At 56.1% G+C, this 56,194-nt stretch carries 57 protein-coding genes, 2 tRNA genes and 1 pseudogene (2 of these 60 running past the window's edge); 48 read left to right on the forward strand and 12 right to left on the reverse strand.

Annotation, left to right across the window (positions count from 1 at the left end):
- Positions 1–197 carry the beginning of an AraC family transcriptional regulator gene (locus EPZ47_RS22000; protein WP_024087623.1) on the reverse strand. The gene continues 808 nt to the left of window position 1, outside the view, so 197 of the gene's 1,005 nt are visible here — the first part of the coding sequence; the start codon lies at positions 195–197; its stop codon lies beyond the left edge, outside the window.
- A 1,204-nt stretch (positions 198–1,401) separates the two neighbouring features.
- Here EPZ47_RS22000 and EPZ47_RS22005 point away from each other — a divergent pair.
- The 12 genes from EPZ47_RS22005 to EPZ47_RS22065 all read left to right on the forward strand — a co-directional run bounded on the left by EPZ47_RS22005 (position 1,402) and on the right by EPZ47_RS22065 (position 13,029).
- Entirely contained in the window at positions 1,402–2,118 is a 717-nt protein-coding gene (locus EPZ47_RS22005) for a TetR/AcrR family transcriptional regulator (protein WP_052760629.1), read from the forward strand.
- A gap of 284 nt (positions 2,119–2,402) precedes the next feature.
- Positions 2,403–2,801, forward strand: a complete 399-nt coding sequence (locus tag EPZ47_RS22010; RefSeq protein WP_024087625.1) for a nuclear transport factor 2 family protein — start codon at positions 2,403–2,405, stop codon at positions 2,799–2,801.
- Between the two features lie 580 nt (positions 2,802–3,381).
- Entirely contained in the window at positions 3,382–4,128 is a 747-nt protein-coding gene (locus EPZ47_RS30505) for a hypothetical protein (RefSeq protein ID WP_046816045.1), read from the forward strand.
- Positions 4,129–4,243: 115 nt separating this feature from the next.
- Positions 4,244–4,474 carry an AlpA family phage regulatory protein gene (locus EPZ47_RS22020; RefSeq protein WP_046816044.1) on the forward strand — a complete coding sequence of 77 codons (231 nt, stop codon included), beginning with the start codon at positions 4,244–4,246 and terminating at the stop codon, positions 4,472–4,474.
- 4 nt (positions 4,475–4,478) lie between these two features.
- Positions 4,479–5,321, forward strand: a complete 843-nt coding sequence (locus EPZ47_RS22025) for a ParA family protein (RefSeq protein ID WP_135846683.1) — start codon at positions 4,479–4,481, stop codon at positions 5,319–5,321.
- Between the two features lie 292 nt (positions 5,322–5,613).
- The gene (locus EPZ47_RS22035) at positions 5,614–7,197 is read left to right on the forward strand and encodes a ParB family protein (protein WP_099313159.1); all 1,584 of its coding nucleotides are present in this window, start codon (positions 5,614–5,616) and stop codon (positions 7,195–7,197) included.
- Positions 7,194–7,742, forward strand: coding sequence for a DUF2857 domain-containing protein (locus EPZ47_RS22040; RefSeq protein ID WP_095963974.1), 549 nt, complete (start codon positions 7,194–7,196; stop codon positions 7,740–7,742). Before EPZ47_RS22035 ends, EPZ47_RS22040 begins: the two co-directional genes overlap by 4 nt.
- Complete coding sequence (locus EPZ47_RS22045; protein WP_095963973.1) at positions 7,739–8,929, forward strand: STY4528 family pathogenicity island replication protein; 1,191 nt, start codon at positions 7,739–7,741, stop codon at positions 8,927–8,929. The genes EPZ47_RS22040 and EPZ47_RS22045 overlap by 4 nt, the downstream gene beginning before the upstream one ends.
- A 178-nt stretch (positions 8,930–9,107) precedes the next feature.
- Complete coding sequence (locus EPZ47_RS22050; RefSeq protein WP_099313157.1) at positions 9,108–9,863, forward strand: PFL_4669 family integrating conjugative element protein; 756 nt, start codon at positions 9,108–9,110, stop codon at positions 9,861–9,863.
- Positions 9,860–10,378: a DUF3158 family protein gene (locus tag EPZ47_RS22055; RefSeq protein ID WP_095963971.1), complete on the forward strand. Its 519-nt coding sequence runs from the start codon at positions 9,860–9,862 to the stop codon at positions 10,376–10,378. The genes EPZ47_RS22050 and EPZ47_RS22055 overlap by 4 nt, the downstream gene beginning before the upstream one ends.
- Complete coding sequence (locus tag EPZ47_RS22060) at positions 10,375–10,830, forward strand: single-stranded DNA-binding protein (RefSeq protein WP_095963970.1); 456 nt, start codon at positions 10,375–10,377, stop codon at positions 10,828–10,830. The genes EPZ47_RS22055 and EPZ47_RS22060 overlap by 4 nt, the downstream gene beginning before the upstream one ends.
- A gap of 231 nt (positions 10,831–11,061) precedes the next feature.
- Positions 11,062–13,029, forward strand: a complete 1,968-nt coding sequence (locus EPZ47_RS22065) for a DNA topoisomerase III (protein ID WP_135846684.1) — start codon at positions 11,062–11,064, stop codon at positions 13,027–13,029.
- A gap of 35 nt (positions 13,030–13,064) precedes the next feature.
- Here the strand turns inward: EPZ47_RS22065 and EPZ47_RS22070 are convergent, their stop codons facing one another.
- Complete coding sequence (locus EPZ47_RS22070) at positions 13,065–13,322, reverse strand: hypothetical protein (RefSeq protein ID WP_095964060.1); 258 nt, start codon at positions 13,320–13,322, stop codon at positions 13,065–13,067.
- A 191-nt stretch (positions 13,323–13,513) separates the two neighbouring features.
- Here EPZ47_RS22070 and EPZ47_RS22075 point away from each other — a divergent pair, with 191 nt between their 5' ends.
- The 22 genes from EPZ47_RS22075 to EPZ47_RS22180 all read left to right on the forward strand — a co-directional run bounded on the left by EPZ47_RS22075 (position 13,514) and on the right by EPZ47_RS22180 (position 31,619).
- A complete protein-coding gene (locus tag EPZ47_RS22075; RefSeq protein WP_095963968.1) occupies positions 13,514–13,855 on the forward strand; it encodes a helix-turn-helix domain-containing protein in 342 nt (113 codons plus the stop codon).
- Between the two features lie 868 nt (positions 13,856–14,723).
- The gene (locus tag EPZ47_RS22080) at positions 14,724–15,281 is read left to right on the forward strand and encodes an STY4534 family ICE replication protein (protein ID WP_099313156.1); all 558 of its coding nucleotides are present in this window, start codon (positions 14,724–14,726) and stop codon (positions 15,279–15,281) included.
- A gap of 70 nt (positions 15,282–15,351) precedes the next feature.
- Positions 15,352–15,609, forward strand: coding sequence for a hypothetical protein (locus EPZ47_RS22085; protein ID WP_095963966.1), 258 nt, complete (start codon positions 15,352–15,354; stop codon positions 15,607–15,609).
- Positions 15,610–15,698: 89 nt separating this feature from the next.
- On the forward strand, positions 15,699–16,193 hold the full coding sequence (gene radC, locus EPZ47_RS22090; RefSeq protein WP_099313155.1) for a RadC family protein: 495 nt from the start codon (positions 15,699–15,701) through the stop codon (positions 16,191–16,193).
- 53 nt (positions 16,194–16,246) lie between these two features.
- A complete protein-coding gene (locus EPZ47_RS22095; RefSeq protein ID WP_095963963.1) occupies positions 16,247–16,996 on the forward strand; it encodes a DUF5983 family protein in 750 nt (249 codons plus the stop codon).
- Positions 16,997–17,098: 102 nt separating this feature from the next.
- On the forward strand, positions 17,099–17,641 hold the full coding sequence (gene pilL2 / locus EPZ47_RS22100) for a PFGI-1 class ICE element type IV pilus protein PilL2 (protein ID WP_095963962.1): 543 nt from the start codon (positions 17,099–17,101) through the stop codon (positions 17,639–17,641).
- A complete protein-coding gene (locus EPZ47_RS22105) occupies positions 17,638–18,306 on the forward strand; it encodes a chemotaxis protein (protein ID WP_099313153.1) in 669 nt (222 codons plus the stop codon). Before pilL2 ends, EPZ47_RS22105 begins: the two co-directional genes overlap by 4 nt.
- Before the next feature lie 9 nt (positions 18,307–18,315).
- Positions 18,316–19,035, forward strand: coding sequence for a TIGR03759 family integrating conjugative element protein (locus tag EPZ47_RS22110; RefSeq protein WP_099313152.1), 720 nt, complete (start codon positions 18,316–18,318; stop codon positions 19,033–19,035).
- A complete protein-coding gene (locus EPZ47_RS22115) occupies positions 19,017–19,565 on the forward strand; it encodes a lysozyme family protein (RefSeq protein ID WP_099313151.1) in 549 nt (182 codons plus the stop codon). Before EPZ47_RS22110 ends, EPZ47_RS22115 begins: the two co-directional genes overlap by 19 nt.
- Entirely contained in the window at positions 19,562–20,077 is a 516-nt protein-coding gene (locus EPZ47_RS22120; protein ID WP_135846685.1) for an integrating conjugative element protein, read from the forward strand. The genes EPZ47_RS22115 and EPZ47_RS22120 overlap by 4 nt, the downstream gene beginning before the upstream one ends.
- A 9-nt stretch (positions 20,078–20,086) precedes the next feature.
- Positions 20,087–22,192 (forward strand): type IV conjugative transfer system coupling protein TraD, encoded by a 2,106-nt coding sequence (gene traD / locus EPZ47_RS22125; protein WP_135846686.1) that lies wholly within the window; start codon positions 20,087–20,089, stop codon positions 22,190–22,192.
- A gap of 90 nt (positions 22,193–22,282) precedes the next feature.
- Entirely contained in the window at positions 22,283–23,014 is a 732-nt protein-coding gene (locus tag EPZ47_RS22130; protein WP_095963956.1) for a TIGR03747 family integrating conjugative element membrane protein, read from the forward strand.
- A gap of 495 nt (positions 23,015–23,509) precedes the next feature.
- The gene (locus tag EPZ47_RS22135) at positions 23,510–23,911 is read left to right on the forward strand and encodes a helix-turn-helix domain-containing protein (protein WP_099313149.1); all 402 of its coding nucleotides are present in this window, start codon (positions 23,510–23,512) and stop codon (positions 23,909–23,911) included.
- Between the two features lie 240 nt (positions 23,912–24,151).
- Positions 24,152–24,487 (forward strand): integrative conjugative element protein, RAQPRD family, encoded by a 336-nt coding sequence (locus EPZ47_RS22140; protein ID WP_099313148.1) that lies wholly within the window; start codon positions 24,152–24,154, stop codon positions 24,485–24,487.
- Complete coding sequence (locus EPZ47_RS22145; RefSeq protein ID WP_095963953.1) at positions 24,484–24,723, forward strand: TIGR03758 family integrating conjugative element protein; 240 nt, start codon at positions 24,484–24,486, stop codon at positions 24,721–24,723. The genes EPZ47_RS22140 and EPZ47_RS22145 overlap by 4 nt, the downstream gene beginning before the upstream one ends.
- A 17-nt stretch (positions 24,724–24,740) precedes the next feature.
- Positions 24,741–25,112, forward strand: coding sequence for a TIGR03745 family integrating conjugative element membrane protein (locus EPZ47_RS22150; protein WP_095963952.1), 372 nt, complete (start codon positions 24,741–24,743; stop codon positions 25,110–25,112).
- A gap of 7 nt (positions 25,113–25,119) precedes the next feature.
- Positions 25,120–25,533, forward strand: a complete 414-nt coding sequence (locus EPZ47_RS22155; protein ID WP_099313147.1) for a TIGR03750 family conjugal transfer protein — start codon at positions 25,120–25,122, stop codon at positions 25,531–25,533.
- The gene (locus EPZ47_RS22160) at positions 25,530–26,171 is read left to right on the forward strand and encodes a PFL_4703 family integrating conjugative element protein (protein WP_135846687.1); all 642 of its coding nucleotides are present in this window, start codon (positions 25,530–25,532) and stop codon (positions 26,169–26,171) included. The genes EPZ47_RS22155 and EPZ47_RS22160 overlap by 4 nt, the downstream gene beginning before the upstream one ends.
- Positions 26,168–26,980, forward strand: coding sequence for a TIGR03749 family integrating conjugative element protein (locus EPZ47_RS22165; RefSeq protein WP_135846688.1), 813 nt, complete (start codon positions 26,168–26,170; stop codon positions 26,978–26,980). Before EPZ47_RS22160 ends, EPZ47_RS22165 begins: the two co-directional genes overlap by 4 nt.
- Complete coding sequence (locus tag EPZ47_RS22170; RefSeq protein WP_135846689.1) at positions 26,970–28,487, forward strand: TIGR03752 family integrating conjugative element protein; 1,518 nt, start codon at positions 26,970–26,972, stop codon at positions 28,485–28,487. Before EPZ47_RS22165 ends, EPZ47_RS22170 begins: the two co-directional genes overlap by 11 nt.
- Positions 28,450–28,866, forward strand: coding sequence for a TIGR03751 family conjugal transfer lipoprotein (locus EPZ47_RS22175; protein ID WP_135846690.1), 417 nt, complete (start codon positions 28,450–28,452; stop codon positions 28,864–28,866). Before EPZ47_RS22170 ends, EPZ47_RS22175 begins: the two co-directional genes overlap by 38 nt.
- Positions 28,866–31,619, forward strand: a complete 2,754-nt coding sequence (locus tag EPZ47_RS22180) for a conjugative transfer ATPase (RefSeq protein ID WP_135846691.1) — start codon at positions 28,866–28,868, stop codon at positions 31,617–31,619. Before EPZ47_RS22175 ends, EPZ47_RS22180 begins: the two co-directional genes overlap by 1 nt.
- Before the next feature lie 39 nt (positions 31,620–31,658).
- Here EPZ47_RS22180 and EPZ47_RS22185 read toward each other — a convergent pair whose 3' ends face one another.
- Positions 31,659–31,916 carry a LasR-specific antiactivator QslA gene (locus EPZ47_RS22185; protein WP_135846692.1) on the reverse strand — a complete coding sequence of 86 codons (258 nt, stop codon included), beginning with the start codon at positions 31,914–31,916 and terminating at the stop codon, positions 31,659–31,661.
- 149 nt (positions 31,917–32,065) lie between these two features.
- Here EPZ47_RS22185 and EPZ47_RS22190 point away from each other — a divergent pair, with 149 nt between their 5' ends.
- The 5 genes from EPZ47_RS22190 (at position 32,066) to EPZ47_RS22210 (ending at position 36,628) form a co-directional block, all read left to right on the forward strand.
- Positions 32,066–32,320, forward strand: coding sequence for a helix-turn-helix domain-containing protein (locus tag EPZ47_RS22190; RefSeq protein ID WP_135846693.1), 255 nt, complete (start codon positions 32,066–32,068; stop codon positions 32,318–32,320).
- 105 nt (positions 32,321–32,425) lie between these two features.
- Positions 32,426–33,382, forward strand: a complete 957-nt coding sequence (locus EPZ47_RS22195) for a TIGR03756 family integrating conjugative element protein (protein WP_135846694.1) — start codon at positions 32,426–32,428, stop codon at positions 33,380–33,382.
- Positions 33,379–34,761: an integrating conjugative element protein gene (locus EPZ47_RS22200; protein WP_135846695.1), complete on the forward strand. Its 1,383-nt coding sequence runs from the start codon at positions 33,379–33,381 to the stop codon at positions 34,759–34,761. The genes EPZ47_RS22195 and EPZ47_RS22200 overlap by 4 nt, the downstream gene beginning before the upstream one ends.
- A 3-nt stretch (positions 34,762–34,764) precedes the next feature.
- The gene (locus EPZ47_RS22205) at positions 34,765–35,073 is read left to right on the forward strand and encodes a hypothetical protein (protein ID WP_135846696.1); all 309 of its coding nucleotides are present in this window, start codon (positions 34,765–34,767) and stop codon (positions 35,071–35,073) included.
- A 10-nt stretch (positions 35,074–35,083) separates the two neighbouring features.
- A complete protein-coding gene (locus tag EPZ47_RS22210) occupies positions 35,084–36,628 on the forward strand; it encodes a conjugal transfer protein TraG N-terminal domain-containing protein (RefSeq protein WP_135846697.1) in 1,545 nt (514 codons plus the stop codon).
- A 9-nt stretch (positions 36,629–36,637) separates the two neighbouring features.
- Here the strand turns inward: EPZ47_RS22210 and EPZ47_RS22215 are convergent, their stop codons facing one another.
- A complete protein-coding gene (locus tag EPZ47_RS22215) occupies positions 36,638–37,021 on the reverse strand; it encodes a DUF3742 family protein (RefSeq protein WP_135846698.1) in 384 nt (127 codons plus the stop codon).
- A gap of 456 nt (positions 37,022–37,477) precedes the next feature.
- Here EPZ47_RS22215 and EPZ47_RS22220 point away from each other — a divergent pair, with 456 nt between their 5' ends.
- Together EPZ47_RS22220 and EPZ47_RS22225 are read left to right on the forward strand one after the other, a co-directional pair.
- Entirely contained in the window at positions 37,478–37,807 is a 330-nt protein-coding gene (locus EPZ47_RS22220; RefSeq protein WP_135846699.1) for a hypothetical protein, read from the forward strand.
- Between the two features lie 137 nt (positions 37,808–37,944).
- On the forward strand, positions 37,945–38,904 hold the full coding sequence (locus EPZ47_RS22225; RefSeq protein ID WP_135846700.1) for an ArdC family protein: 960 nt from the start codon (positions 37,945–37,947) through the stop codon (positions 38,902–38,904).
- 360 nt (positions 38,905–39,264) lie between these two features.
- On the opposite strand, the gene EPZ47_RS22230 is transcribed toward EPZ47_RS22225, so the two are convergent.
- Positions 39,265–39,459 carry a DUF7740 domain-containing protein gene (locus EPZ47_RS22230; protein ID WP_135846701.1) on the reverse strand — a complete coding sequence of 65 codons (195 nt, stop codon included), beginning with the start codon at positions 39,457–39,459 and terminating at the stop codon, positions 39,265–39,267.
- 223 nt (positions 39,460–39,682) lie between these two features.
- Between EPZ47_RS22230 and mobH the strand changes: the two genes are divergently transcribed.
- A complete protein-coding gene (mobH, locus tag EPZ47_RS22235) occupies positions 39,683–41,410 on the forward strand; it encodes a MobH family relaxase (protein WP_135846702.1) in 1,728 nt (575 codons plus the stop codon).
- Between the two features lie 501 nt (positions 41,411–41,911).
- On the opposite strand, the gene EPZ47_RS22240 is transcribed toward mobH, so the two are convergent.
- Both EPZ47_RS22240 and EPZ47_RS22245 read right to left on the reverse strand, forming a co-directional pair.
- Positions 41,912–43,675 carry a UvrD-helicase domain-containing protein gene (locus EPZ47_RS22240; protein WP_135846703.1) on the reverse strand — a complete coding sequence of 588 codons (1,764 nt, stop codon included), beginning with the start codon at positions 43,673–43,675 and terminating at the stop codon, positions 41,912–41,914.
- Entirely contained in the window at positions 43,672–45,486 is a 1,815-nt protein-coding gene (locus EPZ47_RS22245) for an ATP-dependent nuclease (RefSeq protein ID WP_135846704.1), read from the reverse strand. Before EPZ47_RS22245 ends, EPZ47_RS22240 begins: the two co-directional genes overlap by 4 nt.
- 314 nt (positions 45,487–45,800) lie before the next feature.
- On the opposite strand from EPZ47_RS22245, the gene EPZ47_RS22250 reads away from it, so the two are divergent.
- The 4 genes from EPZ47_RS22250 to EPZ47_RS22265 all read left to right on the forward strand — a co-directional run bounded on the left by EPZ47_RS22250 (position 45,801) and on the right by EPZ47_RS22265 (position 50,218).
- Complete coding sequence (locus EPZ47_RS22250) at positions 45,801–46,712, forward strand: toll/interleukin-1 receptor domain-containing protein (RefSeq protein ID WP_158296376.1); 912 nt, start codon at positions 45,801–45,803, stop codon at positions 46,710–46,712.
- Between the two features lie 315 nt (positions 46,713–47,027).
- Entirely contained in the window at positions 47,028–47,705 is a 678-nt protein-coding gene (locus tag EPZ47_RS22255; protein ID WP_135846706.1) for a DUF5710 domain-containing protein, read from the forward strand.
- Between the two features lie 232 nt (positions 47,706–47,937).
- On the forward strand, positions 47,938–49,098 hold the full coding sequence (locus EPZ47_RS22260) for a nucleoid-associated protein (RefSeq protein WP_135846707.1): 1,161 nt from the start codon (positions 47,938–47,940) through the stop codon (positions 49,096–49,098).
- Positions 49,091–50,218: a hypothetical protein gene (locus EPZ47_RS22265; protein ID WP_135846708.1), complete on the forward strand. Its 1,128-nt coding sequence runs from the start codon at positions 49,091–49,093 to the stop codon at positions 50,216–50,218. Before EPZ47_RS22260 ends, EPZ47_RS22265 begins: the two co-directional genes overlap by 8 nt.
- 254 nt (positions 50,219–50,472) lie before the next feature.
- On the opposite strand, the pseudogene EPZ47_RS22270 reads toward EPZ47_RS22265, so the two are convergent.
- Both EPZ47_RS22270 and EPZ47_RS22280 read right to left on the reverse strand, forming a co-directional pair.
- Positions 50,473–51,028, reverse strand: a pseudogene (locus EPZ47_RS22270) (tyrosine-type recombinase/integrase); the annotation flags it as partial.
- Between the two features lie 141 nt (positions 51,029–51,169).
- Positions 51,170–52,389, reverse strand: a protein-coding gene (locus EPZ47_RS22280) for an IS3 family transposase (protein WP_420825043.1) whose coding sequence is annotated in 2 segments (ribosomal slippage) — positions 51,170–52,044 and positions 52,044–52,389 — 1,221 coding nt in all. Because the reading frame shifts where the segments join, the coding sequence is not laid out codon by codon here.
- A 163-nt stretch (positions 52,390–52,552) separates the two neighbouring features.
- Between EPZ47_RS22280 and EPZ47_RS22285 the strand changes: the two genes are divergently transcribed.
- Positions 52,553–53,167, forward strand: coding sequence for a TetR/AcrR family transcriptional regulator (locus tag EPZ47_RS22285; RefSeq protein WP_135848052.1), 615 nt, complete (start codon positions 52,553–52,555; stop codon positions 53,165–53,167).
- A 713-nt stretch (positions 53,168–53,880) separates the two neighbouring features.
- On the opposite strand, the gene EPZ47_RS22295 is transcribed toward EPZ47_RS22285, so the two are convergent.
- From EPZ47_RS22295 to EPZ47_RS22305, 3 genes are all read right to left on the reverse strand, one after another.
- Positions 53,881–55,194, reverse strand: a complete 1,314-nt coding sequence (locus EPZ47_RS22295) for a tyrosine-type recombinase/integrase (RefSeq protein WP_135846710.1) — start codon at positions 55,192–55,194, stop codon at positions 53,881–53,883.
- 233 nt (positions 55,195–55,427) lie between these two features.
- Positions 55,428–55,504: transfer RNA gene (locus tag EPZ47_RS22300), tRNA-Asp, on the reverse strand.
- Positions 55,505–55,524: 20 nt separating this feature from the next.
- Positions 55,525–55,600: transfer RNA gene (locus EPZ47_RS22305), tRNA-Val, on the reverse strand.
- A 159-nt stretch (positions 55,601–55,759) separates the two neighbouring features.
- Here EPZ47_RS22305 and rdgC point away from each other — a divergent pair.
- Positions 55,760–56,194, forward strand: the 5' end (the start) of a protein-coding gene (rdgC, locus tag EPZ47_RS22310; RefSeq protein ID WP_135846711.1) for a recombination-associated protein RdgC. 486 nt of this gene lie beyond the right edge of the window; only the first 435 of its 921 coding nucleotides appear in the window; its start codon is at positions 55,760–55,762; the stop codon falls past the right edge of the window.

Consider the following 56,194-nt stretch of genomic DNA (forward strand, 5'->3'; position numbering starts at 1 on the left):
ATATGTATGCCAATAAAATCATCTTGCTCTTTGGAAATCAGCTCTAATAATTCGACGAATTTTCGATCCGGTATTTCCATATCCGGATCTGCCAATATTGATTTTTCGAGACCGACCCGTTCAAGATAAGGCTCAATGAGCTCTTGAAAAGGACTGAGTACTGTCTCCGCGATCTGGGTTGTGTCTCTTCCACTCATTTGGCTGCTCCGAATTCTTGTTATTTTTAGATGTATCGTGACTGACGTTTATACGATTAAGTCCATTGAGTATTTTTTCTCAGACGAGAATATTGGTGCCAGGCCGACCTACGCGAGGGGCCAAAATCCTCCCCCAAGCTGGCGAGCTCTCTGCTTCAGCAGCTAACGTCGTGAATTCCGCTCTAGCGCTTCCATGGGCATCATTTCGCAACGCTCGCATCACCTGTGAGATAATGCGCCACAGATCACAGTGTTATCAATACCTTAGTAAATTCAACATCCTAGATGATGCCAGCGGCTAATTGCACCTCGTGACGCATCAAACCAGCCCGAATGCATCGAACCAGTTTTCTGGTGCCTCACTGAATGTTGACAATCAACATCCCTCAGCCTCAAAACTCAATGCACGTCGCGGTCCTGGGACGTTCGGGAGACGAGAGGAGACTGGTGAATGACGTCACTAGACCACACAGCAATATCCCACACGAGTCCGGCCTTCAGACGTCTCACCATTCCCGGAGCCTCAGCTCATTCCGCTGTTATCTGGGACGAATGAGAAACTGGTGAGACTCGCGCCCTACCGCACGCCATACCCCCGGCTACAGCTATGCGCTCAATTGGACTCATCACTAGAGCTCTTACGCTTCCCCGAACCGGACCTGCGTGCTGCGTCCCCGCGTGGTACTGCCTCAATCTGAGAACCTCTCGCGAAAGGTCTTAGAGCCCTCCCACCTTCAAGCTAGATATCCAGCCCCGTACATTGACAGGTGATGCTCGCAACAAAAGCTTCGACGTTCGAATAACCAACAAAAGACATATCAGAACAATTGAACGAGTATAGATAGCTCGATATCCGCGAAGTATAAATAATTAATAGCCAAGAGTATCGGCAAGCTTTCTAAACATATAATCACGCCCGAGCAGTACGGGCTATGCTTTACTTTAGAGCAGTCCCCCCCCACCGAGAGACACACTTAAATTACACATCCTGCCAGCTAATGACTTACACCCTAACAGCAACAACATTAGCCCGACAATCTATTAGCGCAAGCGTTCTGGTGAAATGCAAGATTAGAATATGCTCATACTTCCTAGTTAAACATCCTCCCCCCCCAAATCTCACCATGTCAACCGAGGGTATTTAAAACCCTAAATTTTCAATGTATAATCCCCTGATTATTTTATAATCCAGCTGGAAAATCCTATGGCAGACTCGAAATCAGCACAAAATTCCGCAGTTGGGCCTAAACTCGGTAGGCGCCGATTCTCTGAACTCGGCGAGGTCGTTAATAAAGAGCTCATCTTAAATGAGGCTGAAAAGGTTTTCGCTATGCACGGGTTCCTAGGAGCGACCCTTAAGCAAATAGCGCAAAACTCAAACGTTACTCAAGCACTAATTACTTATTACTACGGAACGAAACAGAATCTTTTTATGGAAGTATATCGACGGGGATTGTCCGATATAGACAAGAAGCGTCAGAACTACCTTGATGAACTTAAATGCCGTCCTGAAGGCTATAATACCTATGACATCGTGCGAACCTACTTAAGACCACAATTTGAACACAGGGAAGGAGGACAAGCATGGATGCATTTTGCACGCTTGCAGTCCCGGCTAGCTAGCGAACCTGAAGAGGTGGCCGTACCCTTGAGGAAAGAGCTATATGATCATACATTAAAGGCCTTCATTCATGAAATTATGGAATGTGAGGGTGAAGACGACGCAGCTGCCGTGAGTTGGGGAGCAGTATTTATGGTTTCCATGATTCTTTATATGCTGAGAGGCGTTGATCGTATTGGTGAGCTTACTGACGGACACCTTCACGCAGAATCAGAAGATGACATTGTTGAAAGAATGACGATATTTATCACGGGCGGCATCAACTCTCTCAAGCAAGCAACTCAAGACAAGTATAAATAAAATTTCACTTCAATAGATCTCCCAAGTGCCACTCAAGGGGCAGACAACTCCGCCCCCTGAAATTTACTACTCATACTGCACTCGACGCTCATATGCAATTTTTTTGGTATTTCACCCTCTCCATCTGCAAATATAACGAACTCTGCACCAACCACAAAAAATCAATGTCGCGCCGAGTCAAAAAATTTGGCGTTTGATGTCAATCCCCAGCAGAAATACTGTGTTTATGATTATAGACCGTCGCAGTGGCGGTTAAATAACTTTTAATGCAAAGGTGATTTGAATTGGATAACACGACATCTTCCGAAAGAGCAACGCTGACGCAAGCGACCCAGAGGTTTGTTGAGGCAAATAATGCCGTTAATCTCGAGGTCGTCATGGCTTTTTTTAGCGATGACGCAGTCTACGAAGATATCTATGGTGGGAGCCATATCGGTAAGGTGGAAATACGTCAGGCCTTGGCACCTTTTTTTGACGGTTCTTTCGGAAAAATTGAGTATGTAGGAGAGGATCTTTTCGTTGATGCTGATTCGAGCAAAATAATGATACGGTGGCGGTGCGATATGCATCTGAATGGAGTATCCACATCGTTGCGAGGGCTAGATCTTCTACATTTCCGTGAAGGTAAAATTATTGCGAAACTTGCTTATAGCAAGGCTAAGGAAGCGCTCTTTCAGTCTTGAGTCTGTCCTTCCCACCAGCATATATCGCTTCATACCTTGGCGTCATTTACGACTCTAGACTATTAACGGATAGAATGGGCTCCGAATACGCTCCTACTTGTGCTAGATGGCGGCACTCACCGGCTAGAAGATGAGTGCCACGCTGGTCCGACTAGGAAATAAGCTGTCAGTCTTAAGATGCTAGCGTCGGAAGACAAATGCTCACTTCTGACAGATGACCAGTTTTATTAGCGAGACTTTTCGACATGCACTGGACTAATCATTTTCTTCCTAAACCGTCCCAACTGCACAGCTGCTTGGACACATAAAAAAACCAGAAACGATGCCAGGCCGATAGTTCATATCAATATCCGCGATTTACAAATTACATCATTTTTCGTGAATTATTCCCTGATAGAAAAGCGCCCTAGTCGAGGCAATACCTCTACAACGTTTAACTATTTGAACTGCAAAGAAAGAGACAATGACGACTTAGTTACTCACTGCGATATTAGGACAGCAACCGCACGGAAGCCTTGGCCATGACCGCCAACATTTAGACTGTACCTAGCGGGGCCTGCCCTTTTTAAAAGGCTGCCCTATGTACACATCGAACGGATTCAATCCTCTTGCCAAGCTGTTCTATAGACCCATTGACGTTGCAATCCGCTGGTGCGACTTAATCGCTTTTGAAACCCAGATCCTCGGGTCCTCGTGGGAGTGCCCTGCTCTACTCGCCAAAGCTTTCCCGCAGTGGCCATGCCTACACGCTACTACTGAAAAAATTCTCGACGCGATTCGAAATCATGAGCTACGTTATGGCGCTTTAGGTACGACCGTTCCCTCAGGCACGCCAATTGATTACAAACTGCTGACCATCAGGCATTCGGACCTGAAATGGTGGATGTTCAACCACCATCCGGATCAGCGACCGTTTTTTTTATTTGGCCTCCCTACTGAGCAGGAAAATATACGCTACGAGACATACCTGACCTTGCAAGCAGATAGAGAAGCGCTAGAAGTACAATTAAAAGCAGCCGAAGCAACACTTCAGACGCTAATGAGCGAACTTCAGTCCGCAGGTATAGAACGCGAGAACCTACGCGCACTTGCTGAAAATGGAAAGCACCTCAGCGACCAAAGCAAAGCAAGCTTTCTTAACGTGATCGGAGCATTGGTAAACACGATGCTGAGCTCATCCGAGGCAGGAAGACGACATTCGATATTCGACAACCAAGCAGCCATCGTCGATTCTATAACTGCACATTACAGTGGCGTGCCAGGGTTGAGTAAGCGTTCGCTAGACGAGAAATTTGCAGCCGGCAGGCGTAGCCTTTCCCGAACATAATTTGGAGTATTGCACTGCAACCCTCTTGATTGCGTTGCAATGACATTGTTCACTTTCAGATGTTGAATTCAGGTTACTTCCCATCACGCGCCAACCAGCGCCAGGAGTGACCAGAATGTCCAGCCAAGACTCACTCGTCACTGGAACACCTCAATCGCTGATAGAGCGTCATATCATGCGGCGCGAAGAGGTCGAGCGTAGGACCGGCTTCAAACGTGCGCATATCTACAATTTGATGAAGAAAGGAGAATTCCCCCAAGCTAAACGCATCGGCATGCGTGCGGTCGGTTGGGACTCCCTAGAGATCGAACGGTGGGTAACCGAACGCCTGACACAGCAGGATTGATGTCATGCGTGTGGCATCGGTGGTTTCAACGAAAGGTGGGGTAGGCAAGACCACGGTAACCGCCAATCTTGGTGGTCTACTCGCAGATGCGGGTTTGCGCGTCCTCCTACTGGACTTGGATAGCCAGCCCACACTCTCCAGCTACTACGCATTGAGCCATACAGCTGCCGCCGGAGTGTTTGAGCTGCTCGCACTTAATCTTTCGGATCCCGCACAGGTCATCTCCACGACCGCGATTACCGGACTCGACCTGATCCATTCCAACGATGATGAGGGTCGACTATGCACATTGCTATTGCATGCTCCTGACGGACGCCTCCGGCTGCGCAACCTGCTCGATGCTTTCCGCCCCAGCTATGACCTGCTTCTGATCGATACCCAAGGCGCGCGGAGCGTGCTGTTGGAGATGGCCATACTGGCCTCTGACCTTGCCCTCTCCCCTATTACTCCTGAAATGCTCGCTGCTCGTGAACTACGCCGGGGAATTCTGAAACTGCTCAACGAACTTGAGCCCTTTCGCGACTTGGGTATCGCTCCACCTCCTCTGAGGCTTTTGCTGAATCAAGTGAACGACATCAAATCGGACACTCGCATGATCATGCGCAGCCTGCGCGAAACGTTCATAGGGACTTCAGCCATCCAGGTCCTGCAGACCGTAGTTCCCGATCGAGTGGCCTATCTGAATGCTGCCTCCCTGCGTCTACCCGTTCACCGCGTCGAAACTCGTCGCCCTATTGGCCGTCGATCTGCGTCGGCCTTGGAGACCATACAAGCCTTGGCCATAGAGTTATTTCCTGAGTGGCGCCAAGCAATCTGCTCAGTGAGTGGTCCTCAGGTGCGCTCATGACAACCCGCTCACGTCGTCATCGCTGTTGCATCAGCGTTGATCTCAAGCACTAGGCAAGGAGTTCTGTAATGCTGAATTACAGCCATCTCATCGTTCAACCGCTCGAACTATCAGAGCCACCTCCTAGCGATGAGTACTGCACCGTGGTCGTTCGTCTACGGGGTGGCCGCTCGGCTATGGGATGGTTCCTCGCAGAACTTTCACAACATTTCGAAGGATCGGGTACGGCCGAGGTCGTTGAATTCGAGATAGGTGACCACTTGCGCGGTCGGCGTTAACTGAGGTTTTTCCAATGAAGAAGCCCAGCCAAGAGGAGATCACCGACAAGCTGCAGCAGGGCCACTTCCCACAAGGGCCGAACTTGGAGCAACCGTCCGATCCGATCACCGATACCCCCATGCTGGTGACGTTAGAACAGCTAAGACCCTACGACCTCAACCCACGATTCATTCGTAATCCGATGTACGACGACATCAAGGCCTCAATCCGCGAACGAGGGTTGGATCAGCCACCGCCGATCACCCGCCGCCCGGGTGAACCGACCTTCATCATCCGCAACGGCGGCAACACCCGCCTGGCGATTCTCGGACAGCTGTGGCAAGAGACCCATGACGAACGCTTCTTTCGTATCCACTGCCTGTTTCGACCTTGGACCAATGAGGCTACCGCCCTGCTCGGCCATCTGGCTGAAAGCGACTTGCACGGCCAACTCACTTTCATCGAACGTGCCATCGCTGTCGCAAAACTCAGGGCCATGTTTGAGCTAGATGGGGCTGCACTCTCGCAGCGCGAACTGGCAAAACGCCTTGCTTCCGGGGGCTATCCGATTTCGCAATCGCATATCAGCCGGATGCTCGATACCTTGGAATATTTGCTGCCGGCTATCCCGCAAACACTGTATGCCGGATTGGGTAAATCGCAAATTGAACGCCTAATAGGTCTGCGTAGCCAGGCAGAAAAAACCTGGAATCGCTATCCGGCCAATAGCCGTGAGTTCACCGAGCTCTGGTTGGACACCCTGGCCTCTTTTGATGCCGAGCCCGAGTCATTCGACCTTGCGCAGATCCAGGACGAACTGCTCGAACGAATGAGCCAATTGCTCGGGCAGTCTTACCGCATGCTGGCTTTGGAGCTGAGCGACACCCAACGCCCTCTGCCGATACCTAGCGTTGCCGTGACCACGCAAGCAACGCACATGCCTCCATCAGGTGAAGATGGAGTTACAAAATCTCCTCTCCGTTCCGAGCTTGAACCCTCGGACCATAAGCACCAGTCGAAGACCGGCGCTGCGCCAAAACCCTCCACGCAGCCTGAGGCCAACGTCACACCAGAGCTAAACCCTCCATCGCGAGTTCAACAGATTCGTGACCAGATCAATCGCGAAACGCCCGCCGAAACAGTAAGAGAAGTCGATACTCGTGTGAGCCACGACATCTGGAGCATCGCCCCTGCGCTCGATACTCCCGAGCAACTGCGTTCAGCCATCGCTGCGCTGGCGAGGGAGATGGCAGCCTATGCCGGGCGGCCCGAGATCATCATCAATCAGCAGGACGGCTTGGGCTTCATCCTCGACATGGAGCAGGTTGATCTGACGACACCGCGCGCGACCGGTGTTCATCTACTGCTTCTGGCCCTGTTGCGTGCTCAGGATGAGGTGGACTGGGAGGACCGCAAACTGTTGCCCTCAGCCCTGTTTGGGCAACTGTTGCTGGGGGTGTATCAGTTGCCCCTGGCAGATCAACCAACCATGGATGTGGGGTTGGAACGCCTGCCGGACCATTTACTGATCAAGCTGTATCGCCTGATCCGCTTGGCCCGGCGCCTGATCGAATTAACGCTTACCGTTGAAGACGACTCACCGGAGAAGCTGCCATGAGCTTGTCGTTCAATGTACTCAATCAAGCCATGTTGACTCAGGTCCTGCATGAGCTGCGGTTGGGTAATCTGCAGCGCTGCAAAGCGTTAGGGCTGGGTGAGGATGACATCTACTTGTTGCAGTCCCTACCGCCGACCACCCTGGCGCGTCTGGCGCACGCGACCGTACCTTGGGTCGAGGTCAAGATCGACTCGCCGGTGCTGCACAGATTAATTGAGCAAGCCGATCGCGATGAACAGAATGAGCGCTTGATCAACCGAGCTCTGAAACTCGGCGCCAGCAGCACCATCATGTATCAGAACTTCGGCTTGGCCCATTCGGAAACGGCAATGCGTCGACGTCTGCTCAAGATAGAAACCCGCAAGGGACGACCGCAGAATTTGAGCGAAGCGCAAGAGCACGCACTGTGGCAACGCTGGTGTCAGCTACGAGCACAAGACCCTACCGAAGATCAGCTCGACGCCATGATGATGTTGGCTGAGGAACAACAGATCAGCTTGACCATCGTCTGGCAGCAGATCGAGCACTACAGCAAGAACACATGAACACCCGCCCGCTCAGCCGTTGGCAACGCGTCCTGCAGCAATGCGCGCAGCAATTGAGCGAACGTTGGCCCACTCGCCCTACCATCGAGAAACCTTCCAACCAAGCGCTGGAGGCTGGATTTCTGTTCAGTGGCCAATCACACGAAGTCGTACCGCGTCGTTTGCTGCTGGATAACCGTTTGACACCGTTGGAGCGCAATGCCTGGCAGATCTTTCGATTCATGTTACAAGGCCAGGGCCTGGTCACACCGCGCTATGAGGATCTGCAACCGTATCTGTCGAGTATCCCCTATGGGACCTCAGCCTCACGTGAAACCATCGCTCGCGTATTGACAATGCTCAGGCTCACTCGTTGGCTCAGCTTGGTGAGTCGCGGGCGTGACCAAGTTAGTGGACGTCTGCAAGGCTCTTTGTATGTTCTGCACGATGAACCGTTAACACTCGCCGAAGCCATGGAACTGGATCAGGACTATCTGGAGCTGGTTGGACATTGCCTTGATCATGCCACCAAGGCGGTGCGTATCGTCGCTCAGCACCTTCTGGATGAAATCAGCCTTGATACCAGTATCGACCTGAGCCAACTCCCCACCCGCCTCGACACCTGGGGTGATCGGTGGGTAGATCAGAATTCTAACTCGCAAACAAAAGGTTCGATGCACGATGCCGAACAAAGCGGCGATCACCCCGTTCGGAATCATGCAGCCCCTCGTTCGGATTCCGAACCAGGTGTAGAGGCCAATATTCCCGGCGACGTTCGGAATCCGAACGTCGCCTGTACAGTAGTAAAAGAAAGTATTTGTACAGTACCGCACGCGAGCCCGGCGGTGGATAACGTGCTCTGGCCCACTGCGCTGACCCTGAGCCCGAACGAGCGTCAAGCCATCACCGTGGCGCTCAATAAACTCAAGCTGTCAGAGAGGCAGGCGGTGCTCAACGAAGCCGGGGCACGTTGTGCTGCGGGCGGCATCCGCAAACCTGCGGCTTATCTGATGGGTCTGATTCAGCGTGCGCTAAAAGGCGACTTTCATCCGTGGGCGGGCCAGGCAGAAACGACGCCCATTGCAGCGCATCCTCAATCTGCTCCAGCGCGGACCACTCGAAAAAAAGGTGAACCCGCCTCTGCCGTTGCTCAAGCCTGCCTGGATGAACTGCGCCAACTGCGTGGGAAACGTTCTGGACGTCAGTAGATTTGATGCCACTGGCATCAAATCCAGGGAGTTCCAGAGCGCAATCCCTGTAGCGCCGTAGGCATCGGGTGAATCATCTCCCAGAAGCTCAAACCGAACAGGCAGCATTCAAGTTTTTCGCTGCCCTCAAGGCTCATCCGTCACAAGGTGCTCGCCAAGCTTATGCGAGGACTCCACCGTGGCCGATCACTACCAGCTCAACCTGGGCTCATTGCGCAGCAGCATTACGTTAACGCTGCACACCCATCACGCCGCTCGCATCTGGCAAGGCCGGACTGCACGCGAAGGTGTTCACTCGATTATGGGCATGGCCGGCTATATCAGCGTCACTAACCTGATTAAGCAAACCGCGGCACAGGACGACCCGTATGCCGACTGGGCCATGGTGCAACTCGAAGAAAAACTGCTGCAGGCCAAGGCTGGGATGCTGGAACTGACCCAACAGCTTGATCGGATCAGACAAGACCTGCCGACCCAAATCGACATGGGCGACAACCTCAACATCCACCCCGTAACCTTGCCGTTGTACATCGGCAGCCAGTTGGGCTTCCTAGCGGTGTACCTGTTGACCGACTACGACACGCTGGTGCGCCATACCCTATTGGCGCATCACACCGCTCTTATCGGTCGCACGGACATGGAAACCTGGATCGATGACGGCGCCCATCTACTGCGAAGCCTATTCGGCTTGGCGCAGCGTTACCGGCATGCCGGTGTTACGCGCGATGACATGGCAGCGAGCAACGCTCGCGCCCTGGCGGCCATCGACAAACTGGGGTTGCCCCCCATGGACATCCTCGGGGGTCATCGCCGCTCCCAGTTTGCGCCACCGATCATTCGCCGAGGTGCTGTGCCTAAGGATGACGCTGAGACTCTGGCTGAGGAGCCCAGTGGACCATCAACGACCGTGGATGAGCCTGAGGGCGACGCATGAATCTCAAGCACCCTGTTCAACCGATAGCCTTCGCAGGGCTGACATCAGATGCCTATCGACAGCTCGAACACGCAGCCTCCCTAAAAGGCCTTTTAAAACCATTTAAGGGTAAGGGGGAGTTGGAGCACCTGGCGCAAGTTGCGAGGGAAATCGAGGCGCAACTATGTCGTTTGATGGAAACCGTGGCGCAGCAGGCAGAACGCCTTCCTTACTCGCTGCTGGATTTTCGCCTGGTGTTGCAGAACACCAGCGCTGGCAGCACCTTCCTGCGCTGGCGCTCCCGTGATTTCTCCCGAATGGGCGTTGTGGTCTGGGAACAGCAACTCAGCAACAGAGCCTTGCCGCAGCTGGTACGCGAGGGCTTGCACCGATTCGAATGCGACCGCATTGTGCTGAACCTGCAGATGAGCGTGATGCATTCAATACTGCGCCAGGCCACCACCTGCGCGATCAAAATGGCCAGTGCCGACGAGCGGCTGCGCCAGTTCACTACAGCAGTGGAGGTATCACGATGAGTACTTTTTTTGTCGGCGAAGGCAACATCGGCAGTGCGCCAGAATTCCAGGAGTTTGCCTCAGGCAATGACGAGCCACGGCGTCTGCTGCGACTGAACGTGTACTTCGATAATCCCGTGCCGCGCGATGGTAGCTATGAAGATCGGGGCGGTTATTGGGCACCGGTTGAGCTCTGGCACCGCGAAGCCGAGCATTGGAGCATGCTGTATCAGAAAGGCATGCGCGTGCTGGTCGAGGGGCGTACGGTCAAGGATGAGTGGGAGGACAGTGAGGACAATGCGCGGGTGACCTTCAAGATCGAGGCTCGTCGGGTCGGTATCCTGCCTCACCGTGTACAAAATGTGGTCATGCGCGAGCGTTCCAGTGAACAGTCGGTGACTGGAAAAAACGGAGGACAAGGTACAGAGCCAGCCAGTCCACCAGCATCGAAGCCCAAGAAGCGTCGAGGGTAGCAACCTACGGATTGATGGGCTGGCATTAAAAATGCGCCTTTACGCGGGTCTGCTGTACTACGCGTACTCCCTACGCGTGAATATGCGCGTTATGCCCAGACGGCAGAGGGGCAGCAACCTCTCTTCAAGACTGTTCCACTGACTAATATGAGAAGCCTGCAATTCGGGTTTCTCATACCCCGCATTAGCTGATTCAACAACTCTGCTTCGGACCTTATCTGGAGCAGTCTTATGCGCTTATTCCTTTGCGAGAAACCCTCTCAAGGTCGAGACATCGCCAAAGTACTCGGAGCCACCCGTCGCGGCGAAGGCTGCCTGCTCGGTATCGAAACAGCCGTCACCTGGTGCATCGGCCACCTACTCGAAGCAGCCCCACCGGAAGCCTATGGCGAACAATACAAACGCTGGTCGCTGGAGCATTTGCCGATCATTCCCTTGGAGTGGAAAGTCGAGGTCAAGCCCAAAACTGCTACCCAATTCAAAGTCATCAAGCGCCTCCTAAAAGAAGCTTCCACCGTAGTGATCGCGACCGATGCTGATCGCGAAGGTGAGATGATCGCTCGCGAACTGCTGGAGCTCTGCAAGTATCGAGGCCCCATTCAAAGGCTCTGGTTATCCGCTCTCAATGAGACCTCCATCCGCAAGGCATTGTCCTCGCTGAAACCCGACCACGAGACCTTCCCCCTATACCATTCAGCCCTTGCCCGCAGCCGCGCTGACTGGTTGATCGGCATGAACCTCAGTCGCTTGTTTACCCTTCTCGGCCGGCAAGCGGGCTACGATGGTGTGCTGTCGGTTGGACGGGTCCAGACACCGACATTACGTCTGGTGGTTGATCGGGATCGCGCAATTGCCAGCTTCATCCCCGTGCCTTACTGGCAGGTGGAGGTGCAGCTATCGTCGAGAGAGCAGCAGTTCCTTGCGTCGTGGTTACCACCAAGCTCGGGGCGGGATGAGGCAGGTCGTTGCCTGCAACAAGGGCTTGCCGTTAAGGCAGTCCAGGCGATCAAAGCAGGCAAAGTTGCCACGGTGCTCTCACTGCAGACTGAGCAGCTTCGCGAAGCGCCGCCCCTACCCTTTGACTTGAGCACGCTGCAAGAAGTCTGCTCACGCAAGCTGGGGCTCGGCGTCCAAGAGGTGCTGAATATCGCCCAGGCCCTGTACGAAACACACAAGGCCACCACCTATCCGCGCAGTGATTGCCGCTATCTGCCAGAGAGTATGTTCAACGAGGTGCCCGCGGTGCTCGATGCCTTGCTCAAAACAGATCCCGCACTGCAACCCGCCTTAGACAAACTCAATCGATCATTGCGTTCACGGGTGTGGGACGATGCCAAGGTCACTGCGCATCACGGCATCATCCCTACCACCGCCCCCACGAATCTTGCGCGGATGTCCGAACCGGAGCGCAACGTCTACGAACTGATTCGCAGCCATTACCTAGCGCAATTCCTTCCTCACCATGAATTTGATCGCACCGAAGTCGAATTGGCGTGCGGCGGACAGCGGTTGACCACCGTGGGCAAGCAGATCCTGGTCCAGGGTTGGAAGAGCCTGCTCTACGACACCACAGAGGATGAAGAATCCGCTCAAAAGTCCCAGGTACTACCGGTTCTGCAACAGGGCACGCCGTGCAACGTGATAGACGCTGGACTCAAGGCCATGCGCACCGCGGCTCCCAAACCACTCACCGAGGGCGGTCTGATCAAAGCCATGAAAAACGTGGCCAAACTGGTCAGCGATCCACGGCTGAAACAGAAACTTCGAGACACCACCGGTATCGGTACCGAAGCCACGCGGGCCAACATCATCAAGGGATTGATCGACCGTGGTTATTTGCTGAAGAAAAAACGCGCCTTGATGTCTTCGGCCGCGGCTCATACGCTGATCGAGGCGGTGCCTGCAGCGGTCGCAGATCCGGGAATGACGGCGATTTGGGAGCAGGCCCTGGACGAAATCGAAGCCGGACGCCTACCTCTTGATGCGTTCGTCGCCAAGCAAGCGAACTGGATTGCGCAGCTGGTCGAGCATTGTGGAACGCTTAGACTGGTAGTGCCTACGGACAACGGGCCAGCCTGCCCAATGTGCAACGACACGATGCGCAAGCGTAAGGGGAAGTCCGGACCGTTCTGTTCTTGCGCCCGTTATCCTAACTGCAAGGGCACCTTGCCCATCAAAAACAAGGCCCAGCGCACCTGATACTGATCCGTACGACTCTGAGATCGATGCGCGGGTTAGTGCATCATCAACGGCCGCTGGTCCTGCTCCAACTCGCTCAAGGGCTGTCCGATTTCACGGGCCAAGGCGATACCTGCCGAGATCCATATCTGCCCCAGTTCGTTGAACGCTTTCAGATGAGCAGGACTCTCATTGAGCCAGTGAACAAGACTGTCGAAGTGTTCGGGGTTGCCCGGGGAATCATGGATCTCGATGACCAGTTCCACTGCTCGATCCCAAATGGGGTCCATGACGTCCTCGCTCTCATCTTCCATGCTCAACCAGTCCTCACCTTCATTCACACTGACCACTACGCCTCTGGAGCCCAAAGGACCAGAAACCACGTCGCGGTAAATGTCGATTTCAGTCAAAATAACAACCCATGTAGTCGATATTCAACTTTTAAGGATGTTCATGTCAACGAGTCTTTGCTCAACCATTCGGGTTGAACTGGAGAACTCATCACTTGGCACATAAGCATCCCACCCAAACCCAAATCGGGCGCATGATCGCGAAGCACCGAACCGAGCGCCATCTGACCCAGGAAGAGGTCGCTGAACGCTTGGGGATCGGCAGCGAAGCGATATCGCGCCTGGAGCGAGGGGTGGTGGAGCTGTCCGTCGCCAAACTGATGCAATTGGCGGACATCTTCGACTGTCGAATGGATGAATTGCTGACGGAGTCCAGCAGTCGCCCCAACGACCAGAGTCAGATGATCATGGGGCTGCTGAGCGGACTGAAAGAACATGATCGCGCCTTTATCCTCGCCACCGTCGAACAGTTGGCCGCTCATCTCGGAAGTAAGTGAGCATTGGCCTCTGGCTTGACGCTGTGACGCTCTTTCTGCTGTAGTCATTCGGGTTCATCGCCGTTGGCGACCCAAGACCGATTAGCTCCGGGCAGCTCGGTCGGACTCGATGAGTTCGGAGCCTTCTTCTCCGTGGATCATATTCCGCCCTCATGCGTTGCTGATCGTGGCAGCGGATGACCACTGCTGCCGCACAGCGACAGCAGTGGTCATCCGCTTCGGCGGTCGTATTCAATTCCGGAGCCCGCCGGCGAAACACTGGGCACCCTTTGTGCGCGGATGCGTGCCAGTACGTTCCGATCCAGGCCACGACAAGGGTCGGTTGGCGAATCGTTACGCAGTGAAGCAAGCTTTGCGAGGAGCTTTTCGACTGCATAAGATCGCCAAAGGTGGCTTGTCTCTTCCTCGCCTGGCGACACAGCCAGGCTTGCTCTTCATTTTTTTCATTCCAGTGATTGCCACTGTATTCCGGGTGTAAAAAATCGGGTTGCAGCGTCTTGACGCTCCCCTTTGACAGGCTTATAGAAAGGGCGTGGTCCGCTGTCGTTGACAGCCCAGCCCAGGTAGCCAGAACCTTCAAGGCTACGCCACGTTTGTGGTGGTTTACCCAAGTGCGATTAGCGTTCGGAAGCTCGCACGGTTACCGCTTCAGCGGTGATGAATGCCCACTCCCCCCCTGTCTACGGACTTTTGCCGCAGACATCCTTCTGCTGTAGCGCTGTTCACCCAGACGCATCGTCCTGTTCGTCATCGGTTTACCGATGGCGGGTCGTTCATTGCGGATCTTCACCTTACCCACCCTGACGGGGCTCACTTTCCTGTCAGGGATCGTGCGTCGCCGTTTTTTTCTTGAAACAGGAGAACCACCATGGCCCACGCCAACCACCCCCAAGAAGCGACCACTTACTTCAATCTACACACCGCCGGTATCGGCTATCTCAACCGTGTTCGTGAAGTACAGGTTCGCCGCGGACAGCCGTTCATGGCCTGTGATATTGCAGCCCTGCACGGTGCTAGCGATGCGGTGGAATACACCCGCTTCGATTGCAAGGTCGCTGGAGGCGAAGCAGAACGTTTGATTCGCCTCTACATGGACGCCGTCAACGCTGAGAAAAAGGTGTTGCTGTCGTTTCGTATCGGCGACCTGTGGATCGACCCCTTTCTCTACGAGAAGGGCACCAAACAAGGTCAACCAGGCGCCAGCCTGAAAGGTCGTTTGCTGTTCATCGACTGGATCAAAGTCAACGGCACGCTCGAGTACAAAGCGCCCGCCAGGCAGGAAGCAACAGCACCTGCTGAGCAGGCGCCTACCAATGAGTCCGCTCCAACCTCGGCTGATACCGAAGCTGAAGAGAACGAACCCGAAGCCAAACCTTCGCCACGCACGGCTCGCCGTGGCTCTACTCAAACCGCTCAGTCCGCCTGAACGGTTCGTAACGCCCTCACCAAGGCGCTCCTTTGAGCGCCTTTTTTTTAACCGACATAGGAGTCCTCTCATGGAATCCTTCTGGCTTTGCGACGAATGCTTGTTCGCTGCCGCTTATGAGGACTACGGCGCGATTTCGCTCTACTACACGGTGGATCAAATCGCTCAACGCATCGCCGCTCTCCAAGCTGGATTGGCTCGACTGATGCCCATCAGCGCCGACTTCGATGCCGAGGCCGGCTGGGGAGTCAAAGCCTTTTCCTCGCTGCCCTGCGATGGCTGCGGCTCTCCCCTACACGGTCAACGTCACCAGTTCACCAGGTTGTAAACAGCCTACAACCGCAACTTCATACCCACCGAGGGGACATCACTCCCCTTGGGTGTGAGCCCCTGAAGATCCAATTCGGAGGCACTACCATGAGCAATCAACTCACCCTGATTGACACAACTGAGCTTGAGACTGATCGGCTCGCGCAAGAAAACCGCGTGATCGATGAAGCACTGCATATTCTGGATCGTCGGTTGTTCAGTCGCGGACCCGGTCTGACCTCTCCCGACGTCGTGGCTTCGTTCCTGAAACTGCATTTAGCTCAGCAGGATCATGAAGTCTTCGGCGTGATCTTTCTTGATGCCAAGCACCGAGTGCTGACGTTCGAAGTGCTCTTTCACGGCAGCATTGATGGGGCCAGCGTATACCCCCGCCAGGTCGTTAAGCGCTCCATGGCCCATAACGCCGCAGGCGCCATTTTTGTTCACAACCACCCCTCTGGTTGCACCGAACCCAGCCAAGCAGATCGCATTCTGACCGTTCGGTTGAAGGAGGCCTTGGCGCTGATCGAAGTGCGTGTATTGGACCACTTCATCGTGGGCGAAGGTCGTCCGCTGTCCTTTGCCGAGTACGGTTGGCTTTAACCCTTACAGGCACCCTCGGGTGCCTTGTTCATTGTTAGCCTGGAGAACCTCTTATGAACCCTATCCATCAAGTCTCCGCGCTGCGGGTAGATTCAAATCCTTTTATGCGTGGCTATCACAGCCTGGCTATCGAGCGGCTGCTGCAAATCACCTATGACAACTACTGCCCACCCTGCCTTCGCCCCTTGCATCACTCACAAGCCCATCTGTCCGACGATGAACTGCAACTGTTGTCCTGCGTATTCAATGACGATTTCGCCCTGATCAGCGAAGGCCAATCCATTCCGGACGAACTGGATGACCGCTGCCAGTCTATCGGACAGGTCCGCCAAGTCATCTACTCGGTGATCGGTGAAAGACTCAGCCAGAAGCACCATGTCGGTGACCTGTACTCTCTGGAAGAAGCTCAAACCGTGATCCGTCACTTGAGCTTCGAAACCGGGCACTACAGTCGGTCCTGGGAGATCAGTACGGCCCATCTTCCCGCAGAGGCGATGTCTTATCTGCAGGAACGGGTGTCCAACGAGCCCAAGCTAACGGGGCTGTTTTTCGAGCTGTTCACATTGCCAGACTGCGACGGCATCGGATGCAAGCTGATCGGCACACCCTGGACCGATGAGCACCTGTTGAAAATCGACAGCGGTTCTTACTTGTCCCTCAGACAACAACAACTCGATGCCGGTACGCCAGAAGCCTTGGTCAAGGTGTTGTACCTGGCGGCGTTGGCGGATGTGCGAATGTTGATCTTCGACCCCTGGGCATCCGTCTTACCCGGACTCGAGGTTTTCAACGAACAACCATGAAACGTGCCGCAGTAATACGCGGCTCCCTGAATCGCCTTTCTCACTGAATCACCCTTCCCCTCATGTCAGGTTCTGCACTGAATCTGACATGAGGATCTTTCCATGACCCGCTTTTTCACGCCGATTTGCCTGCTGGGCGCACTGAGCGCGTGTACTGCACAAGTCCCCAATACATCGCCACCCAAACCATCGACCGAGAGTGAGATGAGTCGGGGCCCATCCAAAATGGGTGCGGATGATGACGGTCATCAGGCAGAACTTCGCTATGGCCGCTATACGTTGGTGAGCACCGCAGCCACCACGGAGCAACGGGACCTTCTCGCCCAGATCATCGACGTAAACATTCCGTCGAACCTGAGTCCTTCGGTGCAGGATGCGCTGCACTATGTGCTGCTGCGCTCGGGTTATTCGCTCTGTCCTGATGCCGCGTCAATGAAAGTGCTCTTCAGCCGTCCATTGCCGGCGGCTCACTACCGACTTGGTCCGATTCCTTTGCGCGGCGCACTTCAAGTGCTGGCCGGTCCGGCCTGGCAACTCACGGTCGACGACTTCAACCGCTCAGTCTGCTTCGAGCCACAAAAAGTCGACACCCGCGCCACGCCAGTCGCCTCTACTTCGTCCCGCCAGCCGGGGACTCGCCCATGAAACCTGCAACGTTTCAAACCCTGATCGTTGGAGGGCTGTGCCTGGCTGTCGCGGGCCTGAGTGGCGGTTTATATAACCAAACTCAGCGCATGGCGGCGTTACAGGACAGTAGCGCCCAACACCAACAGATTCTAGATACCCTGCAGCATGACTCGAACGCTCTCAAGGATACGCAGGAAAAATTGCACTACACAGTGAAAGACCTGAGACAGATGGTCGATGCCGGCGAGCAACAAGCCAGTGTCCTCGACCCGATGCTGGATCAGTGGGCACAAGAAATTCAGGAACTGCGCGACGGTCTGGCCGCCCGAGCTACCGAGGCAGACATGACTGCGTTACGGGCACGCCTGGAGCAGATCGAGAAGCAGCTCCTGGACCTCAACTCCAGACCACCACTACCACCGCCACCCTCTGCTGCCAAACCGAAAAAAACCGCTCTACCCAAGCTCATCCCACTCCTGCCTCCATTTTCGGTGTTGGGTGTTGAGTCCCGCGGTGGAGAGCGCTTTCTGGCGATTACCCCGCATGACAGTCGCACTCTCGCTGATGTTCGACTGCTGCATAGCGGCGAGCAATCAAACACCTGGCGCTTGAAAGCGCTGGAACCCACCTCGGCCATTTTTGCGGTGACCGAGCATCCAGACCAAACCGTGCAGTTTCCTTGAGCAATTGGCATGAACAGAGCGCTGCTAGCAACCGTATTCTGCCTCGCGTCAATGATTGCCATTGGCTCTGCACACGGAGAAACCGCTGCGATCCACTCGCAGATTCAGGACACTCAGTCCATTCCCTTAGAGCGCTCCAGCACGGCACAGGCTGCGACCTGGGGATTGTCAGAGCAGGAGTGGTCACGCTTCGAGCAAATCCAAGCGGGCCCTCGCGGTTTCTGGAGCCCAAATCTCGATCCATTGACGGCACTCGGGGTCGAAGCCGAAACCGATCAGGAGCGCCAGCGTTATGCCGAGTTGCAAGTCACGCTGGAGGCTAAACGCGCCGAGCGCGAACTGGCCTACCAGAACGCTTATACCGCCGCCTGGGCCAAGCTGTTTCCCGGGCTGCTGCCGATCCAGGGCATGGCGTCCGTGTCCCCTGCCAGCTCACCCGTCGCACCTCGCCCAGCCTTATTCGTGGAGGACCAATGCCAACCGTGTATCGCCGAAGCGCTGCGCCTGCAAAGCAGTGACACAGCGTTCGACATCTACCTGGTGGGCAGCCAAGGCAAGGATGAACCGGTCCGCACCTGGGCGCGGCAAGCAGGCATCGACCCGACTCGGGTTCAACGCCGACAGATCACCCTGAATCATGACCGCGGCCACTGGTTCAGCCTGGGCGCGCCGGGGCCGCTGCCCGCCACGTTCCAACAGGTGAATGGACAATGGCAGCGTCTCGACTGAGTGGACTTGTCCTCATGCTGATGATGCTGTCGGCTCAGGCCGACGAGCTGCCGCCACCGGCCTACCAACTGGCAGCGCATAGCGCCGACATTCCCTCGGCGGTGCTGTTCGCCATCGCCCTGCAGGAGAGTGGTATCCGTGTCCGTGGTCGGCTGCTGCCCTGGCCCTGGACGCTGAATATCGCCGGAACACCCTACCGTTTCGCCAACCGCCAAGCGGCGTGCCACGCCTTGCTTCAGGCCCTCGTCCGACATGAGGCCAAGCGGGTCGATGTCGGGCTCGGACAAACCAACCTGGGTTACCACGGACAACGCTTTTCCAGCCCTTGCGAAGCCCTTGATCCCTACCGAAATCTCGCCGTGACCGCCGCGCTGCTACGTGAGCATCACGCCGCCACCGGTGATTGGGTATTGGCTGCCGGACGCTATCACCGCCCGGCAGGAGGTGCGCCGGCCGCGCGCTACCGCGTCGGCTTTTCCCGGCAGCTCGAACGGCTGCTGGTTTCCTTTGAACAGGTCACTCCACCATGAAACCAATCGCCCTTACCTGTTACTCCATCCTGCTCTTGGCACCTCTGGCCCAGGCGGAACTGACGACTGACGAGGACTGGCGTGGCGATTTCCCACAGCCCCATTTTCAATCGACGGGTATCCGTATAAATGACAGCGCCCCGTCTGATCGGACCAGTCCTACATACCTGTCCACCTTTGCAGACGAGGCCTGGATACTGCCGGTCAGCAGCTCTCAATTGAGCCCAGGCCCGATCACGCCTCGCCCGCTGAACATGCCGGGCTTGCAGCCGTTCTTTCTGGTGGGCGACGATCCTCAGTCGCTGGCCTGGCTGCGTCAACGCGCTGCTGGACTGCGCGAAATGGGCGCGGCCGGCCTGGCCGTCGAAGTCGCTGATACCGCAGCCCTGTCGCGGATCAGAGCCGCGGCTCCGGGCATCACCATCTTGCCAGTCAACGGCAACGACATCGCCAGCCGTTTGCAGATCGAGCACTACCCCGTCTTGGTCACCCCCACCTCGCTGGAACAGTGAGTCCGAGCCATGGCCGAGCATGTGATGGAGTCCAAGCTCCGGCCCGCCGTGGAGCTGTACACCGTCGCGTTCTGCATCGCTGCTGCGACGCTGTGCATGTATTCGCCCTGGGCCGTGGCCCTGTCTCCCGAGATCGGCAGGTTCGCGGCGCTGGCCTATGCCTTGTTCGGCTTCATCCGGTTGCGCCAAGCCTGGGAGGTACTGCGTTATCGTCGCAATATCCGCCGGCTGCCCCGCTTCGAATTGACCAGTCGACAGATCCCTGTCAGCCGCAGGCGTCTGTTCATGGGCCGCGGCTTTCGCTGGACTCGACTGCACACCCAACGTTTAGTCGAGGCCCAAGATCCGGCCGTCGCCCGTTATGTCGACCAACCGGCCAGCTACCGTCTGGCGCGTGGGCTTGAGCGGCGTTTAGAGCATGCGCCATTTCCGCTCTCGGCCCTGGCGCGTGTCACGGCCTGGGACCATGTTTTCAATCCAGTGCGTCCGCTACCACCGGTAGGCGGTTCACCTTTGCTGCATGGCGTCGAACCGGACGAGATGGAAGTCAGCCTGCCGCTGGGCGAACGCGTGGGACATACCCTGGTGCTGGGCACCACCCGTGTCGGCAAGACGCGACTGGCTGAGGTGTACATCACCCAGGACATCCACCGCGTCGACCACGAAGTAGTGATCGTCTTCGACCCCAAGGGCGATGCCGACCTGCTCAAGCGCATGTACGTCGAAGCGCGTCGAGCCGGCCGGGAGAAAGAGTTTTATGTCTTCCATCTGGGTTGGCCGGAGATCTCGGCCCGCTACAACGCCGTGGGACGTTTCGGGCGTATTTCGGAGGTGGCATCGCGCATCGCCGGACAGCTTAGCGGCGAAGGGAACTCAGCCGCCTTCCGCGAGTTTGCCTGGCGCTTCGTCAACATCATTGCCCGCGCCCTGATCGAACTGGGTCGGCGCCCGGACTACCTGCAGATTCAACGGCATGTGGTCAACATTGACGCGCTGTTCATCGAGTACGCCCAGCAGTTTTTCGCCAAGACTGATCCGAAAGCGTGGGAGGTCATCGTCCAGATCGAGGGCAAGCTCAACGAGAAGAACACGCCGCGACATATGGTGGGACGAGAAAAACGCGTGGTGGCCATCGAACAATACCTGGCGGCGAAACGGGTATTTGATCCGGTGCTGGACGGACTGCGTTCGGCCGTACGGTATGACCGGACCTATTTCGACAAGATCGTCGCTTCGCTGCTGCCATTGCTGGAGAAACTCACCACCGGCAAGACCGCGCAATTACTGGCCCCCAACTACACCGACCTGAATGACCCGCGCCCGATCTTCGACTGGATGCAGATCATTCGAAAACGCGGCATCGTCTATGTTGGTCTGGATGCCCTGACCGATGCCGAGGTCGCCGCTGCGGTGGGCAACTCGATGTTTGCCGATCTGGTCTCGGTTGCCGGGCATATCTACAAACATGGCATTGATCAGGGGCTACCGGCAGAGAGTAGTAGTACAGAAAAACTGCCCATCAACCTGCACGCTGATGAGTTCAACGAGTTGATGGGCGATGAGTTCATACCGCTGATCAACAAGGGCGGCGGCGCTGGCATCCAGGTGACAGCCTATACCCAGACCCTCAGTGACATCGAAGCGCGCATTGGTAACCGTGCCAAAGCCGGCCAGGTCATCGGCAACTTCAACACCCTACAGATGCTTCGCGTGCGTGAGACCGCCACCGCCGAGCTGCTCACCCAGCAGTTGCCCAAGGTCAATGTGCTGACCAAAACCCTGGTCTCGGGCGCCACCGACACCTCCGATCCTGAGGCCACTACGGACTTCACCTCGTCCTCGCAGGATCGTGTCAGCAGCACCAGCGTACCGTTGATCGAGCCTGCCCACATCGTCAGCTTGCCCAAGGGACAAATGTTCTCCTTTCAAGCCGGCGGCCAACTCTGGAAGGTGCGAATGCCGTTGCCTAAACCCTCCAATGACGATGCCATGCCCAAGGACCTGCAGGAGCTCACCCAGCGGATGCGGGCAGCCTACAACGAGAACGCGGGGCAATGGTGGAGTGCGAGCGGGGGTGGCCCAACCATTGTGTTCAATCTGGATCAGGTGGGGTAGCCCTACTCTGCCGGCGGTTTCAGACTCGAGAGAGCACATTTAGAAGGCACTCTGACAACGTTAGTCCTGCCGTGCGCGACGGAGCGAAAGATGGCGACTTCTACACAAAATACGCCTCCACAACCGATGCAGCGCCCAGGATTGATCGTCTCGGCGATCAGCCTGGTCCTGCGCATCATTGGATTATTGATCGCCTCGCTCCTGTTCTCGATCCTGGTCGAGTTCGCTGGCTTGCTGCTGTTCTGGGGTGACCAGGGCTGGCGACACAGTCAGACCATGTTGACCAATGAACTGGGCTGGCTCAGCGAGAACTTTAAATCGTCACTCATCATTCAACAGCCCGGGCAAACCACTGCCCAGTGGCTGGATTTTCTCAATCAGTGGTTGTTGGTCAAGACCGGCTTTGCGGACTTTGCCCTGCTGGCACGGGTATCGAGTCAGGGCAACGGTATATGGAGTTGGATCAACCAGCTCTACGTGAGCATCGAGGATTTTGTCTTGGCGGCGGTGTATGTCACCTTTACCTTCGTCGTGCGCCTGACCATCCTGGCTCTGGCTACACCGCTATTTCTGCTGGCCATGTTCACCGGTTTTGTGGATGGTTTGATACGCCGCGACCTGCGCAAGTTTGGCGCGGGCCGGGAAAGCAGCTTTGTTTATCACCGCGCCAAACGAGCAGTGATGCCACTGCTGATAGTGCCCTGGATCATTTACCTGTCCTTACCCTTTTCGCTCAATCCAATGGCCGTATTTTTACCTTGCGCCGCGATGCTTGGTATGGTGATGGCGATCACAGCAGCGACTTTTAAGAAGTACCTTTGAACTGCCGAGCTTGAAAATTGAGTATCACTTGTTTACGGATGTGCTCGCCAACCGATGCATCACCTGTGATCTTCGTTTCTCCTGGACGTCAACCGATGACACTAATCCATCGCTCGCTGAGGGCACGCGCTAGCGTCTGATGAATCAACTGAAAGCATCACGTGAGGCCGTCAAGGATGCGAAGGTACGATACCGTCAAATCAAAATTGCAAGGTCCAGTGTTCACTCGGACAAGGTAGCCCTTGAAAAAAGGTGGCCGGCCCGGTGAAATGGCGAGCATCTGATTTTTATTCAACGCAGAGTCGTCGATGCCGCCTGTGCAGAGTGGTATATGAAAACAGTGACGGGATTTGCGCTTTCTAAGACCCGAAATATCGGCAGGTGCGCGCTCGGAGATCCGAAAGTCGCGGCTCGGTTGCCATTCCCGCCGCCCTTACTCTGCAATTGACATAAAGCTTTTAACCCGGCTACAAACCAATATACCTAGGGACGCTCATGTCGCTCAAAACAGCATTTGCTTCGGTACTCAAAGCAACCCGCACGGCTCGCGGGCTTTCCCAGAAAAATCTTGCCGAAGTAAGTAGCCGGACGTACATCTCGAAATTGGAGCGCGCCCAGTGCAGCCCCACTCTAGAGATGATGAGCGCTTTGAGCGTACCGCTGAATTTGAGTCCTCTGACGTTGATTGCTATGACCATGAGTGTTGAAACAGGCCATTCCGTCGCATCGATCGTGAATCGTATTGAGGACGATCTAGCTGAACTCGCCCAAGCAGGCATTAACGAAGGTTTACAGGTGCTGGCACCAGCGAAGCCCCATAAAACCAAGGCTTTCTCTCTGCAGGGTAGGCAACCAATGAAATCTCACAAGCAAACTGAATTTTTATTTCTCGAGTAAGCAACTAAAACGATTCGCGGAAGGTGAGCTCACACTCCACGCGCCTAACCCTATTCTCAAAAACTAGCTGGAACCCAAATTCAGAGCTTGAACACTCCGTGTGTGCTGCTACAGAAGTAAACCTGGTTAAAATTCCAACGTCGTCCCCCTCAGCAAAACGATAACTTTCGCCTCAGTTTTTTTGCAGTTATTTTGCTCCCCTTTCTCGATTCTGCCCCTAATGCACTTAGGGCCATAATCATGCCTGCTTCTATTATTCAATGTCTGTTACTCCTCTCGTTGGCCGTCTTTAGTGGCATCAGCTTTGCCGCATCTGCTCATGAGCAAAATCAGCTCAACCTAGTCCAACAGCAGCTTGACACTATCGAACGTCTTGCCACTCGCGCCGAAACAAACCGTACATCAGAACCCAACGAGCGCTACCGCTTCGATTATCCCCGCTTGACCCAGGACATCCAGCGCATTCGCCGAGGGGTACAGGGTTACCTGTCCCCCTCCCGCGCTCAACCCCGCGACCCCGGCGAGCTGACCGGCGATTACCGTCTCGACGCTCCGCCCGCGGAGCCCTCGCCATGAGCATGACTGACGCCCAGTCCTCAGCTTTCCAAAACGCCTCCGGTTTCTCGGCACAGAACAGTTCGACGCTGTGGCTGTCCCTGGTTCTGGTCCTGGCGTTGCTCTGGTGTGCCTGGGTGATGTGGACCGCTTACCGGGGTTGGGCGGTCGGCAGCGTGCGCTTCGGCGCATTTGGCGGGAGTACCGCACGGGTACTGCTCGTCTTGCTGATTTTGATGTTTTTCACCTTGTCCTAACCCAGGAGATCGCCGTCATGCTCAAGTGCCTTGTCCCTCTGATACACAATCTGCGTGATCGCACCAACCAGCGCTTGATCGGTCTGCTGCTGGTGCTTGGTCCCAGCCTGGCTTTTGCCGAACTTCCGACCATGGAGGCCCCTTCGCGTGGCGAAGGCTCCGGTTTGATCGAAACCATCAAAAACTACGCCTACGACGGCGGCATTCTGCTCGGCCTGCTGATCGCCCTACTCGCCTTTTTGGGCGTGGCCTGGCATTCGCTCACCGTGTATGCCGACGTGCAAAACCAGCGCAAAACCTGGAAGGATCTCGGCGCGGTGGTGGGTATCGGCGCCCTGCTGGTGGTAATCATCATCTGGTTCCTGACCAAGGCTGCTGCGATTTTGTGAGGTCGACATGAACGACACAATCGAACATCTTGCCGACGGCACCTTGGTCTTTCTGCCGGAGCGACTCAATCGTGATCCCGCCGTATTGCGGGGGTTAACCAATGATGAGATGTGGATAGCGCTTGGCACCGGCGCCGTCATTGGCCTGCTGCTGGGCGTGCCTCTGGCGATCGCCACCGCGTCCATTGCGGTGGCGCCGACCGGCATGATCGTGGGTATGGCGTTGGTATTATTTGCCGGCGGCACGCTTTTGCGTCGAGCCAAACGGGCTCGCCCCGAGACCTGGTTGTACCGCAAGCTCGAATGGGTACTTGCCAGCCATTGGCGCCTTGGTCGCGGACGTTTGATTCTCCACTCCGGCGCCTGGACGGTTCGCCGTTCGCGTCGACTGCGCCCTGCCCTGTCTCGGTGGCAGCCATGAGCCGTTTTCGGAACAAGGTCGATGCCCAACAGGCGCATATCTTCAGCCTACGCCTGGCGGTAATAATCCTGACCCTGCTCTGTGCCGGACTCTGGTACGGCTGGCGCTCGGCACCGACCGATCTGACCGTGCATGTACCACCGGATCTGCGCTCGGGCAGCACGCGCAAGTGGTGGGATATTCCCTCGGAGAATGTCTATGCCTTTGCCCTGTACATCTTCGGTCAACTCAACCGCTGGCCCTCGGATGGCGAGCAGGACTATCGCCGCGCCATCTATGGCTTGCAGTCCTACCTGACACCCGCCTGCAAGGCCTTCCTCGAGGGCGACTACGAGTACCGCAAGGCCGCCGGCGAACTGCGCCAGCGGGTGCGTGGCGTCTACGAAATTCTGGGCCGAGGCTACAGCGAAGATCCGGAACTCCGGGTCAAGCAACTCGATCGCGACAGCTGGCTGGTCAAGCTCGACCTCAACGCCGATGAGTATTACGCCGCGGAACCAGTGAAGCGGGTGGTGGTGCGTTATCCCTTGCGCGTGGTGCGTTTTGATCTGGACCCCGAACGCAATAAGTGGGGGCTGGCGCTGGATTGTTATCAGGGCACGCCGCAAAAAATCTCCCTGCCTGGAGGTGAGCCATGAAGCGGATGTCTACCCTGGGACTCACTGTCTCCCTGATGCTAGGGGGAGCTGCAGCGCAGGCTGTCGAGCTGATGCACTGGGAGCGCCTACCCCTCGCGGTCCCACTGGTGATCAATCAGGAGCGGGTGGTCTTTGTCGATGAGGATGTTCGCGTCGGCGTGCCCTCAACCCTGACGGACAAGCTGCGCGTGCAATCAACCGGCGGCACGCTGTACCTGCGCGCATCAGAAACCATTGCCCCGACCCGACTGCAACTGCAATCGGTCACGACGGGCGAGATCATCCTGCTGGATATCGCGACCACACCTGGTGATCAACCACTGGAACCCGTGCGTATTCTCAAGAATGCTCAGGTGCAGGCTACCGAGGCTGAAACCAGCACCGCCCCTGTTCCAGAACGTACGCCGATCCCGGTCGCGTTGACGCGCTACGCCGCACAGAGTCTGTACGCGCCGCTGCGTACCGTGGAGTCCCTACCCGGTGTACGCCGCGTCCCGCTCAAGCTGCGCACCGAGCTGCCGAGCCTGCTGCCGACCGAGAATGTGTCCAGCACACCCATCGCCGCCTGGCGACTCGGTGATTACTGGGTGACGGCGGTGAAGTTGCGCAATCGTGGTTCAGAGGCGATGCAACTCGATCCACGCCGACTTCAGGCCAAGCTATTTGCCGCGGCCTTCCAGCATGCTTTCCTCGGGCCTGTCGGCAGTGCGGAAGACACCACGCTCGCCTACCTCGTCACCCGCGGTGCCGGCCTCGAACACGCCATGCTGCTTCCGCCCGTTGCGCGAGGTGCTGACGATGAAAGCTAACGCCTTGCTCAAATGGCTGGTACCGGCTGCGCTACTGGCCGTGGTGTTGATCATCCTGAAAACCTGGGTCGCGGGGGGCAGTAGTTCCTCTCCAGAGAAGCCGGTCGATCAGGGCAACCTTCAGTTATCCGCCGAGCAAGCCAAGTCGCTCGGCATTGCGGGCGATACCCCGCGCGACACCGTCGCCACCCTGGTCGGTCAGGTGAAGGCCATGCGCAGCGACATGCTCGGTTTGAAGAAACACAACGATTCACTGCAGACGGAGAACACCCGCCTGCGCGAGCGGGAAAACAGTGTCGATTCGCGTATCCAGACGGCGCTTGCCAGCGTGACCCAGCAGGTAGACGAAGGCCGCCGACAAGCCAACGAGGCCCGACTCAAAGCGGAACAAGACAGTCGTCAGGCTCGCGGTCTGCTGACGCAATTGCAGGAGCAGTTGTCAGGGCTGACCGGCAAAGGCAAGGATATGCCGATCGGATTGGGGCTTGAGCCGGGCGACGGGGCTCAGTTCGAAGGGCAGCATTCGGCCAATGATCCACTGCAGTGGATTGAGCCCTCGGATGCGCCGACCACCGACGCCCGAGGCAAAACCAAGACTTCCTCCGCGCTGAGTCTGCCTACCACTTTCAACTCACTGGAGGGCCTAAAAGAAAACGCTATTGATCGCAGCCAGAAACAGCTACGGGCAGTCACCGAGGGTGAGCGCGACCTGACACGATCCGCTGATCGTACCGAAGGGGCGAAGCCGGTCTACACCATTCCCGAAAACGCCACGCTGATGGGCTCGGTCGCGATGACCGCGCTGATCGGCCGCGTCCCAGTAGACGGCACGGTGAATGATCCCTATCCCTTCAAGGTGCTGGTCGGCCCCGAGAACCTGACCGCCAACGGTATCGACCTGCCGGACGTTGCGGGGGCTGTGATAAGCGGCACGGCATCCGGTGACTGGACCCTGTCTTGCGTTCGCGGACAGGTCGAGTCAATCACCTTTGTGTTTACCGATGGCACCATCCGCACGGTGCCGCAGCCAAAGGCGGTAGCCAGTCGCAATGCCTCCGCCACCCAGAGTTCGAACACCGACAAGATCCGTGGCGGACTCGGTTACCTGTCCGATCCGTATGGCATCCCGTGCATTGCCGGCGAGCGCCGCTCGAACGCCCAGCAGTACCTCGGCAGCCAGAGCCTGATCACCGCGGCGGGCGCCGGTGTCGCCGCTCTGCTCGGGGATGAGCGCAACAACAGCAGCGTGATCAGTTCGGGCGGCAGTACGCTCGGGGTCACCAGCAGCAGTGGCAACAGTGCACTGAACTCAATGCTCAGCGGTGGAGTCAGCGACATCCGCGAGTGGATCAACAAACTGTATGGCGAAGCCTTTGCGGCCGTGTACGTGCCACCAGCCGCCCAAGTCGCACTGCACCTCGACCATGAGATCACCATCGACTACGAGCCCAAGGGCCGGAGCGTTCGCCATGAAAAAGACCCTGCCTCCCTGCCTGATCTGGATTAGCCTGCTCTGCCTAGTCCTGGCAGGGTGTTCCACCGACAAGGACACATTGCTGCCCCATGGCGAGCAAACCATGCTGGACATCTGGAACGGCGTCGGTTCGCAAGGCACTCAGCAGCAATTGCTGGATGCTCGGCAGCAGCTTCGCCGCTCGCTGGCTCGGGCAGATTTCTCCGCGTCTCGCCAGGAACCGTACACGCGCACAGCGGCGAACGAGATCCGCAACCTGTTCCCTCGCCTGCCCAACCCCGATCTGGTGCTGTACGTGTACCCGCACCTGAGTGGAACCGAGCAGGCACCGATTCCGGGGTACTCGACCGTGTTTCCGTTCTACCAACGTGTGCAGTACGCATTGCCGGGTGAACGTCAGGAAGACTTGTAGTGCGTAGCGGCGATTCGGGCAATCGCACTCCCACATGGAAAGCCTGGCGCAACCCATTACGTCCTCGTGCCACCTTAGCCGATGACGCCGCACTGTATGCGCACAACCCTAGCTTCACCGATCACCTGCCGTGGGTCGAATACCTCAACATCGAGCAGTGTTTTCTGCTCGATGACAATCGCTCGGTCGGTGCGGTGTTCGAGTTGCTGCCCATCGGCACCGAAGGGCGCGAACCCGATTGGCTGATGGCGGCCCGCGATGCCCTTGAGGACGCCCTGCAGGACAGTTTTGATGAACTGGATCAAGCGCCTTGGGTGGCGCAGTTTTTCTGCCAGGACGACAACGACTTCAGCCCCTACCTGACCCGGCTTACCGATTATATTCAGGACAGCGCGCGAGGCACGGTCTTCACCGAGGCCTATTTGGAGCTCAGCCGCCGTCATCTGAAGGCCATCGCCAAGCCCGGTGGTCTGTTTGAAGATAAGGTGGTGACGGGCCTACCTTGGCGCGGTAACAACCGGCGGGTGCGCCTGGTGGTCTATCGCTGGCTTGAGTCTGACGCTGAGGAGACAGGCCTCACTCCAGTGCAATCCCTGCAACAGGCTTGCGAACGTATCGCGGCTTCGTTGCAAGCGTGCGGGGTGCAATCGACGCGAGTCGATGGCCGAGGTTTATATGCCTGGTTGTTACCCTGGTTCAATCCAGCCCCCAGGCTCACCGATGAAGCGCCCGAGGAGTTCTATCAACGCGTGGCCTATCCGGAGTCGGGCGACGGTGAGTCGCTGGAACTGCCCTTCGATCATGACTTTGCCGAGCGACTGTTCTTCAACGAGCCGCGTTCGGATGTGCAGCACGGACTCTGGTTTTTTGATGGTCAACCCCATCGGATCATGGTGGTGGACAAACTGCGCCGGGCGCCCTTGATTGGTCAACTCACCGGCGAAACCCGCAAGGGTGACGCGGTGAATGCGCTGTTCGACCAGTTACCCGAAGGTACGGTGATGAGTCTGACCTTGGTGGTTAAACCGCAGGATGTACTCGAGGATCAGTTGAACCGCCTGGCCCGTAAAGCCATCGGTGAAAACCTGGCCTCGACCCAGTCCCGTCAGGATGTCGAAGAGGCTCGCGCGATCATCGGCCGCCAGCACAAGCTGTACCGCGGCACGCTGGCGTTCTACGTGCGCGGTCTCGATGAACAGCAATTGCACCAGCGCTCAGTTAGCCTGGCTAACGCACTACTGGGTGCAGGGCTGCAACCGGTACGTGAAGGCGATGAAGTCGCCGCCTGCAACAGTTACCTGCGTTGGTTACCGATGGCTTACAACCCGGCCCGCGACACGCGCAACTGGTACACGCGCCTGATGTTCGCCCAGCACCTGGCGAATCTGGTTCCGGTCTGGGGCCGCAGCACGGGCACCGGCCACCCGGGCATCACCCTGTTCAACCGTGGCGGCTCACCATTAAGCTTTGATCCGTTGTCACGCCTGGACCGGGCCATGAACGGTCATCTGCTGTTGTTCGGCCCCACCGGTGCCGGCAAGTCGGCCACCCTGGTCACCCTGCTGATGCAGGTCATGGCGGTGTACCGCCCTCGCCTGTTTATCGTCGAGGCCGGCAATTCATTCGGCTTACAGGGCGACTACTGCGCGACACAGGGCCTGTCGGTCAACAAGGTCCAATTGAAACCTGGCGCCTCGGTCAGTCTCGCGCCCTTTGCCGATGCTTGGCGCCTGGTCGAGCAGTCGGATCAGGTGGCGAGCCTGTCGATCGATGAGCTGGACGATGAGGCGGTAAGCAGTCGCGAAGACCAGCGCGATGTTCTCGGCGAACTGGAAATCACCGCCCGGTTGATGATCACCGGCGGCGAGGCCAAGGAAGAAGCGCGCCTGAACCGAGCCGACCGCAGCTTGATCCGCGAGTGCATTCTCGATGCGGCACAGACCTGTGTCGCGGCGGGCCGTCAGGTGCTGACCCGCGACGTACGCAACGCCTTGCTGCGCGTCGCCGCCGACCCGCACTTACCGGACAAACGTCGTGAGCGTGCCCAGGAAATGGGCGAGTCCATCGACCTGTTTTGCCAGGGTTTCGAGGGCGCACTGTTCGATCGCGAGGGCACGCCTTGGCCTGAGAGCGATGTAACCATTGTCGATCTGGCCACCTATGCCCGCGAAGGCTACGAGGCACAGATGTCCATCAGCTACATCAGCCTGATGAACACCGTGAACAACCTTGCCGAGCGCGACCAGTACCTGGGCCGACCGATCATCATGGTCACCGACGAGGGCCATATCATCACCAAGAACCCATTGCTGGCACCGTTCGTGGTCAAGGGCACGAAAATGTGGCGCAAGCTCGGCGCGTGGTTTTGGCTGGCCACGCAAAACCTTGCCGACTTTCCCACTGCTGCGCAGACCATGCTCAACATGATCGAATGGTGGATTTGTTTAAACATGCCGCCCGCGGAGATCGAAGAGATTGCTCGCTTCAAGAAGCTCACACCGGCACAGAAAGCCTTGTTGCTCTCCGCCAGTAAGGAGCCGGGGAAATACACTGAGGGGGTCGTGCTGTCGAAGAAGCTCGAAACGCTGTTTCGCGCTGTGCCGCCCAGTCTTTACCTCGCCCTGGCCATGACCGAGCCCGAGGAAAAAGCCGAACGCTGGACACTGATGCAGGAGAACGGTTGCTCGGAGTTGGAAGCGGCTTATCGGGTAGCTGAACGAATCGATGGAGCGCGAGGAATAGAACCCGCATAGGGACGTCTATTCCTCGCGCTCTCTAGATTGAGCGGCTGGTTATTGTGATGTTCCCCGGAGCCGCTGCTGAATCCTCAACAGGAATCCGGCTTCAAAAGCATCTTGGCAGTCACCGACAGGAAAGGTCTTGCGGGTTTGCGCTAGCTCCCACCACAGTGGAATCTCCCCAGCTGACTCAAGCCAAGCTTGGGCACTCTGCACGCCACGTTCGATCATCGGCGCAAATTCGTTGCCCCAGGGGGTCAGCAGGCTGACGCATCCATCGGCCGCTGGAATTGAAATGTAGTTGTCGTCCATATGCACCTTTTCTAATTTATTGTTAGACGCTAGATCCAGCCACGAAGGCCATCACGGACTGAATGACACTCGAAGCAGATAGCCTAAATCAATGCCAATGTAGACTATATCCCGTGGATTGAGAGTCCCTCAAGGCGCAATTTGCGCGCATGACTCAAGACTACGAACAGCTTCGTCTGCAGCTGGCGGAAAACATCCGCTGGATGCGACGCATGAAAAACCTGACCCAAGAGCAGCTGGCGCTCATGGCCGAGGTGGATCGCACCTACGTCAGTCAAATCGAACGAAGCACGGGCAATCCGTCGCTGTTGGTCCTGTGCAAGCTCGCCAACATTTTCGAAATTACCGCAGATCAGTTACTTGTGGAACCCGATATCCTGCGCAGCGCCCATCACGTCAAATAATAGTCTTACGCCTCACAAACCCGATAGACCCGCCTTCATAATTTTCACTGACAGTCTTCAGCCCCTAACCGAACCTGCCCAGGCCAATCACCGAGAGCCTGGATCATGTCGGTTGCCTGCTCGTCAATCCCGCCCACAAAGCTACGGCCCTTGGCGTTGAGCATCCTGCTGGCGTGCGGCCCCAGCGTGGCGCTGGACACCGCCAGCATCACGTCCTCCGTGCTTTCGCCAAGCTGTCTCGACTACAGGGTCATCGGCATTTGTTTCTGGCTCCTCTGCACGCCCTTCGGCTGCACAGTCAAAACCTCGACCAAGGTTCGTCATTTCATTCCGGAGCTGGTGGTCTCAAGCTACGCCACCACCGGCAATAACCCCTGGACCGAGATGGCCACCCTTTCCTCTCCCATCGACGGTGCGGAAGGGGGCGGCAACCTGATCACGCCGAACACCCACCGCGACAACCTGCCCCGCTTCAAGAACGTCGATGGCATCGGCCACCCCGGTGGCTGGATCGCCACGCAACTGGCTTCGCAATCCGGCTACGCCTGTGCCAGCGGTGCAACTGCATTCATGCCTTACTATCTGAGCACCCTGGACTCTCTGGCCTGGCGCCAGGGCATCCCGGAAAGTTTCTACCCCGAGTCGCTCATGCCGGGGATCCGTGAAGTCGGGCGTCAGACCTCGGGAAACATGTGGGGCAACGTTTATCCCCGGCAGGGCTTTCTGGTACAGCCCGACGACTTCAAAGCGGCCGCGGTCATGGCGCAACGGGCCGGCGATGTGATGACCCGCAACTGGCAGCCGCATGTGTACTTACCACTCACGCCCGCCAAACGCGACGGCTACTGGCCGCCTGGCCCGATCATTGAAAACGACGCTTCGACCCACACATGGCAATTGCTCTACCCTCAGGTTCAGCCCTCGTGCGCCCTCTTCCCCAGCGATCCGGTACAGAGCGCAGATGGCGGCTACGCCTGGTCGCTGTGGCGTCCCTATAGCTGCTGCAAACGTGAGGGGCAGACCTTTCTGTTCAGTATCGACTTCGAAGGCGGTGCATCATGATCCGGTTGCGCGCGCGACTATGGCTTGCCGTGGAGAGCCTGCTGCTCTGCGGACTGCTGACCATTGTCCTCCATGTCTACGCCGCCGAGGACGATTATCGCCTAGGTACTCAGGGCGAAGTACTCGACGACCGAGTGATGTACACCGTCGGTGGCGGCTCGGCGGTGGGCTCACCGAGCTCGCTCTACCGACCCAGCGGTCTCGGTGTCGGCGGGGCCTGGCGAGCAAACATGATGTGCGGAAACATGAGCCTCACCAATACCCTGCAAAACCAGCTGAATGGCGCCACCGAAGGCTTCCAGCAGATCATGGGCAACATCGTGCAGAACGCGACCCAAGCGGTGATGTCGCTACCAGCATTAATCATCCAGCGCGCTAACCCCGGTCTCTATGAGTTGTTGAGCAACGGGGTGATGCAGGGGCGTATTGACTTCGACCGCTCCAAGCTGACCTGCCAGGCCATGGCCGAGAAGATGGCGGACAAGGTCGGTCAAGCCGGCTGGGGCGCGCTGGCCAAGAACCAGGAGATGCAGGGCAATCTGGAGCAAACCGGCGGTGATGCGGTGGCTGCTGTGAAAAACACTGAGACCCATAACGGCAACAATGGGGTGTCCTGGGTCGGCGGCCAGAAAGCTGGAGGCAGCGGGCAGACGCCCATCCGGGTGACCTCCGACGTGGTGCATGCAGGCTACAACCTGCTGCATAACCGGACGGTGGATGACAGTACCTCAATCAGTAGCAGCGACTGCCTGGGTGGGGCTATTTGTCAGATCTGGGCCTCGCCGCAGGAGGAATCCGAATGGGCCGTTCGCGTGTTGGGCGAGAGCGAAGTCTCGACCTGCGACACCTGCGAAACCCTGCGTTCGACCGCTGGCAGCGGATTGACGCCGCTGATCCAGGAGGCCTACAGCGAACGCCTCAAGGCCCTGCAAGGGTTGCTGTCCGGCTCGCTGTCGCCTACCCCTGACAATCTGGTTAAAGCCTCGAGCCCGATGTTGCCGGTGACCCGTGGTGTGATCGAAGCCCTGCGCGACGATCCCGATCAGGACCTGTTGGCACGCCGTCTGGCCAGCGAGACGGCCTTGTCCAGCGTACTCGACAAGGCGCTCCTGCTACTGCGCACGCTGCTGGCAGGCAGTCACGAACCCAACATCGCTTCCGCCGAGCCGGCTCAGACCGCCTTGACGAAAAACATCGACGCTCTGGAGCGCGAAATCCGCCTGCTGCAGACCGAACTACAGGTACGGCAGATGCTGGCCACCAACACCGCCAGCCTGGTACTTGATCGGCATGCCGGTGGTGCCGATGCTTCGCGTACCGTCGAGCAAGGCGACCCCGAGCCCGGTCGGCTCAATGACGCTGACGCCAGGCGCAAGTGAGCCATGAAACGCTCACTGCTATTCACTTTGCTTTCGAGTCTGGGGATTGCCGCGGTGATGGTCCTGACCGCCACAGGGGTCGCCTGGATCGGCCGCACTGCGCTGGGTAGTTTCGAAGTCTGGCAGCAGGCATTCGAATCCGCACGACCTTATCTGCGGTGGTGGCGCGCCCTGCTCTACGCCGCCCTCTTTGCGCTCTGGTGGGATCTGCTTCGGCGCTACCGACATCGACCACAGGATCGACTGCGTGTGCAGCGTATCGGCACATTCGGGCTCGTGCTCTTTACCTGCGTCGAACTCACCCGACTGTGAGGTCACCACCATGCTCATGAGCACCAACAGCTACCTGGAGTTTTACCTCTCTCTGCTGGCCTGGATCATCAACAACGGCCTCTGGAGCGTTCTGTCCGACACCGGACTGTTTGCCGCGCCCTTTGGTGCAATCATCCTGCAGGAATGGTTGTCGGCCCGTCAGCAAGGTGCGGATGAGGGCAACAAGGGACTACTCTCGGTGCCGCGGATCGAGAACCGGTTGTGGCTGGCCTACATCGTCGTGTTGTTCGGCTGCGCGCCGGTCTTTCCGTTGAGCCTTACGTCAATGGCGTTCGATGATGCGGCGAGCCAGCGCTGCGGCGTCAGTGTGGCCAAGCCGGCGGAAACCGCCTGGGGGACCACTTTCAACACCATTGGTGAACGCTCCGCCAACGTGCCGATCTGGTGGTTTCTGGTGCATGCTTTGAGCAAAGGCGTGACCGCAGCGGCCACCGCCTCCATCCCCTGCGCACCGGATATCCGGCAGATGCGCATGGAGATCGACAGCTCGCGCATCGACAGTCAGGTACTGCTGCAGGAAGTCGCCGATTTCACCCGCGACTGCTATGGCTATTCCCGCTCTCGGCTGTTCACCAACCGCCCGCAGTTGGACAAGGCACAAAGTCACGACGCGTCCTGGATCGGCTCAAGCTATTTTCTCGACACGCCCGGCTACTACGACACCGATCGCTCACGTACACCGCGAATCAGCTGGCCGTATGACGACAATCGCGACGTTTCCTTGCCGCGGCTGGAGAATGGCGCGGGCTACCCCACCTGCAAGCAATGGTGGAGTGACAGCGGTATCGGGCTGCGCGAGCGCTTGATCGAGCAGGTCGACCCCTCGCTGTTGACTCAACTGAAAGGTTGGTTGACTGGCCGTACGAGCAACGAGATCGAGGATGCCACCCTGCGCGAACTGGTCAGCCCGCACCAGCAATCGATGACCATGTCGCCCGAACAGGTGTACCAGGACTATGGCTCCAGTGCTCGCGGCGGCTCGATCAATCAGGGGCTCAATAACCTGGCCACCAACACCGGGCTGGCACTGGGTTCCTTCAGCAATTTTCCCGCAATGAATGCGCTACGCGCCGCCCTGCCGATGGTGCAGGCTTTTCTGATCATGGGCGTCATCATCAGCTTGCCGCTGATTCTATTGGTCAGTACCTACCAGTTGAAGACCGTCATGACGTTGACGTTCGCGCTGTTCACGCTGCACATGCTGAGTTTTTGGTGGGAGTTGGCCCGCTGGGTCGACTCCAGCATGCTCGACACCCTGTACAACAAGGTTTCGGCGTCCAATCAGGTACTGTTATCGCTGCCCACATCCGGGTTTATGGACGGAACGGTCACGGCACAAGTGATCGAGTATGTGATGGGGGCGATGTTCATCGTGCTGCCGATGTTGTTTTTGGCTGCGATGAGCTGGGCAGGATATAGCGTTGGCTCAATTGCCGACGGCATGCTTAGCAAAGGAGCAGCTCAAGCGCAGGACGCTGGTGCAAGGGGCGCTGGAGCTCTGATGTCTGCTGGAAAGGCCTTGAGGAAGGGGTGAAGAACTCGACTACAGGTCTTTTAAATCAGGCTGACCGGGTGCGCGGCCATACTCATACTCACCATATGGGTCGCCATATGCCTTGTACCGGAGAGCATCCTTAGGTTTGATAGGAGTTCCATCGGCGATGGCCCAACACAAGACAATAAGGATCATCACCGACACTGTGAACCATAAGCTAACTAGAATGAGTCCGGCAGCAACTGCCAACTTGATGACTAGAAAACTCCCGCGAACAAGTAATTTACCTGCGGGCATACCTGCCGTCTCCGCACGTTCAACCACGCGGGATTCAAACGCTTTCAACTTGCGATACCCACGCTTTATCGACATGCCACAGGTATAAGCCCAGCGGTGGGCGCGGGAACTCTGAACAGGTTGCTGAGTCGGCATGGTCTCGCCCTCTTTTGAGCGTTTTCATGAATGAGACAAGAGTAATAGCCTACTACTGAAAACGGCCCGTGCCTGACCGCTTATCAGTTTTTTCGGCCGAAAAATCTTCATTGGAAGCCAGAAGACAAACCCCGTGAAACAGCGTCTCTACAGTGATTGACCCAGATAAATCGTCCAGCTAAATACAAGGTACGGATCGCTGTTATCGACAGCACTTCCCCAGGTAGCCAGAACCTTCAAGGCTACGTCATTTCGGTGATGGCTCTCCCCAAGTGCGATTAGCGTTCGGTAGCTCGCACGATGACCGCTTCGGCGGTGATGAATGCCCACTGCTCTCCTAAAAGCCCTCCGAGCACTGCTCGCCTGGCAAACCTTCCTGTTTTTCTTCAACCCACTGCGGGGAAATTTCTTTCCCGCACGGGACAGGTTTCTTCGCACTTTCAACGGAGCTACACCATGTCCGACTCACTCACACCCAAAGCCCTGAATACCATTCAGTTGCCCATTGTGTTCACCCCTGACGCCTGGCAAAACGCGGTACTGCTCGAGTGCTCAGATCATCCTGTGAGGCTACAGGTCGATCGGCTGAGCAACGTACTACGCGCGGCCTTCGAAGCCCACCTGGCCCATCCACACGAACCCCATGTGCTGTTCGAGGTAGTCCACATTGCACCAACGGGGCATCTACACCATGACCCGTTACTGCAACTGAGTCTCAGACTACTCAAAGAGCCGAACGAGCCCGGCGCCTTGCTGATAGCGCTTGCAGCAGAGCATCGGCGCTAATCACTTACGCCCGGACTCGGCCCCACATTCACCTTAGGACGGCAGGCAAGACCTGCATCAATCCAGCACATCACCCAATCGGGGAACCCTCCCCCGACGGGCACGGCGTTCCTCCGTTTTATCTCGAGGAACATGCCATGCGCGATATCTACCAAGACGTGACGGACAAGATCGTTACTGCTTTAGACCAAGGCGTTGTCCCCTGGATCAAACCATGGTCCTCTAGTGGCTCAACTGACGTCGGTCATCATCAACCCTTCCCCATCAATGCCATCACGCGTCGTCCCTATTCGGGGATCAATTTACCGTTGCTCTGGGCCGAGGCCAGGTTGCAGGGGTTCACTCAAGATCGTTGGCTGACCTTCAACCAGGCCAAAAAAGCCGGCGGACACATCCGTAAGGGTGAGCACAGCACTCTGGCGGTGCTCTACAAGCCGATGGAACGCGAGGAACAGACCGAGTCAGGCCAACCCATTTTCGATGAGAATGGTCAGCCCAAGGTCACTCACTTTGGTATTCTCAGGACGCATTTCCTGTTTAATATCGAGCAAACGGAGGGGCTCGAAGCTCTCAATGAAATACTGCTCGAAACGGAACCGAGCGATCCCTTCCAAGCCAACAGCGCTGCGGAAAATCTGTTGTTAAGTTCTGGCGCAAAGATCGTTCATCGGCCTGCCGACGAAGCGTTTTACCACCCGATCAGGGACTTCATCCAACTACCGACAAAAGCACAATTCCACAACGAAAGTGGCTACTTCGCCACTGCCCTGCATGAACTATCGCACTGGAGCGGACATGCCTCGCGCCTGCAGCGCGAAGGGGTGGTTTCCCCTAGCCCATTCGGTACGCCTGGCTATGCCTTCGAAGAACTGGTAGCTGAAATGGGCGCCGCATTCTTGTGCGCTCATTGTGGCATTCAGGGTGAGCTGCGTCATGAGGGTTACATTGAGTCCTGGCTCAGTCTGCTCACAGACAAACGCGCGATCTTCCGCGCCAGTGGCCAAGCCCGAGTTGCAGCGGAGTACATACTCAACCTGGAGCAGCAACTTAAGCAAGTAGTTCTGGAAGCCCCGCCATGCATCAACGGCGACGCTTAATCGCTAGTTATTCTTAAACTCGCTGCAACAGATGCTTCATAGGGCCCAACGCAAGTTGGGCTTTTTTGCCTCCAGATAGCCCCCCCGGGGCGGCACGTAGCCACAGATGATCACAAGCCCAAGGAAGCGCTCTTCGATGTGCAGATCAAACGCCATCCGGCTACGACGAACAGTGCTGTTCAGTTAGTAATCAATCCGTTGCAACCAGCCTACTGCGCGGCACGTAGAGATTTATCCACAGATCTACACACGTTTTTCGTGGACAACTTTCAATCTGTCGCGACGGACTTCCGCCACCGATTGACTCTACCGACTGAGGGCCATTTTGGGAGCGTGACCATCCGTGAAGATAAATCTGCATCAGTCATCCAGGTGATCCGCCAGAAACCCAACCAATTCCAGCGGGCTTTGGCTGTCGATCACCTTGTAGATCAAATCACGTTTACTGCGCGGCAACTTCTTGACCACGCTCTTCGCCGAGGCCCTGACGGCTTCGTCGGTCCCATGTATACGTGCCGCGAGCAGCAGCACGATCGTTGCATCAGTGAGGTTCATGGCAAGACCCAAAAAATATGCACCGCAGTGTACCGACTCTTGTCTTTTCCGTACCAGCCCCCAGCAAAACGATGCCTAGCAATATCAGTATTCGGATTGCCCCGCAAAAGGACACCAGCCAAAAAGGATGGGCAAGGGTTGGAAGGGAATGGGAACTCAAGGGTAAGAGCGCTACCCGAAAAGGCTAAAAGGCCACTGGTCCAGCCACCGCCTGGAGATCACAATGCTCCTCAGCCTGTTTCGCCGCAAAAGGCAAAATCCCCCTCCGTCACCGACCGTGAGCGCCGCCGAAGGTTACCTGCCCATTGAGTCAGCGCACACCCTGTTAGCGGCCGAGCACCGACGCCAGTTGCTCGATCGCATCTGGCAGTACACCGCTCTCTCCCACGCCCAATTTACCCAACTCTACTTAAATCCGATCCATCGCTACGCCGAACAGGTCCAGCAACTTCCGGCCAGCGAGACGCACCACCATGCGTATCTCGGCGGCATGCTCGACCATGGACTGGAACTGATCGCTTGCAGTTTGAAATTGCGCCAATCCTATCTGCTGCCCACTGGCGCCGCGCCCGAAGACCAGGCCGCGCAGACCGACGCCTGGTCCGCCGGCATCGCCTACGGCGCCCTGCTGCATGACATCGGCAAGATCGCCGTGGACCTGTTGGTCGAACGCCAGGATGGTCGTGTTTGGCATCCTTGGCAGGGTCCCCTGGATCAGCCCTACCGCTTTCGTTACCTCAAAGGCCGCGACTACCACCTGCATGGCGCCGCAACCGGTTTGCTCTACACCCAGATTCTCGACCGTCCTATCCTGGACTGGCTCAGTGGATTCCCTCAACTCTGGGCCAGCCTGCTGTATGTCCTGGCCGGTCAGTACGAACGTGCTGGCGTGCTCGGTGAGTTGGTGATTCAGGCCGACCGAGTCTCCACCGCGCAGAACATTGGCGGCAACCCGAACAAGGCACTGCAGGCGCCGATGCATTCGCTGCAACATCACTTGATCAGCGGACTGCGTCATCTGGTTCAACACGAGCTGAAACTCAACCAGCCGGGTGCCGCGGGTTGGTTGACTCACGACGCACTGTGGCTGGTCAGCAAGACGGTCACCGACAAACTGCGAGCCTATCTGCTGTCGCAAGCGATTGAGGGCATTCCTTCGTCCAACATTGCCGTGTTCGACGAACTGCAGTCGCATGGGCTGGTCGAGTCGACCCCGGAAGGCAAAGCCATCTGGACTGCGCAAGTGACGCAGGGAGACTGGCAGCAGAGCTTTACCTTTCTGCGCCTTCAGCCGGCGTTGATTTGGGGGAATGAAGACCGGCCTGAGGCTTTCAGCGGAACGGTGAGTGTTGCAGTCGATGACCTCTCGACTGATGCGTCGGCATCACCACTAGCGCCTAAAACTGTCAGTACAGAATCGCATCAAAGCTCTTCGCTGACAGGTCCCATGGTGATGGAAGATGCTGACTATCTCGGCTCGCTGTTGGATATGTTCGAGCAGCAAGAGCCTGGGGTCAGCGACACATCGTCAGCAAGCACTCTCGAAATCTCAAATCCCTCGTCGGATGACCCTGGTCAGGCATTCCTGAATTGGGTTAAGGAGAACATTCAAAGCCATAAGCTGATCATCAATGACAGCAAGGCCAAAATCCACACGGTGGGTGGCAGCGTATTTCTGGTCACGCCTGGCCTCTTCCAACGCTACGCTCAGGAGTTTCCTGGTATCTCACAAGGTGCCACTCAAGAGATTGAAGAATGGCGTTGGGTGCAAAAGCAGTTCGAAAAACTGAAGATACATAGGAAGCGCGGCGACGGTCTGAATATCTGGGTATGCCAGGTGCAAGGCCCTAGGAAGAAAACCACTCTGAAGGGGTATCTGATGCAGGAACCGAAATTACTTTTTGAATCGATACCGCCAGACAACCCTTTTCTCGCGATTGATGATGGTTAACTGCACCTTCCGACGCTGCCATCAAGCAAGCGATTGCACAGGGGTAGAGTAGGCGGAAGAAGCTTCGATGTTGAGCAGTCTGTTGGCGCTGATGAGATTTTGACCCAGGCTGTTGGAGTCGATTACCCCATCCAAATTTTCCGCAAACAATGGTCTTGCTCAAGAATTCAGAGGCTACATGCGGTTCATTCAAAATCAGCCGCCTGGCTCAAAATTGTATCAGTGCCAACAAAAGAGCCAGGCACAAGTGGAGAAAAAGGCAGTCAGGCATTTAGGAGAATGATGGCGGCAATGCTGGAGTTGAAAGAGAAGGACTGAACGGCATCTCTGGCAACCACCGGCCAGCACGCAGCAGCCGCCCCCTATCATGCCCCCTCCGTATTTTGCCGCAGCAGCACCCAGCAAACACAACCCAACTGGGGAATTCTCGCGCAGCGAGCTTCTCATCGGGCTACCCGATGCAGAGTCCTGCCAGTTACCGTGGAAGCTGACCATGCCTTGTCACAATCGGAAATCCGACATAATAGGACATGCGGGAAATGTCGGTTCGAGCATCAGAACGTAACGTCGCGCACGGGTCACTCCAACGCGAAGAATTTTCCGGCTGCGGTCGTAGGGTGCTGCATCACCCCGCCACACCAAGGAAGAGCGAAACTCTTTTGCTCCTTGCCTGATGCCTTCCCGAACCAAGATTACCGCATCGAACTGCTTGCCCTTGGACTTGTGGATAGTCATGACGTGTATACCCCCGGTATCGTTCCCATCAGCGAGCAGTTGATCCTGCACCAGTGCGTTATCCAGCCCCTGACGCGCGCTGGTGTAGGCACCAGTCGTCATCCACATCTCCGACAAGCTCGCGCTGATTCGCTTGCCACGATTGAACGCGATCAAATAGTCGAGGGCCCCCGCGACCTGCTTGAACTCGGTAACGTCGGTCCGGTAGAGCAGCGTTTTGATCTGAATCCAATCCCTGCCAGGGTCACCGGTAAGCACCAAATCAGCAGCGCCATTGATGAGTGCTTCAGCACTCCTCGCGAGATTGGTCTTCGGGGGCTTACCCTCTGCTATGCTGGCGCTCCACTTCAAGTAGGTTGCTGCCTCCTTGATCGCCGTCGCACTGCCATCTGCGCGCCTGATCGAGGCGAGCAATTTAAGACAGGCTGCGATATCAGCTGCACGCCGTTCAGGAAGCTTGGGCTCCAGCAGGAATGCTGCCAATCTGGCCGACAGCAGAACTGCGGCCTCGTCGAACAACACTTTGTGAGGAATGGGCTTCGCCCCTCCGTTCAAGGCAGCTGAAATTTTGGCGACGCCACTGCCGGTTGTTGCGAGGATGACCAAGTTTTCCAATTCCAGACCGTCAGCTTTAGCACCACTGAAAAATCGACCGAGCGCCACACGCATCCACTGGGCAGGATCGTTTCTGGGGTCATACAGAATGCGACCAACACCGGCATACGGGGCTCTTCTCGGCGTATTCGCCAGGACGTCATTGCCGAAAACAGCGATTTCAGTGCCAGGGCTGCGGTTGTTGTCGGAGCCGAGATCCACCAAAACAGGAGTTAAGGCGTCTTTGATATGCTCGATTCGCTCCGGACCTACACCCTCCAAGTGGTCAAAAATCTGCTGATCAAGATCAGCCAGGCAAATGATTTGGCAGAGGTCGGCCAGCTTCTCGATGCAGCCCCAAGCCGCATTCCCAGTGTCTTGAGCTTCATCAACAATGATCACAGGGTGAGTGTCTGCCACCAGTTCCCGGAGCAACTGACACCTTTCGAGCAGCTCACTGGACTTAGGAGCAAACCAGTCAAAACAGATTTGTCCCTCTTCCGCGAACAATCGCTCCCGCTCGGCTTGCCACGCGAGCCACTCGGCCGTCCCCTGCTCTCCTTTCTTCGGCGCTTTTAATCCACCGGACAAGGCCCTTTCATCTTGAGGTAGCAGGATCTTGAGCTTTCCCTTCGGTGAACCAAGCAGGTAGCCATGGCTTTTGAGCAGTGACCAGCAGAAGGAATGGAAGGTCTGGAGACTGAGCTGCGAACGTACCGTCTTATCGACCAGCAGACTCGACGCCTCTGCAACCCTAGCCACGGCTGCGCGAGAAAAACTGAGGAAGAGTATTGACTGCCCCGGCTGCAACCCAGCAGCAATAATCTTCGTGGCTTTCTGAAGGGCGATAGTGGTCTTCCCGCTGCCAGGCCCTCCAACAATCAGGAGGTGGGCATCCTCGTCCAGAATCGTCTGACGCCGCTCGCAGATGATCATAGGGCTCCTACCAGATCCTCTTCATCCTCTTCCTCAGCCGGTCTATCACCGGGGCGAGCGGCAGGACCAGGTTTTGGAAAGTCGTTATAAACACGCGTCAGGAAGTCTGTGATGCCCGGAGGTAGCTCATGCAGCGCGCAAAGGTCCAGCAACCGGGCTGCATACCCATTGCCCTTGTTGCTCTTGAGCGCCTTGAGCATGTTATCCGTTACGCCCTTGTCATCAGGGCGCTCGGCGGGGATGCCAATGTTCCCCTGGTCACCAGATTCACGAAGCGCGCAAAGGAACGTCCATTGGTGCTCGACCGGCGTCTGGGTTACCAGGAGCTGCTCGATGTTCGGGAAAGGAATCTCGTTCGGGAAGTCGAAGGCTTCCGCAAATTTTTGATTTTCCTCCGCCTTGCGTGACTTGTAGTCATAGAACGCATACGTTCGTAGGCCAAGCGCCTTGAAGAATGCACCGAAATTAGGCAACGAACCGTCGCCCTCGACGGGGAAAATCGTGATACCTGCCAAATCCAGGGCAAACAGATCTGGGTTGGCCTGCTCCATCTTCTCAGCGACTGCAGTCAACGCACCGTGCTCGGTGATCCCCTCCGCGACAATCACCCCAGGGCCCAGCATCGCTTCCGCCAGGCCACGGCGGGCATGGCGCTTGTACATCTTGCCTTTCAGTGTGGTGCCAGAAGCGACGGTCGTCGACTCCACTGTCGCCTCGCCATTACGCCGTAGGATGATGATCTGTGAGGGGTCGAATCGCTCGATCACATACGGGGAATGCGAGGTGACAAAGCACTGAGTCGTCTCTTCTAGAAGGTACTTCGAAATTCGCCGCTGCGTATGCGGTGGCAGGGCAATCTCAGGCTCCTCCATCGCGAAAATCACGTTGTCCTTTTTCACCTCGGCGATGAAAGACAGGAGTGCTAGCACAAGGGTGTTTAGCGTACCTGTCCCGACATGCTGGAATGGGACTGGCTTTTGGTCAGCGGTGATTGAAATGAAGAATGACATCGTCTTGCGCAGGTGCTCTCGCGTGAGCTGCGAAACGAACAACTGGGTCGCCTTTCCAGCGCCACCTACGGATATGTACTGAGCAAGCCTCTCTTCAATCGAATCCAGTACTGGCCGAAGGTCGGCAGCATCCGAATCAATCGGAGGATCTAGCTCCCGAAGCCGCTTGATAGACTTTTCCCATAGGCCAGTACGAACACCTTGCAACCGGAGGATCAGGTCGAGCAAAGAACCTCGCTCAAGGCTGAGAGCCCGTGAGCCTGTGCGCAAAGTCCGAAGGTAGAGAAACCCAAACAGCCGCTTCACTGTTTTCTTTACACGCTGAAGCTCGCCGTCTTCGAGGCTGGGGCTGTATGAGAAGAACGTGTCCGCCTCGAACTCATCCTCCTCCGGGTTGTAGAAGGCTTGGGTCTCAATGCGCAGGCATCGAATAACATCGGGAGGGACGGCGGCATCTACCTCACCTGCCTCCAACAGACGTTCCTCTTTGACATGCCACAGCTCCGTGTGGGCGGCGCAGGTGCGCTCAACCTCGCCACTGAGATCCACCAGCATGACTTCGATCCTGATCTTTACGGGAGTGGCCCCGTCAGCATCCAGGTACGAGGCGTTGTAAAAATCGAACTCTTGAACCGGGGGAAAGCGGGAAAGCCTGTCCGGACTGAGCACAAGGTCCAAAGCCTCGCAAATCGTGCTCTTCCCGACGTTATTGCCCCCTACCAACAGAGTGTGTCCGTCAAACGTAAGGTCAGCTGACTTTACACCCCGAAAATTTTCAATCTTCAAATTGATGACGCGCATTTCCGCAAATCCCTATGCCTGTTCGACACCTGAGCTTGGCTCATCCAGCCGACGCTGCATAGCCATTACTGCGGAAAAAATGGTCATCATGAGATTCATGATCAATTCATTCTGAAACGCTGCCTTACATGCTTTGAGTAGGTAGCAGGTGCCGCTCGTAACGTGATGGGATGCTCAGCTATATCCAAGCAGGCCTACAAGAGCCTCGCTTAGCGCTGGAGAAAATTACTCCACGATGCCAAAGTGACTTAGCATCGGCTGATTTAATTATTGCCTTCCGTTCTTATATGCCCAGTGGGCCAAGGATGTCCTGCATGTACAACCTGTTGATGACTGCTGGCGAAGATGACTGGAACAATCCCACATGGACCATGAGTAGAGATCGATTTCTCGAACACACCGTGGCCGCGATCAGGGAAAGGTATCAAAACCTGAGCCCGGATGCCCTCCAACACCTCAGGCAAATACCCACCCTATTTGCTTACGAAGAGTTTCGCAACCAGCCAGCACGGGTTGGCCGCGTTACAGAAATTCAGCAATTGCAGAATGCGCTTCGAATCACCCTGGCAATTGATCCGCACATTCCACCGATTCCACAGACGGTGTTTAGGACGATCTACGCAGACCTTGATATTAACACGCGTAATTTTGAGCATAGCCGCACCCATTGGGCCCTCAAAGATGTAGATCTACCCAACGTCCTCGCAGCGCACAACCTATCGGGAACCGCACAACTGCTGCCGCAATCTAGGCCGCCGAAGGTTTTCGTCTCATACTCGTGGGATTCGCCAGAGCACCGCCAGTGGGTTGCTCACCTGGCCGCAACACTGCGCTCCAATGGGATAGATGCCATTCTCGATCAATGGCACGTTCGAGGCGGAGAGGACCTTGCAGCGTTCATGGACCGATCTCTTCGAGAAGCGGATCGTGTGTTGGTCATCTGTACAGACGGGTACTACCAACGCGCAGTCGCGAGACAAGGTGGAGTGGGATATGAGCACTCCATGGTCACTGGGGAGTTGATGAGAAATGTGGGCTCCAACAAATTCATCCCGATAGTGCGTCAATCAGGGACCCAAACGCAGGTCCCCCCCGAGCTAAGTGGCCGGTTGCGATTTGATCTGGCTCCTGGCCCTAACTACCTCACGCATCTTGATGCCCTTATCAGAGACCTGCACAACGTTCCGACTCCGATTCCACCATTGGGGCAGAACCCATTCCTATAACTATTCGGCGTCAGCAATCGAATCAGGCATCTGGAATGGAGAGCGAACCGCCTGCCATTCTCTGGCGACTTTCCGCGTAGCGGGCTACATGCCGACCTGGGTGAAGCCATAACATCAAGCACCTGCGGGGCCGGCCCTGACCAAGGGCAGACCACAGGCCATTACTGCATCAGCCCTCTTCAGCCCGTCTTTTAGACCGAGCAGGACACTACTGATACGCCACGTTTTTCTGGGATACTGGGCCATGGATTAGTCCAGAAGCCTCTAGCATGGGCTCTGGCGGTTAGTAATTGAGCAATACGTTCGGATGCACAAATGTCAAGGATTGATCTGAAGGTTCCGTTTTCACAGAAAGATGAAGCGAAATCACTGGGCGCTCGATGGGACCCAAGCCTGAAGACCTGGTATATCCCCGAGGGCGTCGCAATAGGCCCCTTGGCCCGATGGCTGCCGGTGACAGAGCATTCAGACTTGGAGCACGGACCGGAATTTTGCGTCAGAGCGCCTTACTACTACGTCATGGAGTCAATCTCCGACTGCTGGAGCTGCTCCAATTGGACCCGCGTATTTTCGTTCAAGCTGCCAGAAGAGCACGAAGAATTCGTGTACGCGGAAGATGAAGACGAAGGTTTCGCGCTCACGAGCAACCTCGGTGAGTGGAAGCGACATGGGTATCGTGGAACGGTCTCCAACGTGGACTGCCTCTCCCCGCAGGTCACGAAGCAGATCCATCGCTTTACCAACAAGTTCAAGCACGCCTACAGCAAAACGGTTGGCAGCCGTTACCTGATGAATCACTGCGAACACTGCGGGGCAAAGCTCGGCGATTTTTTCATGCACAGCGAACCTGGCGGGGCTTTTTTTCCGACCACACCAGACGAAGCTCAGCGGATGTCTCTTGTCAGAATCAACGAACGGTTCGATGCGAACTGTAGCGTCGGCTTCGCCTCCGAAGACTTTTTCGACTGGATGCAGATTCGCGAGCAACCCTAATCACAACGTTTAACCACCCGATAGCCCGATGGCTGTCCCCCGCACATCCTTGGCAAATTAGCTAATGGTCGCCCTCTCTCAGTGAGCGATAACGGATGCGCCCAGCAAATCACTCCAATCCAACTGACCTACGTTGATGCCAGGCCCCTGTACCATCACTGTGCTACCATCAATGACTCTCAGCTGACGTCAGAAGCGCTCGGCACTCATAGTCACTACGGACGAGCATGGCATGGACGATCAGACACACAGTTCACCTGATGCTAATACAGATGCAGAGATTAAAAGCTCTGAGGTGAAATCGCTTGTTGTGTTGAACGCATGTGCCGCGAAGTTTTTCAAGAAAAAACTCGGCGGCCTATCGTTCTACGATAGTAATAAAGGCAGCGACTGGGACCTAGCGTCCCCAGTATGTGTTGACTTCGTCAATCTCATTGGCAAGAAGTTTTCCAGAAGCGGAAGGATCTACGGATACGTGGACCCGAACATGCTCGCTGCTGCCGATAATTTCTCAAAATATTCTAGCAACCTCGATTTCCACGCGCTTGTCACTGGCGTTATGGAACGGCTGTGCCACGAGGCAAACGACCCGGCACGTCGCTCTCTCAATGAGGGTTACGTTGTATTTTCACACTATCAAGACTACCGACAGGTCGATCACCTCTTGATTGTCATGCTTGGCAAAAAAGGCGGATATGATTTTGACGATGACACCAACCTTAATCCGAAAGGTACGGAAAGTCTGAACCTTCAAGATTTCCGCCAAGCCTCTTGCATGGACCTGACGGAATTCAGAAAAGGCTTCCCCGAAAATACAGGTGATTCCTACCTCTATTTTATTAAAGGAAATTCTAAAAGCGAATTCTTCAACGTTGCACTGGGTTGCTCTGATTCAATGCCAGGAAAAGTCTGCGTTGACAACCTAAAAAACGCTCTGGGTGCATACCTTACTGACGAAGCAGGTGATCTGCCCTCCTCGGAACGGCGCACAATTCACAATCGCGTCGTTAACTATATCGAAAGCAAAGCAGGCGAACGTGTACACCTTTCCGAAATCCAGCACGTTATCAACAAATGCCTGCAACCAGGCTCGCCTCACCTTGGCGGCCTCATGAAATTTATCTCAGAAAACTCTGAGCGCTTTAAGGTGAGCGAAGAATTCCAGCCCTCTGGTGTCGCTGCTAAAAGCATGGGATATGTAGATGTTAAGCTGCCGTCCGGAGAGTTCGCGGGGCGCTTGAAACTAGACGCCGTGGCCGTTGGTGACAGCACTGCCGACCTTAGCGTCGACAAGGACTTCGTGTACCTAAAGGTGAAGCTCCCAAGCGACGTATCAAACAGGCTTAAGGGCATAAATGCTGAGGATCCATCGTCAGGATCCCAAGATGCTTGATCGTATCTCGTTGGATGATGATCAGCTCATATTCGATACGGAGTCGCTGGATATAAAGGACGCCCATGAGTTCCTCAAAACTTATGGCTGCCACAGTCCTGACAATCTGGATCTGATTGGGCATGAGCTTTTCCTGCTGAAGCCCTCAGCATGGGACGAGGGCTACGTGCCCTTCTTTGCCAACGCCGAGGCAATGTGGCATGCGCTACGAACGCGCAGCGCAAAGCCTGGACACGTGCAAATCATCGGCATGAACGAGGATCAGCATGCGTCGGTTTCCCGACTGTTAGACCTGTACTTTTTAGTTAGAGAAACACTCAAAACGCTTTGCCATAGCGAAGGCGACGACAGCCAGATCCTCAAGTATATTTTCTTCAGCTCTAAAGAGTCACTTCTTACAAAGCTGGAAGTCTCGTACCTGATGGCATGCGATGAGCTAATGGCCATCAAAGTCGACGAAAAAGGCATGAAGCACGCTCAAACGATGCATGCAGCTGTGATGGCAGACGAGGACGTTCACTGCGAAGAAAGACGTCACGTTATGCGAGAAACGCTGACGGAATTCTTGAAGGATGAGAAAGACTACAACATCCGCATGATAATGGTGTCCATCTCGACCTTCTACAAGAAATACAATGAGCGCTATAAGGTTTATGTAAGCAAATTCTCAGTCAACAAAATTCTCACTGAGATTGAAAGTGATTGCGTTAGTTTTTTAGGTAAGGTCCAAGAAGCCATCATGGCCCAGCAGACGAAGGCGTTTGCTGTGCCAGGTGGCATAGTGGCAGCTGGTGCTATTTTAAAACCTGCTACGACCGCATGGGATTATCTCGTCATACTCGTGGGGCTGATCATTTCAACCTGGATGATCACTTCGTTAAACAACAACGTAATCAGCCACATCAACCTGCTTGCAGAGGAGTTCGAGCGCTCCACCAAAAAGTACGATGACATCGTCGTGGGCGTAGAAGAGATTCAAGAAAAAATTGAAGACTCACGAATAAAGCTTTCAACTTCGTCTAAGTCCGCCAACTCCAAGCTTAACGGGCTAACCCGCGTATGCTGGCTAATATTCATACTGGTAAGCCTGATTTTGCTCAAACGCTTCTTGGAAACGTGATGGTCGTGATAGAGACGGTAGCTACCTGCCATCCCCCCTGATACAGATCCATTAGTGCTTTCGATGGCCATCACTAGCGGGTCAGCGCCAGAGCCAATTAGGCTACCGTAGCGCTCCATCGGAGCGTGAATTTACCCTGCCGGAACGTCTACCTGACAAGCCATCACCTGCTCCGAAGGACACAATGCACGCAAAGCCCCATAGACTGAATGAGTTCACCAGTCGAGATGTTTGGTGCTGGAGGAGGCGTCCAGTTAGGGCAACCCAACCTGCGGCATGTAAGCCTTGGGCACAGGCCATGGGACGCCGACCTCTAGTGCATCTAACAAATCCGCCCAATATTGCATCATCCTACGTCTCGGCTCGACGTATTCCGCATGGTTGTTCGCATCAGCGTGCGAAAGCTGCGCCTCAATCCATTCTTCGACAAAACCAACCTCGTTGAGCGCCGTTGAGATGGTGGCCCTGATGCCATGACCGGTGAGCCTCCCTTTGTAACCCATCCGGCTAATGGCGGTGTTAAGGGTATTTTCACTGATCATTTCCTGCGGTTTGAATCGGTGAACCAGCAGATACTGCACCGCGCCCCCTTAACCGCATCAGCCGCTGCACAATTGCAATCGCTTGAGCAGAAAGCGGAATCACATAAGGTGGGATCTCATTCCCCTGTGTTCGCACACGACTCCGGAGTTGCTTCACACCCTCCGGCGGCACCAGCCAGACCCCCTTGTCGAAGTCGAATTAGTCTGGCGTCGCCGCCCGTAGCTCTCCTGTGCGCACGCCCGTCAGCAGCAATAGACGAATGCCAATGCCAGCGCTTCGAACCAGTCGTATGCACCTGCAGAGATAAGCCATTCCTATCAGTTAACGTATAAGGAGCATAAGAATTATGTGTATATGACCAATATCAATTATGGACTTGCCCCTACCAAACTGGACACCAACTCCCCGTTAAATTGATGTTGCTGCCAAGCGCCTGAACTCCCTCGGCGAACGATAGTTCAAGGCGCTGTGCGGATGCTGCTCGTTGTAATGCTCGAAGGCAATCGCCAGGTTACGCAGCGCCGTTTCCCGATCCGGCTTGGGCATGTGCGCCACGTAATCACGTTTGATCGTCTTCACGAAGCTCTCTGCCATGCCGTTGCTCTGCGGGCTACGCACAGGCGTGGTCACCGTCTGCAAACCGATCTGTCGAGCAAACAGGCGCGTCTGTTCGGCGGTGTAGGCCGAACCGTTATCGCTGAGCCATTGCACCGGCGTGGCGGGCAGCTGATCACCGAAACGCTTCTCCACGCTTTCCAGCATCAAGTCGCGAATATCATCGCCGCTGTAACCGGTCGGGCTCGCGACCCAGCCGATGGCTTCGCGATCGCAGCAATCGAGGGCGAAGGTCACGCTCAGTTTGGCGCCGTCCTCACAACGGAATTCAAAGCCGTCCGAGCACCAACGCGTATCGCTGGTTTGCACCGCAATACGGCCTTCGTGCCGACGCGGCACGCCGGGTTGTTTGATCCGGCGTTCAAGCAACAGGTTGTGATCACGCATCACCCGGTAAACCCGCTTCACGTTGACCGCGGGTAGCAACTGGGCTTCACGGGCACGACGCAGCAACCCCCAGACTCGACGGTAGCCATAGCTGGGCAGTTCGCTGACCTGTTGCTGGATTTCGGCCACCAACTCAACGTCGTTCACAGGCCTGCTTCGCCGTGTCTTGGGCGATACCGATTGCTTGATTCGAACCGTTAATTGCGAGCGCGCCACACCGAGACATTCGCTGACCAGCTTCACTGGTCGTCCCCCGGCAACAAGGGTGAGTGCGCAATCCATTTTCGCGACCGGGCGATCTCCACGGCTTCTTTGAGGATCTCCGCTTCCATCGTTTTCTTGCCCAGCATCCGTTGCAGTTCACGGATCTGCTTGAGCGCATCGCTCAACTCGGAGGCAGGCACCACGGCTTCGCCCGCGCTGACCGCCGACAGGCTGCCGTCCTGGTAAAGCTTGCGCCACTGGAACAGCTGGTTGGCATTGATGCCGTTGCGCCGAGCCACCACCGAAACGCTTTGCCCTGGCTCAAGGCTCTCGCGAACCATGGCCAGCTTTTGCTCTGGACTCCAGCGGCGCCGCCGCTCCTGGCCCAAAAGCTCCCCACTCTTATCGTTGCTGTTAGTCATAAACATAACCGTTTGCCTATCCCTTATCGTAAGGAGGAAACGGTGTCCTGTCTTTCATGGGGCTCGTTCAAATTACAAAGAGGCACTCATTGAAAAACCTTCTTGACGACGAATGAACACGCATGATCAATGTAATCAAAAGGTAATCCTGGAGAGAGAACCCGTGGAATCCCTAAACCCAACACAGCGCCGCATTCATCAAGCCGCCTTTCGCCTGTTCGCTGAGAGAGGTACATCACAAGTGAACATCCTCGACCTCGCGCAAGAGGCAGGAGTGGCGCGCGGAACGATCTATAGCAACATCGACAGTATGGAAAGCCTGTTCGAGGCGGTCGCTAGTCATCTCGCGAGAGAGATGTATGAGCGCATCAACAAGAGCTTCGATTCACTGACCGATCCGGCTCAGCGCCTTGCCAATGGCATTCGTCTCTTCATTCGTCGAGCTCACGAAGACTCCCAGTGGGGGGCATTCATACACAAGTTCGCCATGAGCAATTCTGCATTGCGCGAAATGTTCAGCAGCCAGGCGTCCACGGATCTTCGGAGCGGGCTTTCAGGTGGGCGGTACACGTTTCAGCAAGAACAATTGCTCTCAGTACTGACGCTGATATCGAGCAGTGTTCTCGGCTCGATTTTCCTCGTAATTGAAGGTCATAGGACGTGGCGCGACTCCGGCTCTGACACCGCCGAGCTGTTGCTGCGGGCATTGGGTGTGCCGCCAGAGGAGGCGCGTGCGTTGGCGACCATAGAGCTGCCGACACTTCCGCCTCTCGACTGAGTGCGTAGTTGATTCAACAAGAAACGCCCCTGGTTTTTTTCAGGGGTGGGGACCACTTTGCCAAAAAAACCCGAAAAACAAGAACAATGAACAATGAACAATAGAAGTGAATTGCACCGGTTAGTGACACCAAAGCCGGCTTTGTGCTAAATCCAGTTATTGTACGAAATCGAACGTGATCTCAAACGGGATTTACCAAGGGACGTTTGCTCTACGTTCGGGCAGCACAGAAGCCTCAATTAGCACACCCTCGTCCTTCGTGCAGTGGCAACAACACGTAGAACGTCGACCGGCGTAGGATGGATTTCCTCGTCTGTGACGTCGCAATTTGCAACCAAATCAAGACGGTATGTGTCGAAGCAGCGCTTTGCCACCTCTCTAGCTGACGGCAGACTATTAGGAGGATCCATGGAAAGCCAAGCGCCGCAGACCATTAGAAAGCTGCCGGCGTTCATAGAGGCTAGTAGTCGAGTGATTGTCTCAGGCGTCAAGCAACCACCCATGGAGAAATATCTCGCCTACCAGATTCAGCTGCGATTTTGTCGATCCAGTTGATCGCGTTAGTAGCACTCACCGCTGCTCCTCTCTTTGGCTTTCTCAAAGCCCTTCTTGACCCGATCAGTAATCGAAGGAGTCATGCCGCAGCGCCTAACTCCCTAGCCTCCTCAAATCTATCCTGTCCGACCTTTATCGCAAAGCCTAACTTCAGACTGCTAATCAGCAGATACCCGCTGCGCGCTCAGAAAATCCGTTGAAGGTCGCCTGATTTTCGGCATGTAGGCTTCAGGCGTAGGCGGCGGAACGCCGACCTCTAGTGCATCTAACAAATCCGCCCAATATTGCATCATCCTACGTCTCGGCTCGACGTATTCCGCATGGTTGTACGTAGCGCGAATTTGGTTGGCATCAGCGTGCGAAAGCTGCGCCTCAATCCATTCTTCGACAAAACCGACCTCGTTGAGCGCCGTTGAGATGGTGGCCCTGATGCCATGACCGGTGAGCCTCCCTTTGTAACCCATCCGGCTAATGGCGGTGTTAAGTGTATTTTCACTGATCATTTCCTGCGGTTCGTATCGGTGAACCAGCAGATACCGTGCACCGCGCCCCCTTAACTGCATCAGCCGCTGCACAATTGCAATCGCTTGAGTAGATAGCGGAATCACATAAGGTGGAATCTCATTCCCCTGTGTTCGCACACGACTCCGGAGCTGCTTCACACCCTCCGGCGGCACCAGCCAGATCCCCTTATCGAAGTCGAATTGGTCTGGCGTCGCCGCCCGTAGCTCTCCTGTACGCACGCCCGTCAGAAGCAATAGACGAATACCAAGCCGTGTCTTTTCTGCACACTCATAGTGGGTGACGGTTCTGAGCAATCCTGGAAGTTCATTAACTTGGAGGAAGGGATTATGGCGGACCGGCCGCGGCGTCTCGGCAACGATATCAAGATCTGCTGCTGGGTTCACATCAATAAGCCCTTCCGCCATAGCAAAACGAAAGATCTGGTTGAGCCAGGTCCGCACCTTTCGAGCAGACACCAGCGCGCCTCTGCGCTCAATTCGTCGAATGAGCTCCAGCACGTCGCCACGAGAAATATCCGCGATCGGAAGATCGCCCAAACACGGCAGCATGTCCTTCTTCAGGTATTTGCTGGCTTGCCCCGCACTGCCCTTCTTGCTTTTCGTCAGTTTTTTACTGCGGAACTCATGCCAACGATCAGCAACCGCTTCAAACGTGTTGTTGGCGGCGTGAGAGGCTTTCTGCCTCTCGGCACGACGATGCGATCGAGGATCGATATTGTTGGCCACCAGCGCACGTGCAGCCTCTCTCCGCTGACGAGCCTCCTTTAGACTCACGTCGGGATAGATGCCGAGGGAAATACGCAATTGCTTGTCATGCCAATAGAAACGGAAATGCCAACGCTTCGAACCCGTCGGGGGCACTTGCAGAGATAAGCCATCCCCATCAGTTAACGTATAAGGCTTGGTGGCGGGCTTGGCTTGCTTGATCGCTGTATCTTTCAGAGCCATCAGACACCTCCTTTTGTATCAAGGAGGGGAATACAACCCAGCGGTAGACGGACCAATACGAAAATTGATACGCAAGGAATCGTAAAAGGCTGTGCCAGCGGTGTACTTAAATGTGTACTTAAAAACCGTGGCTGGGGATGGATTCCAGTGGAATTCAGAAAACGAAAAAAGCGACTCAAGGCCGCTATTTCCGTGACTTCCAGGCGTTCAGTGGGCCTTAGTGGAAGCAAATATGGCGCAGCGGACGGGACTCGAACCCGCGACCCCCGGCGTGACAGGCCGGTATTCTAACCGACTGAACTACCGCTGCGCGTAACACTTTGGAACGAATGGTGGGTGATGACGGGATCGAACCGCCGACATTCTGCTTGTAAGGCAGACGCTCTCCCAGCTGAGCTAATCACCCTTCGCTTTCGGTGTGGCGCGCATTCTACGGAGCACTCCCAAAGCTGGCAAGCACTTTTTAAATTAATTTTTTCAGGCCTTCCAAAGGCTTAGCGAAGGGTTGGCCTATGGCGCTGCGAAGAGAATAATGCCCCCTTTGTATAAAGGAGAGACTCACCCCATGTGGTTCAAAAACCTGCTTATCTATCGCCTGACCCAAGATCTGCCTTTTGATGCCGAGGCGTTGGAAACTGCACTGGCCAGCAAACTGGCGCGTCCATGTGCAAGCCAGGAGTTGACCACTTACGGTTTCGTCGCGCCGTTTGGCAAAGGCGAAGACGCCCCCCTGGTGCATATCAGCCAGGACTTCCTGCTGATCGCCGCGCGCAAGGAGGAACGCATATTGCCTGGCAGCGTCGTACGCGATGCCCTGAAGGAAAAGGTCGAAGAGATCGAAGCCGAGCAAATGCGCAAGGTCTATAAAAAGGAACGAGACCAGCTCAAGGATGAAATCATCCAGGCGTTCCTGCCGCGTGCGTTCATTCGTCGCTCGTCCACCTTCGCCGCCATCGCGCCGAAACAGGGCCTGATTCTGGTGAACTCCGCCAGCCCGAAA

This window comes from Pseudomonas viciae, assembly GCF_004786035.1.
Taxonomy (GTDB): Bacteria; Pseudomonadota; Gammaproteobacteria; order Pseudomonadales; family Pseudomonadaceae; genus Aquipseudomonas; species Aquipseudomonas viciae.

What these genes read in the sequence shown, in the direction of transcription:
- EPZ47_RS22105 (WP_099313153.1), top strand. Translation starts at nt 17,638, where the DNA reads ATGAAACCTGCAACGTTTCAAACCCTGATCGTTGGAGGGCTGTGCCTG.
- EPZ47_RS22165 (WP_135846688.1), top strand. Translation starts at nt 26,168, where the DNA reads ATGAAGCGGATGTCTACCCTGGGACTCACTGTCTCCCTGATGCTAGGG.
- EPZ47_RS22150 (WP_095963952.1), top strand. Translation starts at nt 24,741, where the DNA reads ATGCTCAAGTGCCTTGTCCCTCTGATACACAATCTGCGTGATCGCACC.
- EPZ47_RS22215 (WP_135846698.1), bottom strand. Translation starts at nt 37,021, where the DNA reads ATGCCGACTCAGCAACCTGTTCAGAGTTCCCGCGCCCACCGCTGGGCT.
- EPZ47_RS22205 (WP_135846696.1), top strand. Translation starts at nt 34,765, where the DNA reads ATGAAACGCTCACTGCTATTCACTTTGCTTTCGAGTCTGGGGATTGCC.
- EPZ47_RS22035 (WP_099313159.1), top strand. Translation starts at nt 5,614, where the DNA reads ATGAAGAAGCCCAGCCAAGAGGAGATCACCGACAAGCTGCAGCAGGGC.
- EPZ47_RS30505 (WP_046816045.1), top strand. Translation starts at nt 3,382, where the DNA reads ATGTACACATCGAACGGATTCAATCCTCTTGCCAAGCTGTTCTATAGA.
- EPZ47_RS22110 (WP_099313152.1), top strand. Translation starts at nt 18,316, where the DNA reads ATGAACAGAGCGCTGCTAGCAACCGTATTCTGCCTCGCGTCAATGATT.
- EPZ47_RS22020 (WP_046816044.1), top strand. Translation starts at nt 4,244, where the DNA reads ATGTCCAGCCAAGACTCACTCGTCACTGGAACACCTCAATCGCTGATA.
- EPZ47_RS22155 (WP_099313147.1), top strand. Translation starts at nt 25,120, where the DNA reads ATGAACGACACAATCGAACATCTTGCCGACGGCACCTTGGTCTTTCTG.
- EPZ47_RS22115 (WP_099313151.1), top strand. Translation starts at nt 19,017, where the DNA reads ATGGCAGCGTCTCGACTGAGTGGACTTGTCCTCATGCTGATGATGCTG.
- EPZ47_RS22025 (WP_135846683.1), top strand. Translation starts at nt 4,479, where the DNA reads ATGCGTGTGGCATCGGTGGTTTCAACGAAAGGTGGGGTAGGCAAGACC.
- EPZ47_RS22055 (WP_095963971.1), top strand. Translation starts at nt 9,860, where the DNA reads ATGAATCTCAAGCACCCTGTTCAACCGATAGCCTTCGCAGGGCTGACA.
- EPZ47_RS22230 (WP_135846701.1), bottom strand. Translation starts at nt 39,459, where the DNA reads ATGAACCTCACTGATGCAACGATCGTGCTGCTGCTCGCGGCACGTATA.
- EPZ47_RS22175 (WP_135846690.1), top strand. Translation starts at nt 28,450, where the DNA reads ATGAAAAAGACCCTGCCTCCCTGCCTGATCTGGATTAGCCTGCTCTGC.
- EPZ47_RS22005 (WP_052760629.1), top strand. Translation starts at nt 1,402, where the DNA reads ATGGCAGACTCGAAATCAGCACAAAATTCCGCAGTTGGGCCTAAACTC.
- traD (WP_135846686.1), top strand. Translation starts at nt 20,087, where the DNA reads ATGGCCGAGCATGTGATGGAGTCCAAGCTCCGGCCCGCCGTGGAGCTG.
- EPZ47_RS22265 (WP_135846708.1), top strand. Translation starts at nt 49,091, where the DNA reads ATGCTTGATCGTATCTCGTTGGATGATGATCAGCTCATATTCGATACG.
- EPZ47_RS22225 (WP_135846700.1), top strand. Translation starts at nt 37,945, where the DNA reads ATGCGCGATATCTACCAAGACGTGACGGACAAGATCGTTACTGCTTTA.
- EPZ47_RS22250 (WP_158296376.1), top strand. Translation starts at nt 45,801, where the DNA reads ATGTACAACCTGTTGATGACTGCTGGCGAAGATGACTGGAACAATCCC.
- EPZ47_RS22140 (WP_099313148.1), top strand. Translation starts at nt 24,152, where the DNA reads ATGCCTGCTTCTATTATTCAATGTCTGTTACTCCTCTCGTTGGCCGTC.
- EPZ47_RS22040 (WP_095963974.1), top strand. Translation starts at nt 7,194, where the DNA reads ATGAGCTTGTCGTTCAATGTACTCAATCAAGCCATGTTGACTCAGGTC.
- mobH (WP_135846702.1), top strand. Translation starts at nt 39,683, where the DNA reads ATGCTCCTCAGCCTGTTTCGCCGCAAAAGGCAAAATCCCCCTCCGTCA.
- EPZ47_RS22120 (WP_135846685.1), top strand. Translation starts at nt 19,562, where the DNA reads ATGAAACCAATCGCCCTTACCTGTTACTCCATCCTGCTCTTGGCACCT.
- pilL2 (WP_095963962.1), top strand. Translation starts at nt 17,099, where the DNA reads ATGACCCGCTTTTTCACGCCGATTTGCCTGCTGGGCGCACTGAGCGCG.
- EPZ47_RS22255 (WP_135846706.1), top strand. Translation starts at nt 47,028, where the DNA reads ATGTCAAGGATTGATCTGAAGGTTCCGTTTTCACAGAAAGATGAAGCG.
- EPZ47_RS22170 (WP_135846689.1), top strand. Translation starts at nt 26,970, where the DNA reads ATGAAAGCTAACGCCTTGCTCAAATGGCTGGTACCGGCTGCGCTACTG.
- EPZ47_RS22065 (WP_135846684.1), top strand. Translation starts at nt 11,062, where the DNA reads ATGCGCTTATTCCTTTGCGAGAAACCCTCTCAAGGTCGAGACATCGCC.
- EPZ47_RS22060 (WP_095963970.1), top strand. Translation starts at nt 10,375, where the DNA reads ATGAGTACTTTTTTTGTCGGCGAAGGCAACATCGGCAGTGCGCCAGAA.
- EPZ47_RS22185 (WP_135846692.1), bottom strand. Translation starts at nt 31,916, where the DNA reads ATGGACGACAACTACATTTCAATTCCAGCGGCCGATGGATGCGTCAGC.
- EPZ47_RS22160 (WP_135846687.1), top strand. Translation starts at nt 25,530, where the DNA reads ATGAGCCGTTTTCGGAACAAGGTCGATGCCCAACAGGCGCATATCTTC.
- EPZ47_RS22220 (WP_135846699.1), top strand. Translation starts at nt 37,478, where the DNA reads ATGTCCGACTCACTCACACCCAAAGCCCTGAATACCATTCAGTTGCCC.
- EPZ47_RS22070 (WP_095964060.1), bottom strand. Translation starts at nt 13,322, where the DNA reads ATGGAAGATGAGAGCGAGGACGTCATGGACCCCATTTGGGATCGAGCA.
- EPZ47_RS22135 (WP_099313149.1), top strand. Translation starts at nt 23,510, where the DNA reads ATGTCGCTCAAAACAGCATTTGCTTCGGTACTCAAAGCAACCCGCACG.
- EPZ47_RS22095 (WP_095963963.1), top strand. Translation starts at nt 16,247, where the DNA reads ATGAACCCTATCCATCAAGTCTCCGCGCTGCGGGTAGATTCAAATCCT.
- EPZ47_RS22190 (WP_135846693.1), top strand. Translation starts at nt 32,066, where the DNA reads ATGACTCAAGACTACGAACAGCTTCGTCTGCAGCTGGCGGAAAACATC.
- EPZ47_RS22145 (WP_095963953.1), top strand. Translation starts at nt 24,484, where the DNA reads ATGAGCATGACTGACGCCCAGTCCTCAGCTTTCCAAAACGCCTCCGGT.
- radC (WP_099313155.1), top strand. Translation starts at nt 15,699, where the DNA reads ATGAGCAATCAACTCACCCTGATTGACACAACTGAGCTTGAGACTGAT.
- EPZ47_RS22200 (WP_135846695.1), top strand. Translation starts at nt 33,379, where the DNA reads ATGATCCGGTTGCGCGCGCGACTATGGCTTGCCGTGGAGAGCCTGCTG.
- EPZ47_RS22210 (WP_135846697.1), top strand. Translation starts at nt 35,084, where the DNA reads ATGCTCATGAGCACCAACAGCTACCTGGAGTTTTACCTCTCTCTGCTG.
- EPZ47_RS22295 (WP_135846710.1), bottom strand. Translation starts at nt 55,194, where the DNA reads ATGGCTCTGAAAGATACAGCGATCAAGCAAGCCAAGCCCGCCACCAAG.
- EPZ47_RS22260 (WP_135846707.1), top strand. Translation starts at nt 47,938, where the DNA reads ATGGACGATCAGACACACAGTTCACCTGATGCTAATACAGATGCAGAG.
- EPZ47_RS22045 (WP_095963973.1), top strand. Translation starts at nt 7,739, where the DNA reads ATGAACACCCGCCCGCTCAGCCGTTGGCAACGCGTCCTGCAGCAATGC.
- EPZ47_RS22240 (WP_135846703.1), bottom strand. Translation starts at nt 43,675, where the DNA reads ATGATCATCTGCGAGCGGCGTCAGACGATTCTGGACGAGGATGCCCAC.
- EPZ47_RS22080 (WP_099313156.1), top strand. Translation starts at nt 14,724, where the DNA reads ATGGCCCACGCCAACCACCCCCAAGAAGCGACCACTTACTTCAATCTA.
- EPZ47_RS22245 (WP_135846704.1), bottom strand. Translation starts at nt 45,486, where the DNA reads ATGCGCGTCATCAATTTGAAGATTGAAAATTTTCGGGGTGTAAAGTCA.
- EPZ47_RS22130 (WP_095963956.1), top strand. Translation starts at nt 22,283, where the DNA reads ATGGCGACTTCTACACAAAATACGCCTCCACAACCGATGCAGCGCCCA.
- EPZ47_RS22085 (WP_095963966.1), top strand. Translation starts at nt 15,352, where the DNA reads ATGGAATCCTTCTGGCTTTGCGACGAATGCTTGTTCGCTGCCGCTTAT.
- EPZ47_RS22195 (WP_135846694.1), top strand. Translation starts at nt 32,426, where the DNA reads ATGTCGGTTGCCTGCTCGTCAATCCCGCCCACAAAGCTACGGCCCTTG.